Below are 57,671 nucleotides of genomic sequence, written 5' to 3'. Positions count from 1 at the left end.
GCGACTACCGTGGGCGATGGACGTGGCGACAGCCGCGGGCACTCGGCATCGGCCTCGACGCGCGGCCGTCGCGGCAACATGGTCGAAACGGAATCTGAATTGCGAGGGGAAAGCATGAAGCAGGCAGTTATCGGCATCTTGGCGCATGTGGATGCAGGTAAGACCACGCTTGCCGAGGCAATGCTCTTCGACGCGGGGCAAATCCGCACCCGCGGACGCGTCGATAACGGCGACTCGCACCTGGATACCGATGCAATCGAGCGCGAGCGCGGCATCACCATCTTCTCTTCGCAGGCAGTGACCGAGCGCGGGGATACGCGCTTCATGCTCGTCGACGCCCCAGGGCATGTCGATTTTTCTGCCGAAGCGGAACGAACACTCCAGGCGCTCGATTACGCGATTCTGGTCGTTGGCGCCAACGATGGCATCCAGGGACACACCGAGACGCTGTGGCGCCTGCTCGACCGCTACAACATCCCTGCGTTCATCTTCGTCAACAAGATGGATTTGGAGAACTCCGGGCGCGAGGCGATCGCTGCCGAGCTGCAACGTCGTTTGGGCGAGGGCTGCTTGGATGCCGAGGAGCTTTTGTCGGAAGGCCCTGCGCAAGAGGCCGCCGCCGCGCTTGACGAGGGGGCTCTCGAAGAATATCTGGACGAGGGATCGCTCTCGCTGCCGACGCTTTGCCGTCTGGTGCGCGGGCGCGCCCTCTTCCCGTGCTTTTACGGATCGGCCCTCAAGGACCAGGGCGTGGCCGAGCTGTTGGATGGTATGGGCAAGCTAATCGAGGAACGCGCCTGGCCTGGCGATTTTGCCGCGCGCGTATACCGAGTGAGCCATGGTGACCATGGGGAGCGCCTTGCCTGGCTCAAGGTAACCGGCGGTGTTCTCCGCGCAAAACAGCTGGTAGAGGGGATTGCCGCGAGCGAGGCATGGCGCGACAAGATAGATCAGGTGCGCATTTACAACGGTTCGAGGTTCGAGCTTGCGCAGGAAGTTCCCGCGGGTAGCATCTGCGCCGTCACCGGTCTTTCCCATGTGCGGCCGGGCGATGCTTTGGGTGCGGAGCCTGCGGGAATCTCGCCGATGATCGCGCCGGTTCTCACCTATACCGTGCTTCCCGGCGAGCAAGACGTCCATGCCGTCTATGTCGCGCTTTCCGAGTTAGCGGACGAGGACCCCATGCTCGGCGTGAACTGGAACACCCATCTGGAGCAAATCCATCTGCAGCTTATGGGAGCGGTGCAGCTGGAGGTGGTCGAGCGTTTGCTTGCCGACCGCTTTGGCCTTGCGGTCAGCTTTGCGCCGGGCGGCATTCTCTATAAAGAGACGATTGCCCAGGCGGTTGAGGGTGTGGGACACTTTGAGCCGCTGCGCCACTATGCCGAGGTGCACCTGCGTCTGGAACCGTTGTCGGCAGGCTCGGGTGTGGAATTTGGCACCGTGACCTCGACCGACGAGCTTGACCTCAATTGGCAGCGCCTGGCGCTCACCAATGCCATGGAGCGCGAGCATCTGGGCGTGCTCACGGGCTCGCCCATAACCGACATGCGCATCACGCTCACGGGTGGCCGCGCGCATGCAAAGCATACCGAGGGCGGGGACTTTCGCCAGGCTACATATCGTGCCATTCGCCAGGGACTGATGGAGGCGCAGGCGATGGGTGCCGCTGTGCTGCTGGAGCCGTGGTATCGCTTTGAGCTCGACGTGCCGGGCGAGTGCGTGGGCCGTGCGCTTGCCGATCTTACGCGCATGGGTGCCGAATACGAACCTCCTGTGATAGCGGGGGAGCGCGCGACCCTCAGTGGGCGCGTTCCGGCGTCTGAGGTGCAGGATTACGCGCTTGACGTTGCTGCCTATACAAGCGGCCTCGGTCGCCTTTATCTGGAGCTTTCCGGCTACGCGCCATGCCATGACGCCGAGTGTGTGATTGAGCAGACCGCCTACGAGCCTGAGGCCGACCTGCCCAACACGCCCGACTCTGTCTTTTGCTCCCATGGTGCCGGCTACACCGTCAAATGGAACGATGTTCCCGCTGCGGCACATGTACGCGTCGACTCTGCCACCTTCCGCCCCTGGCGCCCGGCAGACGCCGAGTTCTTTGGTCGCTAAAACTGGCTATATGGAGTGGCCGGCTCGACGTTAAGCGTGTCGTGCAGGAATGATTGAGAATGAGAATGATGAGGGAGTGTCCGATGTCCGAACAACCGACTCCAGATGCAATCGAGGTGCGCGGTGCACGCGTCCATAACCTGAAAGATATCGACATCGACATTCCGCTGGGGAAGCTTGTGGGCATCGCCGGTGTCTCGGGTTCGGGCAAGAGCTCGTTGGCACTGGGCGTGCTCTATGCCGAAGGATCGCGCCGCTATCTGGAAGCGCTCAGCACCTACACACGCCGTCGCCTTACGCAGGCCGAACATGCACAGGTGGACGAGGTGCTGCACGTGCCGGCGGCCTTGGCGCTGCACCAGCGCCCCAGCGTGCCAGGCGTGCGCTCGACCTTTGGCACCATGACCGAGCTCAACAACAGTCTGCGCTTGCTCTTTAGCCGCTGCGCACATCACGTGTGTCCTCACTGCGGTGCGCGTGTGGAGCCGAGCCTCAACGTGGCGGCAGGCCTGCCGCTCAGGTGTCCGACGTGTGGGCACGAGTTCTACGCACCGGGTGCCGAGGACCTGGCGTTCAACAGCAGCGGTGCGTGCCCAACTTGTGGCGGCACCGGTATCACGCGCGAGGTGGACGAGGCGAGTTTGGTTCCCGATGAGACCAAGACCATCGATGAGGGCGCGGTGCTTCCCTGGGGCTCGCTCATGTGGGATCTCATGAAGCAGGTTGCCGGCGAGATGGGCGTGCGTACCGATGTGCCATTCAACCAGCTGACTCCTGCCGAGCGCGACATCGTCTTTCACGGACCGGCCGAGAAGAAGCACATTCTCTACGTTCCCAAGAACGGCCAGGGTGCCACGCCGCTCGACTTCACCTATTACAACGCGGTCTATACCGTCGAAAACGCACTCGCCAAAGTTAAGGACGATAAGGGGCTCAAGCGCGTGGCGCGTTTCCTGCGCGAGGGGCCGTGCCGTGATTGCGTTGGCACGAGGCTTTCGGCTGTGGCGCGACGCCCCCAGGTGCGGGGCGTCGACCTGGCACAGGCTGCTGCCATGACGCTGGGCGAGGCAATCGAGTGGGTGCGCGGCGTGCCCGCATCCCTGCCCGCCGAGATGCAGCCCATGGCAACGGATATCTGCGATTCGTTTTTGTCGACGGCGCGTCGCCTGGTCGATCTGGGCCTGGACTACCTCGCACTCGATCGTGCTGGCTCCACGCTCTCGACGGGGGAGCGACAGCGCGTGCAGCTTGCCCGCGTGGTGCGCAACCGCTCGACCGGCGTGCTCTACGTGCTGGACGAGCCTTCGATCGGTCTGCACCCGGCCAATGTTGACGGCCTGGTGAGTGTCATGCGCGATTTGGTTGCAGACGGCAACACGGTGGTGGTTGTCGATCACGACACGCGTGTGCTTACGCAAGCCGATTATCTGGTCGAGATGGGCCCTGCTGCTGGAGCCGTCGGTGGCAATGTGCTCGCGGCGGGTACGGTCGACGAGGTGGCCGCTGCCCCCAAGAGTCGCATCGCTCCGTTTTTGCGTACGTCTCCACGGCGCCTGCGCCCGATAATCGCCGAAGACAAGCTGTTTGACCATGGGCACATTCGCATAGCGACGGGTGCGGTCCATACGGTGAAGCCCCTTGAGGTTGACATTCCCCGCGGCCGTTTGACGGCGGTCACGGGTGTTTCTGGCTCGGGTAAGACCACGCTTGTGCTCGAGACGCTCATTCCTGCCCTCAAAGCTCAGGCAGCAGGCGAGCGCATGCCGAGCCATGTACGCTGGATCGATGCCGAGGGGATCGCTCGCGCGAACCTTATCGATGCGACGCCCATTGGCGCTAACGTGCGCTCGACGGTCGCGACCTATGCCGATATCCACGACGAGCTACGCCGTGCCTACGCACGCACGCCCGAGGCTAAGGAGGCTGGCTATAAGGCGGGCGCCTTTAGCTACAACACCGGAACCCTGCGCTGTCCCACCTGCGACGGCACGGGCGCCATCTCGCTTGACGTGCAGTTCCTGCCCGATGTCGAGATCGTTTGTCCCGCGTGCCGCGGTTCGCGCTATGCCGAGGCCGCCTCGCATATTCATCGCGAGAGCGCAGATGGCAGTCTCCTTACGCTGCCGCAGCTCATGGACATGAGCGTGGACGAGGCGCTCGATGCGACGCTGGGTCTCAAGAAGGTCCAGACGCGTTTGCAAACCTTGCACGATTTGGGGCTCGGCTACCTGACGCTCGGCGAGCCCACGCCGGCGCTTTCGGGAGGTGAGGCTCAGCGCCTTAAGCTTGCAAGCGAGATGGGCCGTGTGCAAGACGATGCCGTCTTTGTGTTCGACGAGCCTACGATTGGCTTGCATCCGCTTGATGTCGAGGTTCTGCTGGGCGTTTTTGACGGTCTGGTTTCCAAGGGCGCAACCGTTGTGGTGATCGAGCATGACCTCGACCTTATCCGCAATGCCGACTACGTGATCGACATGGGGCCCGGCGGCGGTGATGCCGGGGGCAGAATCGTTTGTGCGGGGACGCCCGCTGCGGTTGCAGCGTTTCCCAAGAGCGTCACCGGTCGCTACCTGTAGTTTCCCAACACATTCTTGCATGCAAAAAGCCGCTACGAGGGCAATTCCTCGCAGCGGCTCGCTGTACGCAAAGGATGGATGCGCTTGGTCTCTTAAGCGCGGTGCCAATCGGTCAGGCACGCGTCGAGGCCGGCGATGACGGCATCCTTATCCATATGGCGGCCGATGATGCACAGGCGCGTCTCGCGGTCGCCCACCTCGTCGTCCCAATAGTCACGAAGCTCGGGATTGTCGGCAATGATCTGCTGCTTTTCGTCCTCGGGCGCGGAATCCACAAACAGGCCATTCTCCATCAGGCGCATCTGATGGCCCGCCTGCTCAAAGATGTAGCACATGTCGGGATTGGCGTTTTGCCACAGCGGACCCTTGGCGCGAATGACTGCGTCGGGCCAGTCCTGCTCCACAAAGTCGGTGAATTTCTCCAGGTCAAAGGGCTTGCGGCGAGCGTAGACAAAGGTCTCGATGTCGTATTCCAGCACCTCGGGGTCGTCGTGCTCCTCGGGATGCTCCATGGCCTCGACCCAAGCGGCGGACTTATAGGCGCGGCTAAAGTCAAAGCGGTCGGTATCCAGCAGCTCGTCCATGGGGACATTGCCCTGCTCGGCCTCCACGATCACGGCGTCCTTTTGCAGGCCGCGCACGATGGCCTTGAGCTCGGCGATTTGCTCGGGCGTCACGGTGTCGGTCTTGTTGAGCACGAGTGTGGTGCAAAACTCGATCTGCTGGATCAGCAGGCTCTCGATGTCGTCCTCGTCGATATTCTCGGCCAGCAGGTCGCGGCCGCCGTTGAACTCATCGTACATGCGCGCGCAGTCCACCACGGCAACGATGTTGTCGAGCGCGAGCAGGGGCTCGCCGTCGGTCTTGGCGTCGTCGCAGAAGGAGGAAATGGTGTAAGCGATGGGGATGGGCTCGCAGATGCCGGAAGCCTCGATGATGATGTAGTCGAAGTCGCCGGATTCGGCGATGCCCTGCAGCTGGTTGGCGAGGTCTTCGGACAGCGTGCAGCAGATGCAGCCGTTGGTGAGGGGGATGAGGTCGTCTGCCTCGGAAAGGCCGCCGTCGGCGATAAGATCGGCATCGACGTTGATCTCGCCGATGTCGTTGACGATCACGGCGGCACGGATACCGCCATCGTTTTCGAGGATATGGTTGAGCAAGGTGGTCTTGCCGGCACCGAGGTAACCGGTGAGCATCACGATCTTGACAGGCTTGTTGGGCATGGGCCCTCCTTTGTTAGTCGCAGCTGACAGGTGAATCTTAGAACAGACCGCGCCTTATGTACCCGCCTGCGGGATAAAATCACAGAGAGGTTTGCACATGCCGAAAAAACAGCCGCGGGCCACCTGTGGGTTGGGCTTGCCTGCGGCTGCGATAACGAGCGTTTGCGCGTGGGCGGTGTGTCTACTCCCAGGTCTTCCAAACGTCGGGGGCGTAGCCGACGGTGGCGGCACGTCCGTTGCGCACGATGGGCTCCGCGAGCACCTGCTGGTTTTCGAGCAGCTTGTCGAAGCGCTGGCTCTCGGCTAGATGCTGCACGAGTGCCAGTGTGTCCTGGTCTTTTGCCTTGGGGTCCAGCAGCGCATCGATGCCGCCCACGGCGCGCATCACGCTTTGCAGTTCGCCCTTGCTCATCTCCTTCTCGCGCAGGTCGATGAATTGGACCTTGATGCGGCGCTCCTTGAAATAGCGCTGCGCCTTCTTGGTGTCGAAGCTCTTCTTGGTGCCAAAGATCTGAATGTTCACGATGTCTGCCTCTTCGTTGGAGTGCGTCTGCCTTGCGACATGGTATCGCACGGCGAGCGCGAAAGGACACTAACGAATGAAGTTCGTCCTTTCGCGCTCCGGCTCGGGCACGGTGATGCCCGCGGCGCGCCCCGTTTCGATGCATTTGAGCATCCATGCCATGTTGCGGCCCAGGTTGCGCATGGTTGCCATGCCCTCGGCGTCCTGAAGGGCTTCTTCGGGTGCGCCTCCAAAGGCGACGTTCCAGTAGGTGGAGGAGACGACGGGCATTTGGTTGATGGTGAAGTACTTGTTGAGTACGTCGACGCTGGCGCACGTTCCTGCGCGGCGAGCGACGGCGATGGATGCTCCGGGCTTGTGAGCGAAGGCGGCGCTGCCGGCGTAGAAAGCGCGATCGAGGAGGGAGAGGATGCGTCCCGAAGGATGCGCGTAATAGACCGGTGTGCCAAAGACAAAGCCGTCGGCCTGGGCGGCGAGGTTTAGAAACTCGTTAACGGGATCGTCGTCAAAGACGCAGTGGCCATCGAGGTCGGAGCATCGATTGCAGGCAATGCAATCACGATACGCGCCGGCACCGAGCTGGAAGATTTGGGTATCGATGCCTTCGGTCTCGAGTGCCTGCGCTATCTGCTGTAGCGCTGTCGCTGTGTTTCCATGCACCCTGGCGCTGCCGTTAACCAATAGAACCTTCATGGGCCCTCCCCGGTATTTCGTGTACACGCCCCGGATTATCGCACGTTACTAGGCACATGTGCTCGCGACTCAGGCGTATACTGTCGCGCATCGAGAAAGAGGACGAATGCAACAGACGATTTCTACTGCGGATCTGCCGCGCCGTACCGGCGTGGTGCTCGAGGGCGGAGGCTTTCGAGGCCTCTACACCGCCGGCGTGCTTGACGTGTGGATGGAGCACGGCGTTACTGCCGATGGAACGGTGGGAGTCTCGGCAGGTGCTGCCTTTGGATACAATTTCAAGTCCCGCCAGGTCGGACGCGTGCTGCGCTACAACACGGCCTATGCTGCCGATTCGCGCTATGCGAGTTTGCGAAATTGGCTGCGTACGGGCGATTTGTACAGTCGTGACTTTGCCTATGACGAGGTCCCGCTCGTGCTCGACCCGGTGGATACCGAGACATTTTGCTCCTGGCCCATGCGCTTTACGGCGGTGGCGACCGACATCAACACGGGCGAGGCGGTCTATCACGACCTCGAACACGGCGATGCGAGCGACATCGAGTGGATTCGCGCATCGGCATCGATCCCCGTGCTGTCGCGTCCCGTGAAGCTCGACGGCCGCGCGCTTTTAGATGGCGGTGCTGCCGACTCCATTCCTGTGGCATGGATGCGCGATCAGGGCTATCAAAAGATCGCCGTCGTACTTACCCAGCCGCGGGGGTATCGCAAAAAGCCCAATCGCATGATGCCCATCCTGCGACTTTGGCTGCATCGATATCCGCACTTGGTGGAGCTGCTCGCGCATCGTCACGAGCAGTACAATGCGTGTCTCAAGATGATTGAGCGCCTTGAGCGGGAGGGAACAGTATTTGTGATTCGCCCCAGCCGGGACGTAAGCGTACCCGCCATATGTAAAGACCCGCAAAAGCTCAAAGAGATATACGAGGTGGGACGCGCCGATGCGCTGGGCCGTCTTGACGAGCTTCAGGCATTTTTTGCATAAGGTCCGACGCCTGCGGCATAGAATAAACTTTGATTTCGAGCCGGATGCCCAGCCGGCGTTATCATTTGGGTACGCGATGAACGCGAGGGGAGGTTGCTGTGAGCCAGATGCAAGACGACTCTTGGCGATTCCCCATGTCGCTTATGTGCTCGGCGTTTGAATCGGGGATGCTTGATTACACGCTTGCCCAGATGCCCAAGGACGGTTTTGGGGCCATTGCACATGCCGAGGCATTCTATTATCGGGGCCTTCCCGATGATGCTTGTCGCCTGGCAGAACCCTATCTGACCTCGGATGATCTGTCACTTCGGCTTTCGGCGTGCCTGATTTGCGCCTATGCGAACCTGTCGCTCAACCGATCGGTGACTGCCCGACGTTGCCTCAGGCATCTTGAGGAGACGGGAAAGGACCCGCGCGTTACCGAGAATCCGCGTGCTCGCGCCTCGTATATGCTCTTTGAGGCGAGCGCCTGCGTGCTGCTGCATTTTCCCTCTCCGGTATCGCGGGAGGAATTCAACTCATATGCCGCGCTGCTTCCCGAGGGCTTGCGCCTGTTTGCGACGTATGCGCTGGCGCATCGCTCCTACCTTGAGGGCGATTACGGGCGCTGCGTGGGCATGGCCGAAAACGCCTTGTCGATGAAGCAGGGGAGCTATCCTGTGGCGGAGATCTTTTTGCACCTGATAACTGCTGTGGGGTGGATCAACCAGCATGATACCGATCGTGCCAAGGCACATTTCGTACGTGCCTGGCATATAGCGCAGCTCGACGATTTGATCGAGATGCTCGGTGAACACCATGGGCTTTTGCAAGGCGTGCTCGAATCGTGTCTCAAAAAAGACTTCCCGCGGGACCTTGCGCGCATCATCAAGATTACCGATCGTTTTAGCCGCGGGTGGCGAAGCGTCCATAACCCCACGGCGGGGGCAAGCGTTGCGGACAATCTGACGACGACGGAATTCGCTATCTCCATGTTGGCCTGTCGCGGGTGGACAAACGACGAAATCGCTGCTCATCTGCAGATATCGCGCGGGACGGTAAAGAACCGCCTGTCGAGCGCCTATGCCAAATTGGGTATTTCGAGCCGTGCTGCATTGAGGCAGTTTATGCTGCTGTAGGAGGCGGGCTCGTTATCGCCGGCGAGAGCGTCCCGGCGGGCTTACATGAACAAAAAGGGGCCATCGAGTCGCGCCGATGACCCCAATTATGTGTATGGGCTGCCTGTCCTGCGTTTTCTATGCTTGACGCCAGGTCTCAACGAGCTCTGCCGCTGCTGCGTGCGGATCGGGCGCGCTGCAGACTGCGGAGACGACGAAGAACCCCTCGACGCCCGTGGCCTTGAGGGCGGGCAGATCTGCTGCCTTCACGCCGCCGCCAACCACGATGGGCCGCGGGCTGACCTCATGTAGGGCGCGCAGGTCGTCGAAATCCTGCGTGATGATGCTGCCGTCGGAGGTGAGTCCGGCGTCTTTTTTGGTCGCCGTCTCATGCAGGGGACCGACGCCCAGGTAGTCGACAAGGCTCATGTCCGCTGTCTTCACGTACTCGAGCATCTCCTCGCAGCGGGCGGAGAGGCCCACGATGGCGTCGGGTCCTAAAAGCTTGCGGCACACGTCCACGGGGATGTCGGATTGGCCCACATGCACGCCGTCGCACTTGATGCCGCGCTCGCGGGCGGCAAGCACTGCATCGAGGCGGTCGTCGATGAGCAGCGCCACCTGGTCGCTCTTGCCTGCGCGGGCGATGACATCTGCCGCCTGTGCCGTGTATTCGATGAGGTCGCGCACGGAGCAGACCTTGGAACGAATCTGCATGCAGGTAAAACCGGCATCGAGGGCCTGCTCCACCACGTCTGCAACGGGACGTCCCAGGGTGTTTTCGGGTCCCAGTACCAGGTATGCCGAGATATCCAGATTGTCGCGCATACTCATTGTCTATGCCTCCTGTGCTTTGAGCTGGGCGTCCAGACGCTCCAGCTTGCCGTCCATCATGTGATCGAAGCCCGGTCGCACATCTGCCTTGAGCACGACCTCGGTGCGAATGCCCTTTTCTGCCAAGACAAAAGTGGCATCCTTGACCACCTGCATGACTTCGTCCCATTCGCCTTCAATCTCGGTGAACATCGAGGTCGTGCGGCTGGGAAGGCCGGACTCGCGGATAACGCGCACGACTTCTGCCACCTCGGCCGAAAGCTCGTCGCCCGTGCCGCAAGGCGCGATGGCAACAGCGATAAGCGTGTTCATCTAGGCCTCCTCGACGGACATCGGGTTTGCGGCGATCTCTTCGCCCGTGGCGCGATAGAGCTCATCGATAAAAGTGACCTTGAAGCTTGCGGGCGCGGTGGCCACGGCTGCGGCGCGCGTGCCGGCGAGGTTGTAGTGGGACGTGCCGGCAACCGCCGCGGTAAAGGCGTCGGCGCAGGTGGCGTAGACGGCAAGCACGCCGCCCTGAGAGCAGCCGCAGCCCGTGATCTTGGACATGAGCTCGCTGCCTCCGTGCGAGCGCACGACGGTGGTGCCATCGGTCACAAGGTCGACCTCGCCGGAGACTACCACGGCACCACCCGTGTAGCGGGCGAGCGCGACGGCAGCCTCGCGTGCGGCGTCAACGCCGTCGGTGGTGTCCACGCCGCGAGGACGGTCGAGGGCGTCTTCGGCGCCAAGGAGGTCCCACAGACTTGCGAGAGCGATGATCTCGGAGGCGTTGCCGCGAACGATGGTGGGCTTGTAGGGCTTGAGCTCTTCGAGCAGCTTGGTGCGCAGGCTGCCAATGCCCAGGCCTACCGGGTCGAGCACCCATGCCTTGCCGGCGTCGTGTGCGGCCTTGGCCGTTGCGGGGATAGTCTGCTCATAAATGGGGAAGAGCGTTCCCATGTTGAGATACACGGCGTTGCCGGCTGCCACGAGAGCCTCGCCCTCGTCGGGCAGATAGACCATGGCTGCCGAGCCGCCCACGGCGAGCTGGGCGTTTGCCACAAAGTCGATGGTTACGGTGTTGGTGATGGAACCCGCCATGGGGTTGGTCTCGCGCACCTTGTGTGCGGCGGCCGCAACGGCGGCTTTAATCTGGTTCTTTTCGATCATGCATGCCTCCCTAGGCTTTTGGGGATGCTGCACGTAAAGCTACAGTGTCCCAAAACCATGAGGACATGCTCCCTACGCCAGCGCTAACTGACAGGTTCAAAGGGTTGGGCACATGCCCTCTCAGCCTGCTCGCGCGCACGCGGCGGCACCCCTGCATCGAATCTGTGGCATACATGGTACTCCATGAGGCGGGTTTGCGCCGTTGCGTTGTACGATAAGAAAACCAATATGCATAAGAAACCTCACGAAGGGCGCGCCCATGAAACTGCAGCAGCTCATCTATGCCGTCAAGGTCGCCGAGTGCGGCAACATCACCGAGGCCTCGCGCCGCCTGTTTGTCTCGCAGCCGTCCATCACCGCCTCTATCCGTGAGCTCGAGGCCGAGATGGGGGTCACCATCTTTGAGCGCTCTAACAAGGGCGTGGTGGTGACCGAGGAGGGCGAGACCTTTTTAGGGTATGCGCGCCAGGTGCTCGAGCAGGTCGATCTGCTCGAGGAGCGCTACTGCGGCGAGGCGCGCCAAGTGCCGCATTTCTCTGTCTCGTGTCAGCACTACTCGTTTGCAGTCAATGCGTTTGTCGACGTGATTCGTCAGTTTGATGCTGCGCGCTACGACTTCACTCTGCGCGAAGAGCAGACGCACGAGATTATCGAGGACGTTTCGCATATGAAAAGCGAGCTGGGCATCTTGTATTTGAGCTCGCGCAATCGCGAGGTGATCGAGAAGATGCTGCGCCAAAACGAGCTGGAGTTCGCGCCGCTTTTTCGTGCCGAGCCGCACGTGTTCCTTTCGTCATCTCATCCGCTGGCGGATTGCAGCAGTGTCACCCTTGACGACCTGCAGGACTACCCCTATCTTTCCTACGAGCAGGGGGATTACAACTCGTTTTACTTCTCCGAGGAGATTCTCTCCACCTTGGACCGCGCCAAGAACATTCGCGTGCGCGACCGCGCCACGCTGTTCAATCTGGTAATCGGCTTGGACGGCTACACCGTTTGCTCGGGCGTCATCTCGGCCGAGCTCAACGGCGAGGGTATTGTCGCCGTGCCGCTCGACGTGGACGAGTATATGGAGATAGGCATTATCACCCGTAAGAATTCACAGCTCACACGCTATGGAGAGACGTATGTCGAGGCGCTGCGGCGTCACATCTAGGTGGCGTTGACCGGGATAGAAAGCGCGGCCGCCGGAGGGGGAGCTCCGGCGGCCGCTTCCACATGGAGAGGGAACAATGCTTAGCGCTTTTCGGGCGTGCGCTCCGCTGTGTGCTACGAGCGCTTATGGCTCGCCACGGCGCCCGCGGCGATAGCGGCTGCTCCCGCAAGGGCGGTCGCTACGATGGCTGCACTCGAGGTGTCGCCGGTTGCCGCGAGCTTGCCGACGGTCTTGGCTCCCACGGTTGCGGTCGCAACGGTCTTGGTCGTCTTTGTGCCCTCAGGTTTGGAATCAGGCTTGGAATCCTCGGGCTTGGTCTCCTCGGACGGTGCGATGACGGCTCTCTTGGCGACGGCATCGTCGTAGGGGGAATCAATTACGGCGTCGCCCGTGCCAATGGTTTGGCCTGCCTCGTAGACGGTGCCGTCACTGAGCTCTTCTTTGTGGCGATAGTCAATGACTTTGCCGCCTTCAGGCGTCAGGATGCTGGCGCCTTCGATTTCGATGGTGCCGATCGCCTTGCCGTCCGCGCTCATGGCAAGGGCGAAGATTGCCGCCGTGTCTCCCTCGGCCGTGACCGTACTGCGGACGATGGAGATGGTTGCGGGCATAATGCCCTCGCTGGTCTGAGCAAAGATGCCGATGTTCACGCCCCTGCGCTCAGGGGTGATCTCGCCATCCTGGTCTCCACTGTAGCAGGCGGGACCGTCGCCACCGATTTCGGCATAGCGGGCTATAGCCTTGACGACGGAGTCACTAATGTAGATGTGACCACCCGCTTCGTTGGGGTTGTAGTTTCTGGTGGAAATCGCAGTCGAGAATTCGCCCTCTGCGAATGCATCCACGATCGAGCCGTTCTTGATGACGATGTCGTCCTCGTCGGTGAAGAGGGCGCTGACATCGTCGCGTTCTGCGGCTGCGCGGACCGTCACGGTCGCGTGGTCGAGCGTGATGCCCTTATAGGCATAGACGCCATATCCAACACCATGTGCGTTAAGGGAGGCGTTTGTGACCGTGAGGCCGCCTATGGCCTTAACGGCATAGTCTTCCTTGGAGTTCGCCTTGACCTGGCTGCCGCCCGAGATATCGATGTTGCCGCCGGCCCAAATCGCCACGTCCTCGATAGAGCTTGCCTCTACCGTGCCGCCGCCCTTGATGGTGAGGTTTTCCTTGGCATCGATTCCCTGATCCTCGGTAGCCTTGGCGGTGACGGTTCCGCTATTGTCGATTGTAATGTTGCCATCCGCCCTGATGCCGTCCGAATCACCCGTGGCGTTGATGTTGCCCGAACCCTTGATGGTGAGATCGCCCTTGGCATCGATAGCGTCGCGCTCGGTACTCGTGGCGTTGACGGTGCCAGCGCCGTCGATGTTGATGTCGCCATTGGACATGATGGCGTCGCTAGAAGATGTCACGTTGAGCGTGCTAGATGCATCACCTTGAATGTTGAGCTCGGCGTTCTCGGTATTACCATCCATAACCAAGATGCCACGGCCGTTCTCGTTGGTGACGGTGTTATTGCCCGAGTAACTTACGTTGAGCTTGCCCTCGGCCTGAATCGCACCGCCGTCATAGCCGTTGAGCTTCATATCGTCGGCACCGTCCCAGCTCCAGGTGCCGGCGTCGTCGCCCGCCGCGCTGCCGGCGTTGTACTGGGTGCCGCCGACGTCGACCCATTCGGCGGCAAGCGAGATGCTCGGCATGAGCAGCGAGCTCACCGTGAGCGCGCAGGCCAGGCCGCAGACGATGCGGCGGGTCACGCGGCGCCAGCTCCCGCGCGCGAGCACGGCGTGGTGGCGCGGGCGGGGCTCGGCGAAGCGTGTTCCTACAGGGCGGTCATGCTTGGTGGGGGTCGTGAACGTGGCCATGGCTGTTCCCATCTCTCATATGGTGTGCACCGCTGCTTTGAGCGTACGCGCCAACGGGTGCGGCCGATAGTGCCATTTGGGAGCAAATATGGCCAATTTTATGCAAGCTCAGGCGCTTGAAGTCCAAAGAAAACCGCACGACCCTTATTGTGCAAGCATCCAGGCAATGCCCTTCGCACTTCGTAGGGCCGGCTCGCTAAAGTGGTTGCCGGGATTGCGCTCAAAGAGCGTTTTGGCGCCGCGGTCTTGCAGGGTCTGCTCGCAGCGTTTGGTGTCGGCGAGCACCTCGCGCATCATTCGGTTGGGGGTCTTGTGCTCCTTTTTGCCCAAGGAGAGGTAGGCGACGTCGAGGGCGCCTTGAGGAAGATTCTCGTCGAGGTACTCGGCAAAACCGGGAAACCACAGCGAGCCCGAGACGCTTGCCGCTCGGCTAAACAGATCGGTTTTGCAGCATGCCCACAAGGCAAAGAGCCCGGCGAGCGAGTAACCGGCGATAGCGCGGAGGCGTGGGGGAGCGGCGAGAGGTGCTTCGATCGTGGGAATGATCTTGTGCGTAAGTTCATGCAGGAAGGCCGCGGCTTCTCCGGCAAATGGCTCGCTGGTCGCCGTGATGGCGTCGCAAGGCCAAACAGAGAGCTCGCGATTCCAATCGAGCCCGCCGATAGCCACAAGCGTGAACGGAGGGCAGCCCGGGTCACGACAGCACTGGAGAACGTCGTCTCCCATTCCCGCGGCAACGGGCAGGTACACGATGGGCGCCCCCGCGTTGGGTGCGGGGTATATGGCGACCTGCTTTCCGCATGCTGCCATGTATGGCTCCTTTACGACAAAGGGTGATGCCGGGCATATCGATTGTGCCATGTCCAGGGGATGGAGCCTTTGTCGCGGGGATGAATGGCGGCAAATCGTACATTTTGAGATGAGTGGCGGATAATCATACGAATGAGCGCGGCTTCTCGACGAAAAAAGAGCGAGAAACCGCCACTCGATTGGAAATGAATGAAAATCCGCCACCCGATAACTGGGAGCGAGAGAAAACCCGCCACCCGATAATCGGGAACGAAAGAAAACCCGCCGCTCAACAGCGGTCATGGCCAAGGAGTGAACGGAGTTGCTCCCCAACAATCAAAAAAGCGCGGAGCCGTTTATGCGGCCCCGCGCTCTGCTGGTTTGATATGGCTTGTGCGCTTACGCTACGAAGAAGTAGACGAGGAACGCAAGGGCAGCGATCCACATGAGCGGCTTGATCTCGCGGGCCTTGCCAGTGAAGATGGCGACGATGACATAGGCGATGAAGCCCAGGCCGATGCCGGCGGAGATGGAGTAGGTGAAGGACACGCCGGCGGCGATCATGAACGTCGGGAAGCCCTGGGACACGTCGGTCCAGTCGATCTCGGTGACCTCGGTCATCATGAGGTAGCCAACGTAGACCAGGGCGCCGCAGGTGGCAGCGCTGGAGACAACGGAGACGATCGGCGAGAAGAACGCGGCGAGGATGAACAGCACGCCGGTGGTGACGGAGGTGAGGCCGGAGCGGCCGCCGTCCGCGGCACCCGAGGTGGACTCGACAAAGGTGGTGATGGACGAGACGCCCATGAAACCGCCAGCGGCAGCTGCCACGGAGTCAACGATAAGAATCGGACGGATGTCCTCGACATTGCCGTCCTCGGTGAGGAACTCGCCCTGCTTGGCTACGGCCATAGCGGTGCCCATGGTGTCAAAGAAGTCACTCATGAGCAGGGAGAATGCGACAACGAGCAGCATCGGGTCGGTGAGGACCTTCACGATGGCGAGGCTGCCGTCGGCGGTGGCGGCAAACGGGGCGCCAAAGGTCGAGAGGTTGAGCGGTGCCACGATGCCCGTCGGTGCCTGCGTGACGCCCAGCGGGATGCCGGCGAGCACGGCGACGATGATGCCGATGAGCAGCGAACCGGGGACGTTGCGGGAGGCGAGTGCCACGGTCACGATAATCGAGACGATGCCGACGATGAAGGTGGGGGAGGTGACGTCGCCCAGGCCCACGAGGGTGCCGTTACCGGCGACGATGATGCCGGCGTCGGCCAGGCCGATGAGGGCGATGAAGAGGCCTAGGCCAACGGAGATGGCATGGCGCAGGGTTACCGGGATGGCATCCATGATAGCCTCGCGCAGGCCGCACAAAACGAGCAGCAAGATGACGACGCCCTCAAGGAAGATGACGCCCATGGCGACGTGCCAGTCGCCGCCGCACATGGTGGCGGTAATGCCGGCGACCATGGCGTTGATGCCCAGACCCGAGGCGCAGGCGAGCGGGCGGTTGGCAAAGATGCCCATGCAGATGGTCATGATGCCGGCGCCCAGACAGGTGGCGCAGGCGAGCGCGCCGCCGTCGATGCCGGCGCCGGAGAGTATCGCCGGGTTGACGGCGATAATGTAGGCCATCGCAAGGAACGTGGTCAGTCCCGCGCGGACCTCGGTGCCGAAGGACGAGCCTCGCTCACCGTACTTAAAGAACGATTCCATGAATCCCCTTTTCGCTGTTGCGGATCGCTTCCGCAGATTTACAACGTCCTACACTCTACCGTATGGTGCTTGGATAAATCCACAGCATGTGGACAATATTTCCAACCGGTTGCTCTTTTGAGTCAAGATAAGGCTAGATGACGGTTTCGCAGCGGCTTATATCCGCCGCGGGCGAGTGCCGTTCGCTCTGCTACTCTAGATGCAGTTTTGTCGATAGATGAGGAGTTGACCCATGATCAAGGAATTGGTGACCGACGAGGTGCTGCTGAGCACCCCCTGCGAGCCTGCGACCGTTGAGGACATTGCTGTCGCCACCGACCTTACGGACACGCTTGCATGCCTGGAGAACGCTGGCTGCCTGGCCGCGAACCAGATTGGCGTCACCCGCGCGCTGTTCGCCTTCGAGGACGAGTCGGGTACCGTGCGTGTGATGGCCAACCCCAAGGTGCTCTTTGGTCTGGGCGCCGATAAGGTGGAGGAGTCCTGCCTTACGCACGAGGGTATCTCCCGAGTGACGCGCTACATCAAGATCAAACTGTCCTACGACGAGTTTGTCGATGGCGAGCTCCGTCATCGCAAGGGCGAGTTTGTGGGCTGGGAGGCTCAGATGATTCAGCACATGGCCGATCACTGTGCCGGCAAGCTCGTCTAGTTGTCACTTTCACAATGCGGGCCGCCGCGTGCGCTCTGGCTGGTGCCGGGCGCACGCGGCGTCTTTTTAAATGAAGCAGAAAATCCCCTTTAGCTCAGGTGCCTCACGGTCTAAAAGGGATTTTCTGCTTCATTTATGTGGCGACATTCTGCAATGGCGGGGGCGCGGGCGGCGACGGTGGGGGGCGGGCAGCGCCCTCGCGACGCGGATGGTCTATCGGGCTTCGAGCTGGGCGATAAGGCGCTGGGCCACCTCCACGCAGTCGCCGACGACGGCATATTGCGCGGCGTTGAAGATGGGGGCATCGGCGTCTTCGTTGACGGCGACGACGGTTTGGGCACCGCTGATACCTGCCAGGTGCTGAATGGCGCCGGAGACGCCCAGGCTGATGAGCAGCTCGGGCGCAACGGAGACGCCTGTTTGGCCAACCTGATGGCGGTACTCGAGCCAACCGGCTTCGACCAAGGGGCGGGTGCAGCCGATTTCTGCCCCCAACAGCTCTGCTAGACGGCGCATTACCGGTAGGTTCTTCTTCGAGCCGATGCCGCGGCCCAACACGAGCAGACGTTTGGCTTCGGCAATCGACGCCTGGCTATCGGCGGGGATATGCTCAACCACGCGCACATGTGAGGCGACAGCTGCGTCAAGCTCGACATCGGTCACTTTGCCCGTACGATTGGCGTCGGCTTCCGGCGCGCAGAAGATACCGGGGCGAACCGTTGCCATCTGCGGACGATGCGCGGGGCACATGATGGTTGCCATGAGGTTGCCGCCAAAGGCAGGACGCGTCTGATGCAGCAGGCCGGTTTTCTCGTCGATTTCGAGCACGGTACAGTCGGCGGTGAGGCCTGTTTGCAGACGCACGGCGATGCCCGGTGCAAGCTCGCGGCCAAAATCGGTGGCGCCGTAGAGGATTACCTCAGGGCGATACTCGCGAGCGAGGGCGCAGATCCAGTGAGCGAAGACGCTCGGGTCGTTTGCTTCCAGGCGATCGTCTTGACAGCGCAGCACCTCGTCGGCGCCGTGGGCGACCAAAGCATTCGCTGCAGCATCGTCGACATCCGAGGCTTCCCCTAAAACGGCGACTACGCGGCATTCGCGCTGGGCGGCAAGTTCGCGTGCGCGTCCCAGCAGCTCAAACGCGACCGGCAGCACGGCTCCCGTCGAGTTTGTTTGGGCAAAAACCCAGATATCGCGATAGGAGGACAGGTCGATATCTGTCTGCGTCTTATCACGCTCAATCGAAAGGGCGCCTACCGGGCAGGCGTCCACGCACGATCCGCACAGGATGCACGAGTCGGTGACGTGCGCGCAGCGATTGGGTCGTTCGCCCGTAACGACGATGCCGCCCGAGGCGCAGGCGCGGACGCAGCGCCCGCATCCGACGCAAGCCTCGGCGTCAATCAAAAGTCCGCTCATCTAGCTCAGCTCCTCAAGAAGATCGGCGAGGGCGCGCACCTGGGTGTCGATATCGCCGTCAATAAATGTGCAGTCATGGGTGCGCTCGGGAACAAACGAGCGTACGACCTGGGTGGGAGATCCCGCAAGGCCGCAGCGGGCAGGGTCTGCGCCCGCATCTGCCGCGGTGAGCATCTCGATCGAGGCATCCTCTGCGGCGAGCACGCCGGCGATGCTGGGCATGCGTAGCTGTGCCACGTCTTTTCCCACGGTGATGATGGCTGGCAGGGGGACCTCTACGACGTCGTGGCCCTCATCGGTGACGTGCGTCACGACGATGTGGTCGCGGGCGACCTCACGAATTTCGGAGATATCGGTGACGCAGGGGATATCAAACGCACCTGCAAGTTCGGGGCCGATCTGCGCAGTATCGCCGTCGACCCCCATCTTTCCGCAAACGATGAGGTCGGGGTTTCCAATATGTTCGACGCCGAGCATAAGCGCGTAGCAGGTGGCAAGAGTGTCGGCGCCGGCAAAAGTGCGGTCCGAGAGCAGCACGCCGGAATCTGCCCCGCGTGCCACGCAGTCGCGCAGGAGGTCTGCCGTGGCGGGAATTCCCATAGAAAGTGCCGTTACGGTGACGTCTGCGCCTTGGTTTGCCAGGGCTTCACGCGCTGCAGGGCACATTCCAGGGCCGTGGCATCGAAGGGGTTGATAACCGCTTGTTTGCCATCGCGCACGATGGTGTTGGTCTTGGGGTCCATTTTTACCTCGGTGCTGCTGGGCACCGCCTTGACGCAGGCTATGATGCGCATGCTACTCAGCCTCCTTACGGGCAGCGTCTGCCGTTTCGGGCGCAAACAGGTTGCCGCGGCCCAACTGCGCTTTGGGGTCGAGCCGGGCTTTAAGGGAGGCCATTTGGGCAATGTGCTCCTTGCCGTACATGACTGTGAGGAAATCACGCTTGATCTTGCCCACACCGTGCTCCGCCGAGACAGCTCCTCCCATTTCGGTGACCTTAGCGGCCCATTCCAAGAACAGCTTTTTGCCGGCGGCGTAATCCGCGTCGTTGCGCGGCAGGATGTTGACGTGCAGGTGGTTGTTGCCTATGTGTCCCCATGCGGCAGATTCGAGGCCGGCTTCGGCGAGAGAGCTGCGATAGAGGGCGATGACGTCTGCCAGGCGGTCGTCGGGCACGGACATGTCGCTTCCCAGTTTGGTGATGGTGGGGAAGGTGCGGCGGCGCTCGTCGATGAGCATGTTGACGCTTTCGGGAATCGCATGACGGAAGAAGCGCTGGCTCTCGCGGTCGACATCCGTGCGAGCGACCCATGTGTCGTACCGGCTGCCGCCATGTGCTTCAAGAAGCTCTCCCAAGCGGGTGAGCTCGGACGTGGCCTCTTTTTGCGAGTCTGCCTCAAGCTCCACGTAGACGCAGTAGGCATAGTGTGCATCGAGTTTGGGCAGGGTGGAGAAAGCGGTGCTCGCTTCGCGCTGCTGGCGTAGGATGTCGAGGGCCTCGGCGTCAAAATATTCCATTGCCGCGGCGCGCTCAAGGGCAGGGCGCGCGGCATTGACAAAGGCTATTGCGGCTTCTTCGGTCCCAAAGAAACAGTTGACTCCCCAAGTCACGGCGGGTACCGGCATGAGGGCGAGCTCCAGTTCGCAGATGACGCCTAAAGTGCCGTCGCTGCCAATGAACAGATCGATAGCGTCCATATCGTCTCCGACATAGTAGCCGGAGGCATTTTTTGTATGGGGCATCTGGTAGGTAGGGAGGTCGAGTTCGAGCGACGCGCCCGACTCGGTTTTAAGCGAGAGACGGCGTCCGTGGCTGCGCACCTCGCCGCGGCGCAGCGACAGGGCGTCACCGTTGGCAAGTGCTATGCGCAAAGCCGAGATATGGCCGCGCACGGGGCCGTAAGCGTAGCTGCGTGCGCCCGATGCATTGCATGCCGCCATGCCGCCCAAGCAGGCCGAAGCCTCGGTTGGATCGGTGGGGAAGAACTGCTCGGGGCCGGCATAGAGCTCGTCGAGTGCCAAAAGGCTCGCGGTGTCCCATCCGTGCGCGGGGATGGACTTGTTGGCAAGATGTTTGCGCAGCTCGGAGAGGATCACGCCGGGCTGCACGCGCAGGTAGAACACGCCCGTATCGTCGCGACGAAGGCCCAGGTAGGAGCATGCGCGCGAGAGGTTCATAACGTGTCCGCCGGCGGGTACGGCGCCACCGGCAAGACCGGTGCGGCTGCCTTGCACGGTGATGGGCGTGCCGGCGGGGTACAGCTTGCGTAACACGGAGCGAATCTCGTCCTCGCACGTGGGGAACGAGATGGTCTGTGCCGATCCGACGCTGCGCGATTCGTCGCGCAGGTATTCTTCGAATTCCGCGCCAAGCGGTTTGATTTGGGTCATATGGATTTGCCCCTTTGCCTCGATGAGCGGCTTGGCCGATGGGCGCCGGTTCAAACGGTGGCTTGCGATGTAGCGTGCGCCACACATATGCAGCCGTTGCGGCGGCGCCTCCCTGCCACCTGTTGACTTAGCATCCTAGTGGCCTTGTGTTACGTGAGCGTTTCGGGCTGCGATGGTTTTGACTTGGGGATACCTTGCTCGGCTTGTCGTGCGCGTTTCCGCAGCCTGTTGACCCTGCTTTTTGGCTTCAATTCTTTTTACTTCCACGCGGCGCAAATCAAGACTTCCGAGCCGATGAAGGAGGGGCTCGGGGGTCTTACTGCATGTATGTGGCGAGCACGAGGGGTGGGAGCGCTTACATCTATTGGCTATTCGGTCTGTTGACGATAACGATGCCCGCGCTTACGAGCGCGAGCGCGATGAGGGCAAACAAGGGGTTCACGGCGTCGGTCTCTCCCAGGAGCACTGCAGACATCGCCGCGCCAAAGACGGGCGTCATGAACCCAAAGATGCTCACGCGGCTCACAGGATTTGCGGCGAGAAGCCTTGACCAGAGGGTGTATGCCATGGCCGAGATAAAGCCCATATAGAGGATGAGGGCGAATGCGGGCCCGGGGGATATGGGGCAAAGGCTTCCTCCCATGGCAAGGCCGCAGCAAAGTAGCACGACGCCTCCGGTGACAAATTGCCAGCCCGAGAGCAAAACGGAGTCATGAGTGCGGCCGAGGACGGCGATGAAGCAGGTGGAGATTGCGCCTGCAACACTGCTGAGCAGGATGAAACCCTCTCCGTTGAGTGCGAATGAGAACGCGGTGTCGCCGCTGCCGCCAAGGTTCACAAGGACGACGCCGGCAAAGCCGATAGCGCAACCAATGACCGCCTTGCGGGTGAGGCCCTCGGTCTTGAAGATGAGGGCTGCAAAGAGGATGGCAAAGAAGTAAGCGGCCGCTCCGATGATCGAGCTGGTAACGCCGGCGGCATGGCTAAGCCCGCCGTAGAAGAAGAAATACTGCAGCACCGTCTGGAACAGCGCAAGGATGCCGATGGCGCCCAGGTCGCGCTTGGCGGGTAAAAGCGCCCGACGCTGCGCGATGCTAACGCCGACGACAACCATAATGCCGGCAATGGTGAAGCGCGTGCCGGCAAAGACGAGCCGCGAAGCGACGTCTGAGCCGGTGATGCCAAACAGCTCATAGCCGATTTTGACGCAAGGATACGCCGAGCCCCAAAGGCCGCAGCTAACAAGACAGCCCAGTATCAAGCCGGGCAAGGTCCCCAAAAATGGTCTGTTGGTACGTTCGCGTGTCATAGGTCCCCATAATACACGACCAGGCCGATGTGCCTGATTTTATTCACAGCGCACCGCGGTATGTTACCGTGCTTTAACGCCTTTCGGAAGGCAAGTGTTGCTTCGCGAGCGATATCCGGAATCATTTCGAACAAGAATTGCCGTTCGAAAAATGCTACTTATACAAAACAATTCGATATGTGTACCCTGTTTTGAGATTTGACGAGTAGCTGCTTTAGTCAATGGATAAAACCCCAGGATTTTGAGGGGGTAATAAAGTGCCTACTTGGCATGTTTGGCTTTAGGGTACACATTTCGATGAGTTTTGAAAAATGAGGCCGAGAGTCACCTTAAAACGCGAACGCTGCTCGAAAGATCTCCTGTTTAGCTGATACCCGCTGATGAGTGGCGGTTTTGAAACGTAACGGCTTGAGAGGGACGAGCCTTGCGTCGATAGTCACCGCTCGAGAGCGGACTGGCTTCAAATGAGTGGCGGCTTTTCGAACATTTCCGAATGAGTGGCGGTTTTTGAAACGTCCTGGAAGCGAAATCTGCTGTAGGGTGCACGATTTTCCGCCACTCGTTTCAAAATGAGTGATTTACCGCCACTCGTTGAGGGATATGGCGGGAATAGCGCACGGTGGGCGAGGACAGGCCGCGGCGAGCGAGGACGGAACGCACTGCTCGGCGCATCGCGAGCTCGGTGGGCGAGTGTTGCCGATCCCACAAGGAGTACGGCTGCTGGAGGTACGGCTGCGGGGTGCAGCGCATCCAGCCCGAGGGCGGGCGCATCTGCAGAGCGGGGGCTGCTAGAAACAAGTTTGCCAGCGCGGTGTAAAAAGGCATCGGCCCAAAGGGCCGACGCCTAACACTGCAATCGATGTGCCGCGAAGTGCTTACGCGAAGTATGCCACGCCGCTCTCGAAGACGGGCATCCATGCGTTGCCCGGAACGTTGCTGTAGAGGTTATCGCCGCGACGCTCCACGTGACCCATCTTGCCAAACACGCGGCCGTCGGGGCTGGTGATGCCCTCGATAGCGGCAACGGAGCCATTGGGGTTCACGCCGAGGCTCATGCTGGGCATGCCGGCCTCATCCACGTACTGCGTAGCGACCTGGCCGTTGGCCACGAGCGTGCGGAGCACCTCGTCGTTGGCGACGAAGCGACCCTCGCCGTGGCTGATGGCCACGGTATAGGGATCGTCCATCTGGCATTGGGAGAGCCAGGGCGAGAGGTTGGACGCGATGCGCGTGCGAACCAGACGGCTCTGATGGCGGCCGATGGTGTTGAACGTCAACGTGGGCGCGTCGGGCGTGGCGTCGACGATATCGCCATAGGGCACAAGACCCAGTTTGATGAGCGCCTGGAAACCGTTGCAAATGCCGAGCATCAGGCCATCGCGAGTCTGCAGCAGGTCGCGAACGGCTTCGGTGACCTCGGGGGCGCGGAAGAACGCGGTGATGAACTTGGCGGAGCCGTCGGGCTCGTCGCCACCGGAGAAGCCGCCGGGGATCATAACGATCTGGCTCTCGCGGATGCGACGTGCGAGCTCATGGGTGCTCTCGGCAACAGCCTCGGGCGAGAGGTTGTTGATCACAAAGGTATCGGCCTCGGCGCCGGCGGTGCGGAAGGCACGGGCGGTGTCATATTCGCAGTTGTTGCCGGGGAACACGGGGATGATAACACGCGGACGGGCGATCTTGGCGCCGCTGAACACGTGGATGTCCTTGGCGGTAAAGTCGATCTTTTCGACCGGCTGGGCCTCAAGGTCGGCTGCGCCGTGACGATAGCTAAATACGCTCTCGATGCCGCCCTCCCAGGCTTCCTGCAGCTGCGCGAGGTCGATTTGCTCATTGGCGGTCTCGAGTACGTAGCCCTCGACGGTAGTGCCAAGCGGCTCCACGACAACGCCCTCGGCGACATCGCCAAGCTCGGCGTCCTCGGAAAGCTCAACGATAAAGCTGCCGTACATCGGGGTGAAGAGGCTCTCGACATCCACGTCGTCGGCAAGCTCGAGGCCAAGCTGGTTGCCCACGCACATCTTGAAGAGGCTCTCGGCGCCGCAGCCATAGCCGGGCGTGGAGATGGCGAGCGCGGTGCCCGCGGCGGTCAGGCTCTCGACAAGCTTAAACACGTCGATGAGCTGGGCTGCGTCGGGACGATAATCCTCGCCGTAGACAGCCGGCGCGATGCGTACCACGCGGTTACCGGCAGCCTTGAACTCGGGGGAGACGGCGCGCGCGGCACGGCCCACGGCCACGGCGAAGCTGATGAGCGTCGGCGGGACGTTGAGCTCCTGGCCGTCTTGCTCAAAGCTTCCGCTCATGGAGTCCTTGCCACCGATGGCGCCGGCACCGAGGTCGATCTGGGCCATCAGGGCGCCAAGAACTGCGGCGACAGGCTTGCCCCAGCGCTCGGGCTGGGTGCGCAGGCGCTCGAAGTACTCCTGGAAAGAGAGGTACGCCTTCTCATGCTCGAAACCTGCGGCAACGAGCTTGGCCACGCTCTCTACGACGGAGAGGTAGGCGCCGGCAAACTGGTCTGCCTCCATGAGGAAGGGGTTGAAGCCCCAGGACATGGCGGATGCCGTGGTGGTTTCGCCGTCTACGGGGAACTTGGCGACCATAGCCTCGGAAGGCGTGAGCTGCGTCTTTCCGCCGAAGGGCATGAGCACGGTGGCGGCACCGATGGTGGAGTCAAAGCGCTCGGCGAGACCCTTGTTGGAGGCGACGTTGAGGTCGGTGACGAGCGAGGTCATGCGCTCAGCGAGCGTTGTACCCTCCCAGCTTGGCTGCCACACGCTGCGGGCGACCACATGGGCCTCCTGATGCTTGGGTGCGCCGTTGGAGTTGAGGAACTCGCGGGATAGGTCGACGATGGCAACGCCGTTCCAAGCCATGCGCATGCGCGGCTCTTGGGTGACCTCGGCGATGACGGTAGCCTCGAGGTTTTCCTCGGCGGCATAGCCCATGAACTCCTCGACGTCCTCGTCGGCCACGGCACATGCCATGCGCTCCTGGGACTCGGAGATGGCGAGCTCGGTGCCGTCGAGGCCTTCGTACTTCTTGGTCACCATGTCGAGGTCGACGTACAGGCCGTCGGCAAGCTCGCCTACGGCGACGGAGACGCCGCCGGCGCCAAAGTCGTTGCAGCGCTTGATGAGACGGCAGGCGTCGCCGCGGCGGAACAGGCGCTGGAGCTTGCGCTCGACAGGGGCGTTGCCCTTCTGCACCTCGGCGCCGGAGGTCTCGATGGAGTCGGTGTTTTGCGTCTTGGAAGAACCGGTGGCGCCGCCAATGCCGTCACGGCCGGTGCGGCCGCCGAGCAGGATGATCTTGTCGGTGGGTGCGGGGCACTCGCGGCGCACATGGGAAGCCGGAGTGGCGCCCACGACAGCGCCGACCTCCATGCGCTTGGCGGTGTAGCCGGGGTGATATAGCTCGTTGACCTGACCGGTGGCAAGACCGATCTGGTTGCCGTAACTGGAGTAGCCGGCGGCAGCGGTGGTCACGAGCTTGCGCTGTGGAAGCTTGCCGGCAAGCGTCTCGGACACGGGGACCGTGGGGTCGGATGCGCCGGTGACGCGCATGGCCTGGTACACGTAGCTGCGGCCGGAGAGCGGGTCGCGGATGGCGCCGCCCACGCAGGTGGCAGCACCGCCGAAGGGCTCGATCTCGGTGGGGTGGTTGTGCGTCTCGTTCTTGAAGAGGAAGAGCCAATCCTGGTCCTCGCCGTCGACATCGACCGTCACCTTGACGGTGCAAGCGTTAATCTCTTCGGACTCGTCAAGGTTCGTGAGCTGGCCGGTCTTCTTGAGATACTTGGCGCCGATGGTGCCCATGTCCATGAGGCATACGGGCTTGGCGTCACGGCCCAGCTCGTGGCGGATTTCCATGTAGCGGTCGAAGGCGGCCTGCACGACGTCGTCGTCGATGGCGACGTTATCGAGCACGGTGCCAAAGGTGGTATGGCGGCAGTGATCGGACCAATACGTGTCGATCACGCGAATCTCGGTGATGGTGGGGTCGCGGTCCTCCTCGCGGAAGTACTGCTGGCAAAACGCGATGTCCGCCTCGTCCATGGCAAGGCCGCGCTCGGCGATGACCGAGGCGAGACCGGCCTCGTCAAGCTCGCGGAAGCCGTCGAGCACCTCGACGGGAGCGGGCTCGGGCACGTCGACTTTGAGGGTTGCGGGAAGCTCGAGGCTCGCGAGGCGCGCCTCGACGGGGTTCACCACGTAGTGCTGGATGGCCTCGACGTCCGCCTGCGCAAGGCTGCCTTCAAGCACATAAACCTTGGCGGAGCGCACGTCGGGGCGCTCGCCCTGGGAGATGAGCTGCACGCACTCGCTTGCAGAGTCTGCGCGCTGGTCGAACTGGCCAGGCAGGAACTCCACGGCGAACACGGGCGCGTCGCCGCAGTCGGGCAGCTCGGCGTAGGTCACGTCCACCTGGGGCTCGGAGAACACGGTGGGAACGCAGGAATCGAAAAGCTCCTGGCTGATGCCCTCAACGTCGTAGCGGTTGATAACGCGAACGCCCGTCAGGCCGCTCACGCCGAGAATCTCGGTGAGCTCTGCCTTGAGCTGCTGCGCCTCCACGTCAAACCCTGGCTTTTTCTCCACGTAGATGCGAGAGACCATTGCTGCTGCCTTCCTGTTGGTAGTGGCTACTCGTGCCGGTGCACGGCGGCGGTCGCGGGCATGCAGCCTGCGCCTTGAACCATGCATAACATAAACCTCATTATCATACGACATGGGTCGCGCCGCATGGGTGCCGGTGCGCCTTTTCTCCGGCTTGACAGATTTCCATTGCGGGCAGCTCGCCCACTTTGTGAGGCCTTGAGGCTGTTCGCAAGCGCCACTTGACGTACCCCCCCTCATGCAAGATGCCGAATGTGGACGGTGGGTGATACCCCTGTTGTCCGCTTTCAGTTTTGTCACGTAATGGCTTTGGTTCGTTCTTGTCTGAGGGCGAGTGCTAAAACAGGCCTACTTCGCGGCGCATCCCCTGTCGCGAGCTGTGAGGGAGGTTAACCGATGCGGTATCTCGATTACATCTGCGCCCATGCGCAGCGCGATCCAAATCACACCGCGATTCGTACATCATCGGGCGAATCGATGACTTATGCCGAGCTCTGGCGGGCTTCCGAAGGCATTGCCGAGCATCTGTCTGCACTTGGACTCAGTGCCGCAGCGCCCGTTGTGGTGCGCGGCCACAAGTCTCCGTATATGGTCGCCTCGTTTTTAGCGTGTATGAAAAGCGGCCATCCATATGTTCTCGTCGACATTCATTCGGTGCCGGCCGCGCGCGTGGCATCTATCGCCGAGCAAGTGGGCGGCGAGCTGCTCCTCTCGGTCGAAGGTGACACGGCGGGGGTACAGTCCTCGTTCGTGCAGGTGATTGATGCCGAAGAGATTTGTGCTGCGGCGGTATCTGGCAGCGTTTCGAAGCGCGAGTCTTGGATCTGTGGCGAGGACTTGGCATACGTGCTGTTTACGTCTGGCTCTACGGGCGCGCCCAAGGGTGTGGAGGTTACGGCCGCATGCTTCGACAACTTTTGCGATTGGGATCTGGCTCTCGGCGGCACGGACAAGGAAGGCTGCGTCTTCTTGGACCAGGCTCCGTTCTCGTTCGACCTCTCGGTCTTTGAACTCGCGGGCGCCCTGGCTGCAGGAGGAGGCCTGTTCAGCCTCACGCGCGAAGCGTCCCAGGGTGCGGTCGGCCTGCTGCGTGCTCTTGCCAAAAGCAGCGTGAACATTTGGGTGTCCACGCCCTCGTTTGCCGACATGTGCCTGGCGAACCCCGAGTTTTCCTCCGAGCTCCTGCCGGTCCTCACCACTTTCATCTTTTGCGGCGAGACGCTCGCCAACAAGACGGTGCGCCGTCTGCGCGAGCGCTTTGCGAACGCGACGATCATCAACACCTATGGCCCCACTGAGTCCACGGTGGCGGTGACGGAAGTTGTGGTGAGCGACGAGATGGCTGCATCTGCCGCGCCCTTGCCTGTGGGAAGTCCACGTCCCGGTACACGCCTGCGCATCGTCGACGATGAGGGGCACGATGTTCCTGCGGGTGCATGGGGCGAGGTCGTCATCGAGGGCGATACGGTTGCTGCAGGCTATTGGGGCCGGCGGGATTTAACCGAGCACGCTTTTGGTGCAGCCGAGGTAAACGGCATTCCTGTGAGGAGCTATCGCACGGGTGACGAGGGGCGTTTGGACGGCCGGGGCATGCTGCATTATCGCGGTCGCTTGGATCTGCAGGTCAAGCTCAACGGGTTTCGTATCGAGTTGGGCGAAATCGAAGCGGCATTTCAGCGCCTACCCGAGGTGGCGTCGTGCGCCGTTGTCGCGGCCAAGCGCGAGGGGCGCATCTCACACTTGGTGGCCTATGTGGTGAGTGCGCAGGAGCGCACCCTGTCGGACTTCCGTGCCGGCCTTGCCCTCAAAGAGCAAATCAAGCAGACGCTCCCACATTACATGGTTCCGCGTCGTGTGATCTTTGTGCCGGCGCTTCCCGTCACGGGGAACGGCAAGCTCGACCGTCATGCGCTCGCGTCCCTACAGAACGGTTAGCACCATGGTGTTTTTCACCTCGGCTTCCTTTTTCATCGTGCTGGCGGCGCTTGTCGTGCCTGCAGCGATATTGGGCTTGGCAGAGCGTCCGCTTCGCGGATACGGTTTTGCCGCTTCGTGCATTATGCTTGCGTTTCTCTTTGCGTCAGACCGCGCCGCGGCATGCTCGTTCTTGCTGTTTGTCGTTCTGTCCTGTGCGGGAGTCTTTTTGACACTGGGCAGCTGGAAGCGCGGCGCGCGCAGCATGGCGGTCTACGGTGCCTCACTCGCTCTCACGTGCGCCCCGCTCGTTGTTTACAAGTTGAGTGCAGCTTCGGGCGTGGGCCTCCTGGGATTCATGGGCATCTCGTATTGCACGTTTCGCTCGGTACAGGTGATCATCGAGATCCGCGATGGGCTGATCGACGAGCTGCCCCTTGTCGATTACCTCTACTTCTTGACGTTTTTCGCGCAGATCACCTCGGGGCCCATCGACCGCTCTCGCCGCTTTATCGAAGATGCGCATCATGCGTATCAACGCGATGAATATGCCGACTTGCTCACACGTGGCATTGTACTTTTGCTGGTGGGCGCGGTCTTCCAGCTGGTAATCGCCACCATCGTGCGCGACTGGTACGACCCTGTTGCGGCTGTGGGCATCGGTGGGATCCCTAAACTGGCGAACCTTGGTCTTACCGGCGTGGCGTACCAGGTCGCCTATGCCTACGGCTACGGGATCTACCTGTTTTTTGACTTTGCCGGCTATTCGCTCATGGCCATGGGTGCGAGCTACTGCTTTGGCATTCGCTGCCCGCGCAACTTCCGCGCGCCGTTTGCTGCCGTGGACATCAAGGACTTTTGGAATCGCTGGCACATCACGCTTTCTACTTGGTTGCGCGATTTCGTGTTCATGCGCTTTACGCGCGTGGTTGCGCGCCGCCACGTGTTCTCGACCAGGCTGCAAACAGCTTGTGCCGCCTATATGGTGAACATGCTGTTTATGGGTGCTTGGCACGGCCTTACGCCGAGTTACCTGGCATACGGCGCCTATCACGGGATTCTTCTTGCGGCTACAGAGGTCTATCAAAAGAAGTCCCGTTTCTACAAACGCAATAAGAAAAAGACCTGGTACAGAGCGCTTTCGTGGACAGTGACCATGCAGCTTGTCTTCTTGGGGTTCGCCTTGTTCTCCGGTCAGGTTCAACAAATCGTCGAAGGGATGATGTAGATGGCTACGGTAAACACTGAAGAAAAGGTCCTGGATATGCTCGAGGACATCTGTGATGACGATGCGGTGCGCGAAGAGCGCGATATCGACTTGTTCGACGCGGGCCTGCTCGATTCCATGGCGGCTATCGAGCTGCTCGTGGCTATTGAGGAGGAGTTTGGCGTGCAGATTGCGCCCACGGCGGTGGACCGCGACGAGATGAACACCGTGAACAAGATCATCCATCAGATCGAGGTGCGCTTGTGAGCGCGCGCAAGACGACGGGGCCTATTGCGCGCTTGTATCCTTTTGCGAAACGTGTTCGTGCGTGGTTCTTCGCAGGCTCTTGCTCTGCCCTTGCTGCATGGCTTGCCTTGGTGCTTTTGCTTGCAGCGATACTCGTCTGGTTTTTCCTCTTCTCGCCCTACGGTGCGCCGGCAGCACCGGTGTACTCGGCATTCTAAGGTGGTGAACGCACATGTCCCGTGCGCCCTTCAAGCGCTTGGCGGCCGTCGCGGCGGCCCTTGCTCTTGCTGCTGGTATTTGCGTGGCCCTGATGGTGCCTGGGGCGAGAGGCACGCTGGGTATCGGCGCGTCGGACGCGGGGGATGCGGCGTTTGTCGCGTATCTTTCCTATGTCCAGGCGTCGAATTATCATTTCGTGACCGGCGAATACGCGGCGCGTGCGAAGGCGGGCTACAATCCTCGCTTTGTCTTTGGCTCGTCTGAACTGAGCCCGCGCCATGGTGGCGCCATGAATCCCAGCAAGCTCCTTTTGAACGGCGAATACGGCATCAGCACACTTACCGTGGGCCGCGCTACCTGCGAGAGCCTTTGGCAAGCTGTCGAGATGGGTGCGCTCGGCGGCACGACGGGGCAAGACCGCAGTGTGCTCTTTGCGAGCATGCAGTGGTTTATGTGCTATCGCGCACCGCAAGATCATCTTCCGGCCATGTTCTCGCGCGATGCCTACGATGCCTTCATGGAAAACGACCATGTATCCGCAGACCTTAAGGAGCGCGTGACGCAGCGGCTGGGCGAGTACGGCGTCCGTGTTACGAAGGGCTCCTCGCCTTTCTCTTCGTTTCCCGATACTCTCGATCGCACGATGACATCGGCGGTCGATGACGCGCGGTTGCGACTTGAGAACAATCGCGCGGCAGTACCATCACCGCGCGTCCCGGGCGCTGCGCCGTCGACTCCCAATTGGACGGAGCTTGAGACGAGTGCGACGCACGATCTGGCGGGCACATCGCGCAACAAGACCTTTGCTGTGGACGAGAACTGGTATCAAAAGCGTGGCGAGGCATGGCTTGAGGGAGCCAAGGCCACATGGAAGGTGCGCGGCGGCGAGTATTTTAGTCAGCAGGAGTACGAGGATTTCAAGATGGCCCTTGCGGCAGGCGTGGAATCGGGCATGGTTCCGCTTGTGGTTATCCAACCGGTCAACGGCTTTATGTATGACCAGACGGCGTATACCGCGTCTGTCAGACAGGAGTACTATGCGATGATTCGCCGGGCGTGTGAGGAGGCCGGCGTGCCTTACGTTGACTTCTCATCCCACGAGTACGATAAGAACTTCTTCCAGGACTATTCGCACCCGTCTGAATACGGAGCGCTGCTCTACTCACGGGCGGTGTACAACTACCTTAAAGACTGAGTTAAAGACTGAGCGGCACCCTGCGCAAAATGCTGCCGCTGCACCGCTGCACACAACAGCGTCCCTGCATGACCGTGTGTCCTGCAGGGGCGTCTCGCTTTTTATACGACAGTGGGCTCGCCTTGTCGTCGGTGCTGTTTCGTTGGCCTACACCTCCGCTGCCAAGCGCTCGCCCATGAGGTATCCCATGACCGAGGCCATCATGAGGCCGCGCGTCCAACCGCTGGAATCTCCCAGGCAATGGAGGTTGGCGACGCTTGTGGTGAACTCCTTGTCCATGGTCACGCGGTTGCTGTAGAACTTGAGCTCGGGCGCATAGAGGAGCGTCTCTGCAGAGGCAAAGCCGGGGATGGCCTTGTCCACGGCGAGCATGAACGCGACGATCGAGGTCATCGTGCGGTAGGGGAGCGCGCTCGTGATGTCGCCCGCGACGGCATCCGGCAGCGTGGGGCGCACGTTTGATTGATCGAGCTCCTTTTGCCAGGTGCGTTTGCCGTTGAGGATATCGCCAAAGCGCTGCACGAGGATATGGCCGTTACCCAGCATGTTGCAGAGCCTGCCGATGTTTTGCGCATAGGCGATCGGCTGGTTGAACGGCTCGCGGAAGTTATGCGAGCACAGGATGGCGAGGTTGGTGTTCTCGGATTTCCGCTCCTTGAAGGAGTGACCGTTTACCACCGCAAGGCCGCCGTCGTAGTTCTCCTGCGCCACAAAGCCGCCGGGGTTTTGGCAAAACGTGCGCACTTTGTTGCGGAAGGGATTGGGATAGCCAATGAGTTTTCCCTCGTAGAGAACCTCGTTCACGTCCTCGATAACTTCGTTTCGCATCTCAACGCGCACGCCCACATCGACAGGTCCCGGCGTATGGAGGATCCCGTGTTCGGAGCATAGGTGCTCAAGCCAATCGGCGCCGCGGCGTCCGGTGGCCACGATGACGCGCTTGGCGTCGATGCGCTCTTCTCCGTCTGGGCCTGCGGCAATGACGCCGCGACAAATATCGTTCTCGATAATCACGTCGCGGCACTCGGTGCGAAAACGCATCTCGACGCCGGCATCGCGAAGATGGTTTTCGATTGCGAGATAGAGCTCCTGGGCTTTCTCGGTGCCCAGGTGGCGGATCGGACAATCGACCATTTTGAGGCCTGCCTGGATGGCGCGACGGCGAATGTCGCGGATCTGCGCGTTGTGCCCCGCGCCCTCGACGTGCGCGTCTGCGCCAAAGGAGAGGTAAATCTTGTCCACCTTGTCGATGGTCTTCTGGGCCTTCCCGGCTCCGATCAGCTCGGGAAGATCGCCGCCAACCTCGTAGGACAAGGAGAGCTTCCCGTCCGAGAACGCGCCCGCGCCCGAAAAGCCCGTGGTGATATTGCAGGGCTGGCAGTTTACGCAATGACCGGTTTTATCTTTGGGACAATGCCTCTTTTCTACTGGAAAGCCCTTTTCCAACAAGACGATATGGGTCTCGGGCCGCTCTTCGATGAGCTTGAGAGCCGTGAAGATGCCCGCGGGACCGGCACCGACGATAGCGATATCTGCGTTCATAGGATTTCACCTCATGAGATGGAAGCGCCCGGGCGGACCTTGCTGCCCGGGGAGATGCCCTAAATATGCTAATAATCGGACTGCATAAAGACAAGAAACGGCAGCTCGAGCGGGCGGTATTCCCGGTGAATAACAGTGTGGGGAGGGCATTGTCTTGCAAACGGATTTCGGACCGCGGGGCCGTGCGCGCGATCTTGGGAAGCGTCGGCGAGGCAGGGGAGACTGCTCGGCTCGAGGTCGCCCATCGCCGCTGGCGGGCCGTTATGTTGCGAGTGCGCGAACGTTTGTGGCGACCGCCCTGGCATGCGCCATAATGGGACCCGTTTGATATCCCCGGTTCTTTGGAGCGTGATTGTCATGTCCAAACCCTATCGCATCGCCGTCGGAGGCTTCCATATCGAGTGTTCCGAGTTCACGCCGTACCGCTCGGGCGAGGCCGCATTTCGCGTGCGCCGCGGCCAGGAGCTGCTCGACAGCCATCCGTGGATCACAGGCGACACCTCGGCGATCGATGCCGCGCGCCTCGAGCGCTTTGGCGCCATCGAGCGCATCGAAGGCGTCGAGTGGGTGCCCCTTACCTATGCGGGCGCCCTTCCCGGCGGCCCGGTGACCAACGAGTTTTTCAGCGCGTGGCTCGATGAATTCTGTACGCTGCTTGAGCAAGCCCATAACGAGGAGCCTCTCGATGCCGTGCTGCTCACCATTCATGGCGCCGCGAGCGTGGTGGACCTGGAGGACGGCGAGGGCGTGATCGCCTCCCGCGTGCGCCAGATCGTGGGCAAAGACGTTCCCATCGCTGCCTCCATGGACCTGCACGGCTGCATATCGGATCTGCTGTTTGAGTCCTGCGACCTGCTTACCTGCTATCGCACCGCTCCGCACATCGATGTTCCCTGGACGCATGAGCGCGCCGCCCGTGCTCTTATCAAGGTGCTCGACAATCCCGGGCGCACGCTCTACCGCGCCCGCGTGAACGTGCCCGTGCTGCTTCCGGGCGAGAAGACCTCGACCGAGGTGGAGCCCGGTGCGAGCATGTATGCCAAGCTGGGTGTCTATCAGCTGCAAGACGATGTGTTCGATACATCCATCTGGATGGGCTTCCCTTGGGCCGACATGGAGCGCTGCCACGGCGCCGTCGTGTCCTACGGCTACGATGAGCAGGCCGTGCGCGACGCTGCCATGGCTGCTGCCCAGGACTTCTGGGACAACGCAGGCGTCTTTGAGTTCGTGGGCCCCACCGATACCGCCGAGGGTTCCGTTGCTCAGGCACTCTCTGCCGAGGTAAGCCCGTTCTTTGTTTCCGACACGGGCGACAATCCCGGTGCCGGTGGCACGGACGACAGCACCGTCTTTTTGCGCGAGATTCTCGACGCTTACCGTGCTCAGGGCAGTACGAAGCGCGTCGTTTTCGCGTCCCTCAACGACCCCGCCGCTGTCGAGGCGTGCGAGCAAGCGGGTGTGGGCGCTCCCGTTCGACTGGCTGTGGGTGCCATGAACGGCGGCGTGTCCGGTGAGCCTGTGATGATGGATGGCGTGGTTGACCGTCTGTTTGACGAGTATCGTAGCGGCGGCAAAAGCGCCGTTATCGCCGAGGGCAACTTCAAGGTCATCGTCACCACGGCGCGTACGCAGTTTGGCTGCTCCGAGCAGTACGAGGCCGCCGGCACGCCGTTTGACGCCGAGGATATCGTCGTGGTCAAGATGGGCTATCTTGAGCCCGATCTTTCCGCTGCCGCCAAGGGCTGGGTCATGGCGCTCACGCCGGGCGCCGTGGACCAGGACCTCCCGCGCCTGGGGCACCACAAGATTATGCGACCGCTCTATCCCTTCGATGAGCTGCCGTTCGATCCGCATCTGACGGTCGACCTTCTCGAGCGCGCCTAACCCCATGTGACAAAAGTCCACGGGTTTGTTTTGTCATATTTTCCAGGGCTCCTTCCGGCTTTCCCCTTTCGCAGATTTCCGCCCATCAAAATGGGTACAGTGAGGAAGTTAGGAAAGGAGCCCTTTTCATGGCCTTTGTCTCTTTGGCTGTTATCGCGGGCGCGGCCTTCGTCTGCCCGGTCCTCGCTGCCCTCGTTCCGGGCCGTGCGATTCCCGAGACCGTGTTTTTGCTGCTGGCGGGTGCCGTACTTGGGCCTCATATGCTCGGCCTCATCCATATCGATGAGGCGGTATCCATCGTGTCTGAGCTTGGCCTCGCGTTTTTGTTTTTGCTTGCGGGCTACGAGATCAATCCCAAACATGTTGTTGGGGGCGAGGGACGCTGGGGCCTGGGGGCTTGGGTCGTGTCGTTCCTGCTTGCCTGGCTCGCCGTCCGCATGGCGCCGGCGTTTTCGACGGGCAGCATCGACGGCATCGCGGTCACGCTAGCGCTCACCTCGACGGCGCTGGGCACGCTTATGCCCATCTTGCACGAGCGCTCGCTTATGGGCACGCGCCTGGGCGATTCGATTTTGGCATACGGCACCTGGGGAGAGCTCGGTCCGGTCCTTGCCATGTCGGTGCTGCTCTCTGCTCGCAGCAGCGTTCAGACGCTTATGATCCTCGCTGCGTTTCTTGTCGTTTGCGTGGTGCTTGCCGCCGTGCCTGCCCGCTCGCGCAGGTTGGGCAACCGCTTCTTCCGCTTTATCCAGAACCGTGCCGATACCACGTCGCAGACGTTTGTGCGTCTTACGGTCTTTATCCTTATCGTGCTTGTTGCCTTTACGGCGATCTTCGACCTCGACATCGTGCTTGGCGCCTTTGCCGCGGGTTTTGTCCTGCGCTTTATTATCCCCGAGGGCGACCATACGCTCGAAAGCAAGCTCGAGGGCTTGGCGTACGGCTTTTTGATCCCAGTCTTCTTTTGCGTGTCGGGCGCTAAGATCGACCTCTCCGCCGTTGCCGCCAATCCGCTGATGCTTGCAGGCTTTATCGTGGCGCTGCTCGTGATCCGCGCCGTGCCCATCGCCATCGCCATGAGGCTCTGTCCGCTTACGCGCGATGTTACCCCGCACGGACGCACTACAGTGGCGCTGTACTGCACCACGGCGCTGCCCATCATCGTCGCCGTTACAAGCGTTGCGGTTTCTGCGGGCGCCATGGGCCAAGATATGGCATCGGTGCTTGTTGCCGCGGGCGCGTGCACGGTGTTTCTTATGCCCTTGCTGGCCCAGGCCACGTATCGCATGGTCGATGCCCGTCCGCTTGAGGCTGCCAGCCAGGTTGTCGAGCATCCGCGCGATGCGGCGCAGATCATTCGCGAGCACCATGACTTGGCAAAATTGCTTGCGCGTGAGCACAAGGTCCTTACCTCGCACGGGCATGGTGATGCGACAGACGAGGCTCCCACCTGGGGAAACATTGCGGAACATATCGCTGCGGACCCGTTGCATCATCGTTCGATCGACAATCGCATTGCCACGGCGGCGCACCTGCTTGCCGAGGACGTCTACGAAAACGAGGTCGATCCTTCGTCCCTCTCGCCGCGCGAGCGCCGCCGCCTTGAGCGTGCGAAACTTGCGGTGCAAGAATACCGGCGCCGCATGCTTGAGCTTCATCGCGAGGACGATGCTGAGTGAGATGCAGAAGCGGGGGCTGCGCGCTGCCGCAAAAAGGACTACCCTCGAAGCGTTTGAAATCGAATACAAGGCCTAAGGAGGACCTATGGATAGCCGTGAGAATAAAATAGAGTGCGTGCCGAGCGATGCCTTGTTCGGTACTTCGGCTACGGCACTCGACCCGAATGCCAATGCCGAGCTCGTAAAGCAGTTCGCAAAGAGCCGTGGCAATCGCATTGCGCGCAACGCCGTTACCTCGATGGATGTGATGGCAGCAGCCCGTAATCCGGTTACCATGCGTACGTATTCGGATACCTACCGCGTTGCCGTTAAAGTGCCTAAGACCGTGACCAACCAGCGTCAGTCCGGCCGCTGCTGGATGTTCTCGACGCTCAATACGCAGCGCGTGGAGATTTGCCGCCTGCTCGATGTGGACGACTTCGAGTTCTCTCAGGCATATGGCATGTTTTACGACAAGCTCGAGAAGGCCAACGCCTTTTTGGGAAACATCATCGCCACGGCCCATCTTCCCTTTGACGACCGCGCCGTAACCCTGCTGTTGGAAAACCCCGCGCCCGATGGAGGGGAGTGGCGCTTTGCCGCCAACCTCATTGAGAAGTGGGGCGTGGTGCCCAAGGAGGTCATGCCCGAGACCGCGTGCACCAAGGATTCCTCCCAGATGAATCGCTATCTCAATCGTCTGTTGCGCCGCGATGCCGCGATTTTGCGCGCTGCGGTTGAGCAGGGCGAACCTGACGAGGCCTTGCAGGAGCGTCGTCGCCAGATGATGGAGGATGTGCACCGCGTGCTTTGCATCTGCCTGGGCGAGCCCCCGCTGACCTTCGATTTTGAGCTTGCGGTGGGCGAGCATGCAGAAGTCGATCCGTCCAAAGTCAACGTTCAGGAGGGCGCGGCGACGAAGGGCAAGGCGACGGGCACCGAGGACGCAAAGCCCGTCCGCATCCTGCGCGAGGAGGGCATCACTCCCCAGAAGTTCCAGCGCCGCTATGTGCGCTTTGATGCCAATGATTACGTCGATCTTGTTTCCTGCCCGGGCGCAACGCGCCCCTTCGAGCGCGTGGTGGGCGTGCGCTGGATGGATACCGTGGTAGGCGCTCCCGTTATGCGCATGCTGAATATGCCACCCGAGGTTCTCGAGCGCGCCGCGACGGCTTCGCTTAAAGCGGGCCATGCCTGCTATATGGCATGCGACGTGTCTCAGCAGTTCGCGCGCCACATCGAAGACTTCCCTGGCGTGCTTGCCCTCGATACTATCGATGCCGAGGGCCTGTTCGATATCGATCTGGATATGGACAAAGCCACGATGTATGACATGCGCGAGAGCTGCATGACGCATGCCATGACGTTCCAAGGCGTCGAGCTGGCAGACGATGGCACGCCGCGCGCTTGGCGCGTCGAGAACAGCTGGGGCAAGGACGCCTGCAAGGATGGCTACCTGATTATGAGCGGCGAGTGGTTTCGCCTCTATGGCGGCGAGGTCGTGGTGCGCCGCGAGTTTTTGGACGAGCAAACGCTCAAGCTGTGGGATACCCTGCCCATCGAGATGTGCAATCCGTGGGATGCCGTTGCATCTGCGGTGCGAGTGAAATAGATGCTGCCTGGGCAGGCTTTTCAATTCGTTTTCAAACAGCAAAAAGGGCTGCTCGAATTAACTCGGGCAGCCCTTTGTCTTGGCGATTGTTTGGACGCAAGTCGCCGGCTCTAGTTGGCCATCACGCCGTCGGTCCAGGCGTCGACGTCCTCGATGCGCAGGACGTTTGCGACCTCGCTTACGCAGTCGGACGCGGCGAGGGCCGCGGCTGCATCCTGGACGTTCTTCTCCAGTGCCTTGTGCGTAAGAAAGATGACGGAGCATGCGTTGCTGTCGCTGTTGCCGTCTTCGAGCTGGTTGATGAGCGAGATGGAAATGTCGTGCTTGGCAAACACGTCCACGGCCTCGGCGAGCGCGCCTACGCGGTCGGCGACGCGAAGACGGATGTAGTACTTGGTCTCAAGCTCGTCCATGGAACGGATGGGCTTGTTGCGGCTGAACGGCTCGCTTTCGGGCAGCGGCGCCACACCGCGGCTGATCTGTTCGGAGAGCGTCAAGATGTCGCCCACCACGGCGCTCGCGGTGGGGAAGGAGCCCGCGCCCGCGCCGTAGAACATGGTCTCGCCTACGGCGTCGCCCACCACGTAGACGGCGTTCATGGCGCCCGAGACCTTCGCCAGCTGATGGTCGAGCGGAATCATCGTGGGGTGCACGCGCACGTCCACACCCTCGGCGGTATTGCGGGCGATGCCCAAAAGCTTGATGGTGTAGCCCAGGTCGTGCGCCACGGAGATATCTTCGGCGGTGATGGTGCGAATGCCCTGCTGGTACACATCGTCGGTGGTTACGCGCGAGCTAAAGCCAATAGAGGCGAGAATGGCCGTTTTGCTGGCGGCGTCAAAGCCGTCGACATCGGCGGAGGGGTCGGCCTCGGCGTAGCCCTTGGCTTGCGCGTCGGCGAGCACGTCGGCGTAATCGGCACCCTCTGCCTCCATGCGGGAGAGAATGTAGTTGGTGGTGCCGTTTAGGATGCCTGCGATGGTGAGGATCTCGTTGCCCACGAGGTCGCGCTCGAGGGTACTCACGATGGGGATGCCGCCGCCGCAGCTCGCTTCGCACTTGAGCTGCACGCCATGCTCGCGCGCAGTGCGGGCGAAGGCCTCGACATGACGTCCCAGCAGCGCCTTGTTGGCGGTGACCACGTGCTTGCCGGCAGCGAAGGCGGCCTCGTAGATCTCGGCCGCAGGATGTTCGCCGCCGATGAGTTCGACCACGATGTCGACGTTCTCGTCGGATACGACGTCATGCCAGTCGCTCGTGAATTGCTCGGGTGTGATGCCGACAGCTTCGGCCTGCTCCCATACGAGGCCGCAGGCGCGCGCGATCTGGAGGTCGATGTTGTAGGCGTCCAGATAGCGATCATGATGGGAAAGGATGGTGCGGGCGACGCCGCCGCCCACCGTGCCCAAGCCGATGAGGCCCACGTTGACGGTGCGGAGATTGTCCTGCATAGATGGCTCCTTACGCGGTATCTGAGGGTGGATGCGAATTTGCGTAATGGCATTCTAGCGGCTCGACCGATGCCTGTCACGGTATCGCGCCGGCGGCCCTCGCCTGGCGTCGACGGAAACCGTTTGGACATATTGGAAACAGGCGAGACACACAAAACAAGCCTGTAACAAACGGCGCCGAAAAAGCGAGTGGTCTCTCCTCAACGTTCGGGCGACACGGATCCAGCGCTTGGAACGGGATGGCAAAAGTGCAAGATCGTCGTCGAGGGCTTGACCGGAACTCTGACATGGAACGATGGGGGGGTCAGGTCGAAAAGCCTGCAACCGCCTACGTCATCAAGGATGGCAAGTACGTCCAGGCCTAACCGTTGCCGCTGTCCTCGCGTGTCGAAATCGTTTTGAAACATTAAATCTGAGCTGCGAAAACGACGTTTCCCGCAGCTCAGAGGGTCGTGCGCGCGCGGGCTTCTCGCTGGAGGAAGAAATCCCATAAATGCCGCTTACTTTTGGATGATAAAGCGATTATTCTTCTGAACACCCACAAATGTGGGCGTGTTCGCAGTTGTCGGTATCTGTTGGAATCCGACTGTCATCGAAAGGAGAGCCGCATGTCGAGCCTCAACGGTAAGTCATTCAACCCTGTTATGAATCGCAGGAGCGTTATCGCGAGCGCAGCTGGTCTGGGGGTCGCGGGTATTCTAGCCGGTTGCTCCTCTGAGGGTGGCGACAGCGGCTCCGCATCGGCCAACTCCAACGGCGGCGAGTTCAAGATCGGTGCCATCGGTCCCAAGACCGGTGCCGCCGCTTCTTACGGCCTCTCCGTGTGCAACGGCGTCGAGCTCGGCTGCAAGGATTTCTCCAACGACACCTATAACTTCGTGAGCAAGAGCGAAGACGACGTCGCCGACGGCGAGAAGTCCGTCACCGCGTTCAATACCCTTGCCGACTGGGGCATGCAGGCGCTCGTCGGCCCCACCACCACCGGCGCTTCCGTTGCCGTGGCCGAGGTCGCAGCGCAGGATCCCCAGATCTTCATGATCACCCCGTCCGCTTCTTCCACGGACGTCACCAAGGGCAAGACCAATGTCTTCCAGGTGTGCTTCACCGACCCCAACCAGGGCGTTAACGCTGCTAAGTTCCTCGCTGCCAACTACGGCGACGAGAAGTTTGTCCTGTTCTACAACTCCGGCGATTCCTATTCTTCCGGCATCGCCGATGCGTTCAAGGAGCAGGCTGCCAAGTCCAAGCTCGAGGTCGTCGACGAGGAGACCTTCAAGGACGATTCTCAGACCTCCTTCACCAACCAGCTCACCAAGGCCAAGGAAAAGGGCGCGACGATGATTTTCGCCCCGATCTACTACACCCCGGCTTCGGTGCTCCTCAAGAACGCCTCCGATATGGGCTACGAGGTCAAGATGATGGGCTGCGACGGCATGGACGGCATCCTGGGCGTCGAGGGCTTCGACACCACCCTTGCCGAGGGCCTGTTGCTCATGACCCCGTTCTCCGCCGACGACGAGAACAACGCCGACTTCGTGAAGGCCTATAAGGACGCTTACGGCAAGACTCCCGATCAGTTTGCCGCAGACGCCTACGACGGTGTCCATGCAGTTGCCGAGGCCTTGAAGGAGGCGGGCCTTCCTGCCGACGTCGATCCTACAGAGGCTTCTTCCAAACTCGCCGAGGCCATGACCAAGATTACGGTCAAGGGTCTGACCGGCACTCTGACGTGGAACGACAAAGGCGAGGTCCAAAAGGATCCGACCGCGTACGTCATTAAGGACGGTAAGTACGTCCAGGCCTAAGCGCCGCGGAGTGCCTGCACATAGGTGCACGTAACATAAGCAGGGGCGGAACTATTCCACCCCTGCTTTTCCCTATTGGGGCAAGGTGTATTTCTTGACCGTTACCCCTGTTTTACGGGAGGGTTTCGCCCCTTGTATGTCGCGTTGGGGGCGGCCTATCCTAATCGAGTCACATAACGAAAGGAGGGTGTGAAACATGACGGTATTCATCCAGTATCTGGTGAACGGCCTGTCCATGGGCAGCGTCTATGCGATCATCGCGCTGGGCTACACCATGGTCTACGGTATCGCCAAGATGCTCAACTTCGCCCATGGTGACGTGATCATGGTCGGTGCATACGTTTCGTTTTGCGCCACATCGTACCTTGGACTGCCTGGCTGGCTTTCGGTGGTCCTGTCCGTCGTCGTCTGCACCGCGCTGGGCGTGCTCGTCGAGGGCCTTGCATATCGTCCGCTGCGCGCCGCGGGTCCGCTTGCGGTCCTTATCACGGCTATTGGCGTTTCTTACTTCCTGCAAAACGCCGCCCAGCTGCTGTGGGGTGCCACGCCCAAGAACTTCACCTCGTTGGTTAAGTTCCCGGTCCCAGCGTTTCTGGCGCAGTTCAACGTTTCTGCCGTGTCGCTCGTCACCATCCTCGCTTGTATCTTGATTATGGTGGTGCTCATGTGGTTCACCTCCAAGTCAAAGATGGGCAAGGCCATGCGCGCCTGCTCCGAGGATAAGGCGGCCGCTCAGCTCATGGGCATCAACGTCAACCGCACCATTTCGATGACGTTTGCCATCGGTTCTGCGCTTGCGGCCATCGCCGGCGTGCTGTTGTGCTCGTACTCTCCGGTGCTGCAGCCCACGACCGGTGCCATGCCTGGCATCAAGGCCTTTACCGCTGCCGTCTTTGGCGGCATCGGCTCCATTCCCGGTGCGTTTGTGGGAGGCGTCTTGCTCGGCATCATCGAGGCCATGGCACAGGCGTACATTTCTACGTCGCTCGCCAACTCTATTGTGTTTGCCGTGCTTATCGTGGTGCTTCTGGTCAAGCCCGCGGGCCTTCTGGGCAAGTACGTCCCGGAGAAGGTGTAGGTGGACATCATGAACTTCCTCAAGAATAAGCAGACGCGCTCCGATTTCATTACCTATGGCCTTGTTATCGTTGCGTTCTTGGTGGTCTTCTTCATGCAGACCAATCATATGATTCCGCGCATGTTCGCCGGACAGCTGGTGCCTATCACCGCCTATATCGTGATGGCCATTTCCCTAAACCTCGTGGTCGGTGTCGCGGGCGACCTTTCTCTTGGCCATGCCGGCTTCATGAGCATCGGCGCCTACACGGGCATCGTTACCGCCGTATCCATGCAGGCAGCGGGCGCGCCTCAGACGCTCGCGCTCATCGTGAGCATCGTCGTCGGCGCTGTCTTTGCTGCTATCGCCGGATTTATCATCGGCATCCCCGTGCTTCGCCTGCGCGGCGACTACCTGGCTATCGTCACCCTTGCCTTTGGCGAGATCATCAAGGAGGTTGTGACCTGTCTGATCGTGGGTGTCGACGCCCATGGCCTGCATGTCGTGTTCAACCTTAGAGGTAACGCCACGGTCAACGACTTGCATCTGATGGACGGTGGCATCGCCATCATCAAGGGCGCTCAGGGCGCCTCGGGCGTTTCCACCTATTCCACGTTCGTTGCCGGTTTTGTGCTCATCATGATTGCGCTCGTTGTTGTGCTCAACCTGGTGCGCAGCCGCACCGGCCGTGCGATCGAGGCCGTGCGTGACAATCGTATCGCTGCCGAGAGCGTAGGTATCTCCGTTACCAAGTACCGCATGATCGCCTTTGTGGTCTCCGCCGCCCTCGCCGGCGCTGCCGGAGCGCTCTTTGGCGGTAACTTCTCACAGCTCTCTGCCACTAAATTTGACTTCAATACCTCGATTCTCATTCTGGTCTTTGTGGTCTTGGGCGGTCTGGGCAACATGCGCGGATCCGTTATCGCCGCCGCGGTGCTGACGATTCTCCCCGAGGCGCTGCGCGAGTTCTCCGACTACCGCATGCTTGTCTACGCTATCGTCCTCATCCTTGTGATGATCTGCACCAACAGCCCTCAGATCCAAGGCTTTATCGCCCGCTTTAAGCCCAAGAAGAAGGGGGAGGTCGAAGCCAATGTCTAAGTTCGAGTTCGAAAAGGGCAAGATGGTACCCTATCCTAGCCGCGCCATCGTCCCCGATCGCGATGTCAACGAGACACCGGCGCTCGAGTGCATTCACCTGGGTATCGAGTTTGGCGGCCTGAAGGCGGTCGATGACTTTAACCTCACCATCGGCAAGACCGAGATCGCCGGCCTTATTGGCCCCAACGGTGCTGGCAAGACCACCGTCTTCAACCTGCTTACTAAGGTCTACCAGCCCACGAACGGAACTATTCTGCTCAACGGCCAGGATACGAGCGGCAAGACCGTAAGCCAGGTCAATCGCATGGGCATCGCCCGTACGTTCCAAAACATCCGCCTGTTCTCGTCCATGACGGTCGAGGACAACGTCAAGGTTGGTCTGCACAACCAGGAAAAGTACACGGGCCTCGAGGGCGTTTTGCGCCTGCCCAGCTATTGGAAGCACGAGAAACAGGCGCACGAGCGCGCCATGGAGCTGCTCTCCATTTTCGATATGGAAAAGCATGCGAACGATCAGGCCGGAAGCCTTCCTTACGGTGCCCAGCGTCGTTTGGAGATCGTGCGCGCGCTTGCGACCAATCCCTCGCTGCTGTTGCTGGACGAGCCCGCGGCAGGCATGAATCCGTCCGAGACGGCGGAGCTCATGGAGAATATCGTTAAGATCCGCGACACCTTTGGTATTGCCATTATGCTGATCGAGCACGATATGAGCCTGGTCATGAATATCTGCGAAGGCATCTGTGTGCTTTCCTTTGGCAAGGTTATCGCTAAAGGCACGGCCGAGGAGATTCAGAATAACGAGACCGTCATCGAGGCCTATCTGGGCAAGAAGAAGGAGGCGTAGCGCCATGGCAGAACCGATGCTTTCCGTATACAACGCCAATGTCTGGTACGGCGCAATCCACGCCATCAAGAACGTTTCCTTTGAGGTCAACGAAGACGAGATTGTGGCCCTGATTGGCGCTAACGGTGCCGGTAAGTCCACGACTCTTAAGACCATTTCGGGCTTGCTGCGCTCCAAGACGGGATCCATTACGTTCCAGGGCGAGGACATCGCCCATACGCCCGCTGACAAGCTCGTTGCCAAGGGCCTGGCTCAGGTACCCGAGGGGCGTCGCGTCTTTCTCGAGATGTCGGTGGAGGAGAACCTCGAGATGGGCGCCTATACGCAGCCCAAGAGCACCATCGCTCCCGGCCTCGAGCGCGTCTACGAGCAGTTCCCACGCTTGAAGGAGCGCCGTCGCCAGGTTGCAGGCACGCTTTCGGGCGGTGAGCAGCAGATGCTCGCCATGGGTCGCGCTCTTATGAGCAACCCCAAGCTTCTCATGCTCGACGAGCCCTCCATGGGCCTTGCTCCCATTCTGATTGAGCAGATCTTCCAGATTATCGAGGACCTGCACAAGGCAGGCACCACGATCTTGCTGGTTGAGCAAAACGCGCAGATGGCGCTTTCCATCGCCACGCGCGGCTACGTGATGGAGACGGGCAACATCACCTTGAGCGGTACGGGCCAAGAACTCCTGCATAACGACGACGTTCGCCGCGCCTACCTGGGCGGCTGACGCTTCGTACCATATTGTTCCATCCAAGGGCGGCATCGCATCAACAGGCGGTGTCGCCTTTGCTTTAAGGGGCATCGACCTGTTCGGACCCGGGGCATCTCTGTCCCCTCATGCTCAGACATACTCGCGCTCTTGCGAGCGCTGCGTAACTGCGCGTGAGGGGACAGAGATGCCCCGGGTCCTCGGACAACTGCTTGATTCAAGTCGCAAGCACGGTATCTTGCCGGAAGGGGGACGCTATTGCCTCCACGCGCAGTTGCGCAGCGTCCGTAGGACGCGAGTATGTTTGAGCATGGAGACAATAGCGTCCCCCTTCCGGCGTAGGTGAGGTGTTTCACCCGTGTAATGCTTTGGGCAGGGTTTATCGCAGGCTTGCCTGCCTCCGCAAGGGTGCGCGATACTTCTATCTACATGAGACCAAGGGGGCAGACATGGCACTGGTATTCGACGTGGTAAAGGCAAAGGGTAAGCCGGACGATAACCGTCGGCCGGGCACGTCGTGCCCATTTTGCGACGTCGATGGACTCGAAAACATCATCCGCCGTGACGGGGACCGCATTTGGTTGCAGAATAAGTTTCGCACGCTGCGCCACACCATGCAGACCGTGCTCATCGAGTCGGCCGATCATGATGCGGATATCACTACATATGAACCCGAGGAGCTCCATGGCGTGATTCGCTTTGCGCTGTCCTGCTGGGAGCAGATGATCGATTCGGGCGATTATCGCAGCGTCCTTATGTACAAGAACATGGGCCCGCTTTCGGGCGGAAGCCTCACGCATCCTCATATGCAAATTGTTGGACTCGAGGAGGAAGACGGGTATGCAGAGATCTCTATGAAGCACTTCGAGGGAATCGAAGTGTGGCGGCGCGGGCGCGTGCGCGCGACCATTTCCACCGATCCCGTTATGGGCTTTTTCGAGGTAAACGTCATCTGCCCACAGGGGCTTGCCCACGGCAATGCTCCAGAAGACATCGAGGACACGAATCGATTTGCCGACGCGCTTCAGACGGTGGTTCGCTATGTTCTTAACGAGCATCACGGCGGGCGTGCCTCGTCATACAACCTCTTCTTTTACCACATGGAGGGGATGACGATCGTCAAAGCGCTTCCGCGCTGGGTGGTTTCGCCCTATTTTGTAGGCTATCGCTTGGCGCAATGCAATGCCGAGACAACGCTTGCACGCGATGCCGAGCGTCTGCGGGAGCTACTTGACGAGCGAGCTTGATACGGCGGTATCGTTTTTGTTTGCTATGCCGGCGTCCGTCGTCGAGGTGCCCTCATCGTATAGGCGATGAATGAGCGCGCCAAAAAATGCAGCGAGCATCTGCTGGAACAGGGTGCCGCACATGACAGGGAACACCACTTCGCCTGGAAAATACTGGCTGGCGATGACCGCGCCTGACGAGATATTGCGCAGGCCGCAGGCGAAGCTCATGGTGACAAGCGTCGGTTGCGGCTGATGCAGAAGGCGTGCGACCAACAAGCCCCAGATGTACCCGCTGCAGGCGTAGAAAAAAATGAAGAGCGCCACGGCGATGCGCTTCCAGGTCATATGGAGCACGTAGGAGGACATCGCGGTCGAATTCGCTGTAATGATGATCACCAGCAACGCGCGACAAGCGGGGGAGATAGCGGGGGAGAGACGTTCGTGTCCCCACTCGTGGGTCAGCTCGTTGACCATCATGCCTGCAAGCGCGGGAAGCGCGATCATCAGCACCATGTCAAAGATCATCTTGGCAGCGTCGATCTGAATCGAATGCCCCATCAGAATCTGAAGCGTAAACGGGATGCTAAAGGGTGCGAGCACGGTGGAGACCAGGATGACGGCGAGTCCGAGGGGGCCGTCGCCGTGGAACATGCCCACCCACATAAAGCTGACCACTGCTACGGGCACGCTATATTCAAGAAGAATGCCGGTGACGAGGTTGACGTTGCCGGCAAATAGCAGGTTTCCCAGGAAATAGGCGAGCGTTGGCATAAAGACCTGACTTATGAGCAAGATGACGATGAGGTCTTTGGGGTGCTTAAATACGCCAACAAGCTGATGGACGGTGTTGTTGAGAGAACCTTGAAACGTCATGAAGGCGAACATGACGGGTACGACAGCGCGAATGGGCGAGAAGACTTGGGGAAAGAGCACGCCCGCCGCCACACAGCAGGGAACGATAAAGGGCATCTTGGAGCCGATCAGGTTTCCAAATGCATGCCAGCGATCCACGAACATCGGTAAGGTCCTCTTTCGCATTGTTTTTCACGCTTGCGATCAGATATCGCAAAATCGTGCGGCCAAACGTTGAATCAAGGGCGAGTATAACGCCGTCGCCTGCCATGAACATGGACGCGATTGTGTATGACCGTTCTACCAGCGGCTGAAATACGATGGATACCTTCGGTGGCTTACCTGCACATTGTGTCCACTTGACGCGTATAATAAAGGCGTTCAACAGCTCGGCCCGCCGAAGCGGGCCCACACATCAAGGAAGTGCCCTCATGCGCCCATTTGGTTTCGCGCATGATTGCTGCCATCGCCGCCATCATGCTTCTCACGATCGCGTCCCTCGCAATTGCCTTGCGGGGAGGTGCGTTGCCTATGCCTTCGCTTAAGACATCTCACCGCTGGGCTGTTGCCCATAACGATATCAATCTTGAACGAGAACTCTCTCACGCCCTTGGCGTGGCCCCGCTGGTGGCTCGCATCATGGTCGCCCATGGTATCGAATCGGTCGAAGAAGGTCATCTCTTTCTCACCCCGTCTCTCGAGCGCGACTGGGCGAACCCCTCGATTATCCCTGGCTTGAGCGATGTGGCCGATCGCGTGCAGGCGGCACTTGCTGCAGGCGAGGTCATCGCCGTCTTTGGCGACTTTGATGTTGACGGCATTACGTCAACCTGTCTGCTCACCGAGGCGTTGCGCCACCTTGGCGGCACCGTTCACCCGTTTATTCCGCACCGATTTGACGAGGGTTACGGTCTTACCGCCAGCGCGCTCGACCGAGTGGTCGAAGCGTGCTCTCCAACGCTCATCATCACGGTCGATAACGGCATCGCGGCAAAAAACGAGGTACAGCAGATCGTTGAGCGCGGCATCGACATCGTGGTGACCGACCATCATGAGCCTTCCGGTCTTGTTCCCCAGGGCGTTCCCGTTGCCGATCCCAAGATTGCCGATAAGAGTCCCTCACGCGAGCTCGCCGGTGCCGGCGTGGCGCTCAAGCTCGTGCAGCTGCTGGGCGAGCGCCTGGGCGAACCCGACCTGTGGCGCTCCTATACCGAGGTCGCAGCGCTTGGAACCGTGTCGGACATGATGCTTCTCACTCCCGAGAACCGTGCGCTTGTGGCAGATGGCATTGCCCATATGCGCACCTCGACGCGTCCTGGTTACGTGGCACTCGCTTCTGTTGCCCGTGCCGACTTGCGCACCATCACAGCCGATGCCCTTTCCTTCTCGCTCATCCCGCGCCTCAACGCTGCGGGCCGTATGGCAGATCCCGCCTTGGCGCTCGATTTGCTAATGGCGACCGATCCCATGGAGGCGGCGCGACTCGCTGCCCAGCTCGAAGAGATCAACCAGGATCGTCGAGATATCGAGGGCAAGCTTGCCGACGAAGCCATGGCTCTTGCCGAGGCCAGCTATGACGGCGGTCGCGTGATCGTCGTGGGCGGCGAGGGCTGGCACGAGGGCGTGAAGGGTATCGTGGCGAGTCGTCTTACCAATCGCTTCCATGTTCCCGCGCTTTTGTTTTCCGTGCAGGATGGCATCGCGCGAGGGTCGGGCCGCTCGGTTGGCTCCGTCAACCTGTTTGATGCGGTTGAGCGATGCTCCGACCTCGTGATTCGTTTTGGAGGCCATGCCGGTGCCGTTGGCGTGACTATCGAGGCCGATAAACTCGATGAGTTTCGCCGCCGGATGGGCGAGACTCTAGCCCAGCTTCCCGCCGAGGACTTCGAGGATACCGATGAGGTCGCTGCCGTTGTTAAGCTTTCCGAGCTCGATATCAACACGATCGAGCAGATCTCGGTGCTCGAACCGTTTGGACAAGGTAACAGAGTTCCGCTGCTTGCGGCTACCGGCGTGACCATGACCGATCGTGCTGCGGTGGGAAAAACGGGCGATCACATGCGTTTTGTCGCCACCGATGGCATCTCGAGCGTTCCCGCCATTATGTTTCGCGTGCCCGATATCGATCGATGCGTGGCATGCGACGCAGTTGTCGACCTCGTGTTCGAAGCCGTGGCGGAGCGCTGGCAGGGCCGCGTGAAGCCCAAGCTCATGGTTAAAGACATTCTTCGCCATGACGCCGCGGGCTCTAAAGACGATACGAACGACAACGCCCCCATCATGGCTTCCGCAGCCGCCGCCGATGAAGCCTTTGGCGATGCTCCCGATGCTTCGCGTCGTGCCATGCTCGCCCGTCTTCCCTATGATGAGCTGACGCGTACGCTCATCCATTCGTTTATTGGATGCGCAGATCCGCATCCCGCGCAGCGCGATGCGCTTGATGCTCTGGGCCAGGGCAAAAGTGTCCTTGCGGTGATGGGCACCGGCCGCGGAAAATCCCTGATCTTCCAAGTTCATGCTGCCCGCGAGGCTCTCTCCCATGATCGCGCGAGCATCTTTGTCTATCCTCTGCGCGCCCTCGTGGCCGATCAGTCGTTCCATCTCGTCGAGCGCTTTTCTCAGCTGGGACTGCGCGCAGCGGTCCTTACGGGCGAGACGCTTCCTGCCGCCCGTGACGCGATTTTCTCGCGCCTGCGCGCCGGCGCGCTCGATGTGATTCTCACCACGCCTGAGTTCCTCGATATTCACCGCTCGCGTTTCGCGCCGGCGCGTATCGGCTTTATCGTTTTCGATGAGGCGCATCATATGGCCGCGGCAAAGGGCGGAAATCGTAGTGCCTATCTCGACATGCCGGAGGTTTTGCAGCTGTTGGGCTCGCCCCAGGTTCTTGCTGCGACAGCTACCGCCTCTCGTCCTGTTGCCAAGGAGATACGTCACCTTCTTCCCATCAACGAGGTGGTGGTCGACGACACGGTGCGTGCCAATCTGAACCTGGAGGACGAGCGCAACTTGCAAGCGCGCGAGAACTGCCTTGTCTCCATCGTCGCCACGGGGGATAAGTGTGTGGTGTACGTCAATGCGCGCGACGCTGCCGTTGCGCTTGCCCGCACGCTTCGCCGTCGCATCCCCGAGCTCGCTCCCGCCATTGCGTTCTATCACGCGGGCCTTTCACGAAGCGACCGCATGCGTGTCGAGGATGCTTTTAGAAGCGGTGAGCTTTCCTGCATCGTCTCCACTTCCGCCTTTGGCGAAGGCGTCAACTTGCCTGATATTCGCCATGTTGTCTTGTATCACATGCCGTTTGGCGCTATCGAGTTCAACCAAATGAGTGGCCGTGCGGGTCGCGATGGCGCCGCCGCTCGCATCCATCTACTCTATTCTGCTCGCGATGCCCGCATTAACGAGCACCTGCTCGATGCTTTGGCGCCCACGCGCGACGAGCTTGTCGTTCTCTACCGTGCACTGCAGACCATGTGGCGCGCGGCGCGAACCAAGACGGGGGAGAACTCGTTTGCGGCGAGCGATCTTGACATCGCGCAGATGTGCCTTGCTATCGATGCGCGCACACATGTGGATGAGCGCTCGGTTTCGTGTGGCCTTGGCGTGTTCGAGGAGCTCGGGTTTGCGTGCGTGAAGGGTTCGGATGCAAATCGCCGTATCGCCATGACCGAGAACCCGGGCAAGGTTGAGCTTTCTCGTTCTATTCGTTACCTCGAGGGCATGCGCACGCGCATGGAGTTCTCAGCATTCAAGAGCTGGGCTTTAGATACATCTGCTCATGATATGCTTGCACGAGTGAACAGGCCCATCACACCACGGGCTGAATAAAGGGGAGGGGTCACCATGGGCAGCGCTGCTTCTCATGCAAATGCTGCGCCGCATTCCGGTGCAGTTGTTCATACAAACCAGGAGGGTAGCCTGCGCCCTACTTCGGAGCTGCTGCACATTACATGTGCCGACGATCTGCCGTATCAGATTACTGCAGACAGCTACGACAAGCTCGCGAGCCTGTGCCGCAAGAACATGAACGAGGAAGATCGCGCCAAAGTCGAGCGTGCCTACTGTTTTGCCGCCGAGAAGCATGCGAAGCAAAAGCGCCGCTCGGGCGAGATGTATATCAACCATCCTGTTGAGGTGGCCATTATCTTGGCCGAGCTCAATATGGACTGCGACGTGGTGTGCGCCGCGCTCCTTCACGATACGGTGGAAGATACCGAGACCTCTCTCGATGATGTGGCAAGCATCTTTGGCTCGACTGTTTCCGAGCTCGTCGACGGCGTGACCAAACTCACGAACATCGAGGTCGACAGCATGGACGAGAAGCAGGCGCTCAACCTGCGCAAGATGTTTCTCGCCATGTCGCGCGACATTCGCGTGATTATCGTCAAGCTTGCCGACCGCCTGCATAACATGCGAACGCTCGCTGCTCTTCGCGAAGATCGGCGTCTGTTCAAGGCGCGCGAGACAATGGACGTGTACGCGCCTTTGGCCGACCGCTTGGGCATGAGCTCTATCAAGTGGGAGCTAGAGGACCTTTCCTTCTTCTATCTTGAGCCGGAAGCCTATCAGCGCATTGCGCGCATGGTTGCCGAGAGTCGTGAAGTGCGCGAGCGCTTCTTGGCAGAGACTATCAAGACGCTGACCGACGAGCTTAAGCACGCGGGCCTTGAGGGGTTTCAGATCAAAGGACGCTCCAAGCATTACTGGTCCATCTACCAGAAGATGCGCCGCAAGGGAAAAGAGTTTTCCGAGATCTACGACCTTGTGGCCCTGCGCGTCATCACCAATACTGTGGGCGATTGCTACTCCGCGCTCGGTGCGGTTCACTCTTTGTGGCATCCTATGCCGGGGCGATTCAAAGACTATATCGCTATGCCCAAATTCAACAACTACCAGTCGTTGCACACAACGGTTATCGGTCCCACGGCTCGCCCGCTTGAGATTCAGATTCGTACGTACGAGATGCACGAGCAGGCGGAATACGGCATTGCCGCCCATTGGCTCTACAAGCGTTCGGGCGGGTCTACCGCCTCTAAATCCAACGACGCTCAGCGCCTGGACGATCAGATCAATTGGCTGCGCCGCTCGCTCGATTGGACTGTTTCCGACGAGATCGACGATCCAAAAGAGTTTCTTCACTCATTGAAGGTCGATCTTTTTGACCAGGAAATTTTCGTGTTTACACCCAAGGGCGAGGTCATGAGCTTACGCGCGGGATCGACGCCGCTTGACTTCGCGTATGCCGTCCACACCGAGGTCGGCAACCATTGCGTCGGCGCTATGGTTAATGGCGTGGTTGCCCCACTCTCGCACGAGCTCGCCATGGGTGACCGTGTCGAAATCTTGACCAATAAGGCCGCAAAGCCCTCGCGCGATTGGTTCAACATCGTGCGTACGCCCTCCGCCCGCTCTAAGATTCGCCGCTATTTTGCGGCGGCAACCAAAGACGACGATGCCATTTCTGGTCGCGACACACTTGCAAAGGACCTGCGCAAGCGAGGCTTCGGCATATCCACGCCCCGCTCTACGCGCGCCCTTACCGAAGTCGCGCACGACTTGAACTTCAAGCAACTTGAGGATTTGTTCGCCGCCGTGGGCGCCGGCAAGGTCGCGCCGCGCATGGTGTGCAACAAGGTGGAAGCGCTGCTCGACCCCAAGCCGACCGAAGCCGCCGCCAAGGAGCCCGAAGAGATCGTTGCCGAGACGATCAAGCAGGCGCGCGGTAGCCGCCGTCCGCCCAAGCGCAAGCGCAAGCCCGCAAGTTCGGGTGTTGTGGTCAAGGGCGGCGATGGCCTGCTGGTTCGCCTGGCCCACTGCTGCAACCCTGTGGTTGGCGACGATATCGTTGGCTTCATCACGCGCGGACGCGGCGTGTCGGTCCATCGTGCCGACTGCCCCAACGTCAAGGGCCTTATGGAGCACCCCGAGCGCATGATCGAGGTGTCATGGGACGATGGAGCCGATGCTCTCTTCCAGGTTGAGATTGTAGTCGAATGTCTCGATCGCATGGGATTGCTCAAAGACGTTACTATCGCCATCGGCGATGCGGGGGCCAACATTCTCTCGGCTGCAACATCGACCGACCGCGAGGGAGTCGCTACCCTGCGCTTTTTGGTCGAGATCTCCGATGCCAGCGGCTTGGACGCGCTGCTTGCCGCCATTAGTCGCGTGGAAAGCGTCTTCGATGCTCGCCGTCTCATGCCCGGCGAGGGCGGCGGTGCGCAGGTGGCGCATCGTCACTAATAACGTGAGAGGTGTTTTATGGATGGCAAATTGCCGTTGAAGGCGAATTTGGAGCTCGAGGGCCATGGTTCGCTTCGCGTCGCAACTATTGTTAACGGCCCGATTCAGACCAATACCTACATTGTGGTCTCCCAAGATCACGCTGTGATGATCGATCCCGCATGGGAAGGGGAGAAGCTGGCCGAGCGCGCCTTGGCCCTGTTTCCCACTGCGCATCTCGATGCCGTTGTCTGCACACACGGGCATGCCGATCACGTTGGCGGCGTAGCGGGCGTTCGCCGTGTCTTGGGCGAAGACATCCCCTTTATGATTTCCGCGCTTGATGCACCGCATCTTGCCGAGGCAGTGCGCAGCATGAAGACGACATGGGGTATCGATACCGAGATGCCGCCTGCACCCGACCGTTTGCTTGAGGAGGGCGATACGGTCGAGGTGGGAGACGCGTGTTTCCAGGTGCTGTCGACTCCCGGCCATACGCCGGGAGGCATTGTGCTGTTTACTGCCACTTCGGATGCAAACATCGCATTTGTAGGCGATACCCTTTTCCCAGGAGGACATGGTCGTGTCGATCTTCCCGGCGGTGACGAGGGGCTGATTATGCGTTCGCTTGCGCGCATCGGCACCTCTTTGCCCTCAGATACCTTGTGCTATGTGGGCCATAACGGCACCACGACCGTCTCTCGCGAACTTGATTCGAACCCCTTCATGGCCTATGCGCTTCGTCACGAGCATTAACCCTTTCGTTTCGAAGAATATCGAAGCTTTCGTTTTGCTTATGTGAAAGTATGACAGATGGCGTATCGAGGCTATGGCGCATGGTATGCTTTGCTATGTCATTTCGGCACTTCGAACTAGGGGGTTCGTATGCTCGTTAACGCAAGCGACATGCTTAAGAATGCTGAGGCCGGCCATTACGCTTTGGGCGCCTTCAACACCAACAACCTGGAATGGACGCTCGCTATTCTCCAGGCTGCCGAGGAGGCCAAGTCTCCGCTTATCATGCAGTGCACGGGCGGCGCTGCCAAGTGGATGGGCAGCTACAAGGTTTGTGCCGATATGGTCAAAGCTTGCGTTGAGGCTCTCGACATTACGGTTCCTGTTGCTTTGCACCTCGATCATGGTTCCTATGAGGATTGCTTCAAGGCCATGGATGCAGGCTTTACATCCATTATGTACGACGGTTCTCACGAGGCCGACTTCCAGACCAATCTCGACCGCACCAAGGAGCTTGTGGACCTCGCTCACTCTCGCGGTCTGTCCATTGAGGCAGAGGTCGGCGGTATCGGCGGTACCGAGGATGGCGTGACTTCCTCCGGTGAGCTCGCCGATCCCGAGCAGTGCAAGCAAATTGCCGACCTGGGCGTCGACTTCCTCGCTTGCGGTATTGGTAACATCCACGGTCTGTATCCGAAAGACTGGAAGGGCCTTTCCTTCGAGCGCCTGGGCGAGATCAAGGCTCTCACTGGTAACCTCCCGCTGGTTCTGCACGGTGGTACTGGCATTCCCGAGGATCAGATCAAGAAGGCCATCTCTCTTGGCGTTTCTAAGGTCAACGTCAACACCGACCTCCAGGTTGTCTATGCCAAGGCCATTCGCGAGTATGTCGAGGCTGGCAAGGATCAGCAGGGCAAGGGCTACGATCCGCGCAAGCTCATCAAGCCGGCTCGCGAGGCTATCGTTGCTCGCACCAAGGAGCTCATGAAGCAGTTTGGCAGCGTGAACAAGGCCTAAAGCCGCTTTTCGCATGGCCCCGGTTTCGTTTTTCCACATGCGGAGAAGCAGACCGGGGTTTTGCGTTTCAATGTTCTGCGCAAGGAAAAAAGTTTGCACGAACCCTTTGGGATTCTTTTAATATGGTATAGTTGCTAACGCACCATAGCGTGCGCCCGAGTGGCGGAATTGGCAGACGCAGTGGACTCAAAATCCACCGGTGGCGACATCGTGCGAGTTCGAGTCTCGCCTCGGGCACCATCCGAACAGCAAGGACCCCAGCGATGGGGTCCTTTCTTGTAAACGCCGAACTCGCGAGAGCGCGCGGATGAAATTTCTCATGTGCGCTCTTCGTGGAGTAATCCACGCTGTGCTACTATACACATCGCACTGTTTGTGCAGTAACGAAGCGGAACCTGTGGGTTCCCACCTTTCGGCGCCAATGAGCAGCTGTCTGGTTCTAAAAAAGAAGATTCGTGCGGTCACGCCGCATAACCTTGTTTTGAAGACCCGGATATCGCTTTGCGGTTCCGGGTTTTGTTTTAGTGTAAGAAGGAGGTTGGGACAATAGCTAAGTCTGATGACACCCGCATCAACGGGGAGATCACCGCGAGCACTTGCCGACTGATCGGTGTGGACGGCTCGCAGCTGGGTCTGTTCGGCATCCGCGATGCTCAGCGCGTCGCCGATGAACAGGGCCTTGACCTGGTGGAGATCGCACCTAATGCGGAACCGCCTGTGTGCAGGGTCATGGATTACGGCAAGTTCAAGTACCAGCAGGCAATGAAGGCCAAGCAGGCTCGTAAGAACCAGTCCAAGGTCGAGGTCAAGGAAATGAAATTCCGTCCGAAGATCGACGTTGGCGATTACGAGACCAAGAAGGGCCACGTGCTGCGTTTCCTCAAGAAGGGCGCACGCGTCAAGATCACCATTATGTTCCGTGGCCGTGAGATGGCCCATCCGGAGCAGGGTCTTAACGTGCTCGAGCGTCTTGCTGAGGATCTTAAACCGTTTGCTACGGTCGAGTCGGCTCCTAAGCTCGAAGGCCGTAACATGCTCATGCTCCTCGCTCCCATCAAGGGCGCCTTCGATACGGAGGCCACCGAGGAAGCATCCGAGAAATAGTCTTTGTAACCGATTAAGGAGAAGTTCATGCCTAAGATGAAGTCCCACAGCGGCACCAAGAAGCGTTTCCGCCGCAGCGGTACCGGTAAGCTCATGCGCGCCAAGGCTTTCAAGAGCCACATCCTGACCAAGAAGACCACCAAGCGTAAGCGTGGTTTCCGTCAGGAGACCGAGATCGCCGCAGCTGACTCTAAGGTCGTCAACGCGCGTCTCGCTGGCCGTTAAGATCCGTCTGTCCGTTTTATTTCGTCTTTATCTCGTTTGGAGTTGATTTGATATGGCACGCATCAAGCGCGCAGTGAGCGCCAAGAAGAAGCGCCGTACCGTTATGTCTCGTGCGAAGGGTTACTACGGTGCCTCTTCGCGTACGTACAAGGCTGCTAAAGAGCAGGTCCAGCACTCCCTGCAGTACCAGTATCGCGATCGCCGCGCTAAGAAGCGCGAGATTCGCAGCCTCTGGATCACCCGCATCAACGCAGCCGCTCGTGTGAACGGCCTTTCCTACTCCCAGTTCATGCACGGCCTGAAGCTTGCCGGCATTGAGCTCGACCGCAAGGTCCTCTCGCAGATGGCTTACGAGGACATCGAGTCCTTCAACGAGCTTGCCGCTGTTGCAAAGAAGGCCCTCGAAGCCTAAAGCCTGCTTTATATAGGGTATTTAGAAACGGGACGTCGTTAGACGCCCCGTTTTTCTTTAAACGGCATGGAAGGAGATACAGGCGGTAGTTAAATGTGTAGGAGATGTGTATGTTAAAACTGAGTATTGCGGAGGGTAGGGGCCTCCGGTAAATTATTTCCTCGCCGAAGGGAGTAGCGCAGTTAACGCAACACTCTCGGCGGGTACCTTGAGAACCGGATACCGCGGGTGGAGCGATAGCATATCGACTCCATCCGGGACAGATGCACTAAATCATACCAATTCGAAGTATGAGCGAATGTGTACGGAAGTATAACTTGATAAGG

The 57,671-nt window shown here is 60.3% G+C and carries 44 protein-coding genes, 1 tRNA gene and 1 riboswitch; of the genes, 27 read left to right on the top strand and 18 right to left on the bottom strand.

The window, feature by feature from the left end; all coding sequences use genetic code 11:
* Positions 1-114: 114 nt before the first annotated feature.
* Both HF320_RS06120 and HF320_RS06115 read left to right on the top strand, forming a co-directional pair.
* Entirely contained in the window at positions 115-2,112 is a 1,998-nt protein-coding gene (locus HF320_RS06120; protein ID WP_169277539.1) for a GTP-binding protein, read from the top strand.
* A gap of 83 nt (positions 2,113-2,195) precedes the next feature.
* Positions 2,196-4,688, top strand: coding sequence for an excinuclease ABC subunit UvrA (locus tag HF320_RS06115; protein ID WP_169277538.1), 2,493 nt, complete (start codon positions 2,196-2,198; stop codon positions 4,686-4,688).
* Between the two features lie 92 nt (positions 4,689-4,780).
* On the opposite strand, the gene HF320_RS06110 is transcribed toward HF320_RS06115, so the two are convergent.
* The 3 genes from HF320_RS06110 to HF320_RS06100 form a co-directional block, all read right to left on the bottom strand.
* A complete protein-coding gene (locus tag HF320_RS06110) occupies positions 4,781-5,911 on the bottom strand; it encodes a GTP-binding protein (protein WP_169277537.1) in 1,131 nt (376 codons plus the stop codon).
* Between the two features lie 181 nt (positions 5,912-6,092).
* Positions 6,093-6,434 carry an arsenate reductase family protein gene (locus HF320_RS06105; RefSeq protein ID WP_169277536.1) on the bottom strand — a complete coding sequence of 114 codons (342 nt, stop codon included), beginning with the start codon at positions 6,432-6,434 and terminating at the stop codon, positions 6,093-6,095.
* 69 nt (positions 6,435-6,503) lie between these two features.
* Positions 6,504-7,127 (bottom strand): flavodoxin family protein, encoded by a 624-nt coding sequence (locus HF320_RS06100; RefSeq protein WP_169277535.1) that lies wholly within the window; start codon positions 7,125-7,127, stop codon positions 6,504-6,506.
* Positions 7,128-7,233: 106 nt separating this feature from the next.
* Between HF320_RS06100 and HF320_RS06095 the strand changes: the two genes are divergently transcribed.
* The gene (locus HF320_RS06095) at positions 7,234-8,112 is read left to right on the top strand and encodes a patatin-like phospholipase family protein (RefSeq protein WP_211158991.1); all 879 of its coding nucleotides are present in this window, start codon (positions 7,234-7,236) and stop codon (positions 8,110-8,112) included.
* 107 nt (positions 8,113-8,219) lie between these two features.
* The gene (locus HF320_RS06090; protein WP_248276654.1) at positions 8,220-9,230 is read left to right on the top strand and encodes a helix-turn-helix transcriptional regulator; all 1,011 of its coding nucleotides are present in this window, start codon (positions 8,220-8,222) and stop codon (positions 9,228-9,230) included.
* A gap of 117 nt (positions 9,231-9,347) precedes the next feature.
* On the opposite strand, the gene HF320_RS06085 is transcribed toward HF320_RS06090, so the two are convergent.
* From HF320_RS06085 to thiM, 3 genes are read right to left on the bottom strand one after another with little or no spacing between them, the layout of a single operon-like run.
* Positions 9,348-10,043 (bottom strand): thiamine phosphate synthase, encoded by a 696-nt coding sequence (locus HF320_RS06085; RefSeq protein ID WP_169277533.1) that lies wholly within the window; start codon positions 10,041-10,043, stop codon positions 9,348-9,350.
* A gap of 3 nt (positions 10,044-10,046) precedes the next feature.
* Positions 10,047-10,355 carry a thiamine-binding protein gene (locus HF320_RS06080; protein WP_022386290.1) on the bottom strand — a complete coding sequence of 103 codons (309 nt, stop codon included), beginning with the start codon at positions 10,353-10,355 and terminating at the stop codon, positions 10,047-10,049.
* Positions 10,356-11,195, bottom strand: coding sequence for a hydroxyethylthiazole kinase (thiM, locus tag HF320_RS06075; protein WP_169277532.1), 840 nt, complete (start codon positions 11,193-11,195; stop codon positions 10,356-10,358).
* A gap of 52 nt (positions 11,196-11,247) precedes the next feature.
* Positions 11,248-11,358, bottom strand: a riboswitch (TPP riboswitch).
* Positions 11,359-11,454: 96 nt separating this feature from the next.
* On the opposite strand from thiM, the gene HF320_RS06070 reads away from it, so the two are divergent.
* Positions 11,455-12,351: a LysR family transcriptional regulator gene (locus HF320_RS06070; RefSeq protein ID WP_169277531.1), complete on the top strand. Its 897-nt coding sequence runs from the start codon at positions 11,455-11,457 to the stop codon at positions 12,349-12,351.
* 113 nt (positions 12,352-12,464) lie between these two features.
* Here the strand turns inward: HF320_RS06070 and HF320_RS06065 are convergent, their stop codons facing one another.
* The 3 genes from HF320_RS06065 to HF320_RS06055 all read right to left on the bottom strand — a co-directional run bounded on the left by HF320_RS06065 (position 12,465) and on the right by HF320_RS06055 (position 16,721).
* Positions 12,465-14,219 (bottom strand): carbohydrate-binding domain-containing protein, encoded by a 1,755-nt coding sequence (locus HF320_RS06065; protein ID WP_169277530.1) that lies wholly within the window; start codon positions 14,217-14,219, stop codon positions 12,465-12,467.
* Positions 14,220-14,363: 144 nt separating this feature from the next.
* Entirely contained in the window at positions 14,364-15,029 is a 666-nt protein-coding gene (locus tag HF320_RS06060) for an alpha/beta hydrolase (protein WP_169277529.1), read from the bottom strand.
* A gap of 378 nt (positions 15,030-15,407) precedes the next feature.
* The gene (locus tag HF320_RS06055; RefSeq protein WP_169277528.1) at positions 15,408-16,721 is read right to left on the bottom strand and encodes an NCS2 family permease; all 1,314 of its coding nucleotides are present in this window, start codon (positions 16,719-16,721) and stop codon (positions 15,408-15,410) included.
* Positions 16,722-16,953: 232 nt separating this feature from the next.
* On the opposite strand from HF320_RS06055, the gene HF320_RS06050 reads away from it, so the two are divergent.
* A complete protein-coding gene (locus HF320_RS06050) occupies positions 16,954-17,373 on the top strand; it encodes a peptide deformylase (RefSeq protein WP_169277527.1) in 420 nt (139 codons plus the stop codon).
* 213 nt (positions 17,374-17,586) lie between these two features.
* On the opposite strand, the gene HF320_RS06045 is transcribed toward HF320_RS06050, so the two are convergent.
* From HF320_RS06045 to HF320_RS06025, 6 genes are all read right to left on the bottom strand, one after another.
* A complete protein-coding gene (locus tag HF320_RS06045) occupies positions 17,587-18,792 on the bottom strand; it encodes an electron transfer flavoprotein subunit alpha (RefSeq protein WP_169277526.1) in 1,206 nt (401 codons plus the stop codon).
* Positions 18,793-19,392, bottom strand: coding sequence for an electron transfer flavoprotein subunit beta/FixA family protein (locus HF320_RS06040; protein ID WP_248276643.1), 600 nt, complete (start codon positions 19,390-19,392; stop codon positions 18,793-18,795).
* Between the two features lie 11 nt (positions 19,393-19,403).
* On the bottom strand, positions 19,404-19,586 hold the full coding sequence (locus HF320_RS09085) for a hypothetical protein (protein ID WP_248276642.1): 183 nt from the start codon (positions 19,584-19,586) through the stop codon (positions 19,404-19,406).
* A gap of 1 nt (position 19,587) precedes the next feature.
* Positions 19,588-21,183 (bottom strand): FAD-binding oxidoreductase, encoded by a 1,596-nt coding sequence (locus HF320_RS06035; RefSeq protein ID WP_169277525.1) that lies wholly within the window; start codon positions 21,181-21,183, stop codon positions 19,588-19,590.
* 361 nt (positions 21,184-21,544) lie between these two features.
* A complete protein-coding gene (locus HF320_RS06030; RefSeq protein ID WP_169277524.1) occupies positions 21,545-22,492 on the bottom strand; it encodes a DMT family transporter in 948 nt (315 codons plus the stop codon).
* A gap of 875 nt (positions 22,493-23,367) precedes the next feature.
* Entirely contained in the window at positions 23,368-27,114 is a 3,747-nt protein-coding gene (locus tag HF320_RS06025; protein ID WP_169277523.1) for a phosphoribosylformylglycinamidine synthase, read from the bottom strand.
* 396 nt (positions 27,115-27,510) lie between these two features.
* Here HF320_RS06025 and dltA point away from each other — a divergent pair, with 396 nt between their 5' ends.
* The 4 genes from dltA to dltD all read left to right on the top strand — a co-directional run bounded on the left by dltA (position 27,511) and on the right by dltD (position 31,895).
* Positions 27,511-29,049, top strand: coding sequence for a D-alanine--poly(phosphoribitol) ligase subunit DltA (dltA, locus tag HF320_RS06020; protein ID WP_169277522.1), 1,539 nt, complete (start codon positions 27,511-27,513; stop codon positions 29,047-29,049).
* Positions 29,050-29,053: 4 nt separating this feature from the next.
* A complete protein-coding gene (gene dltB / locus HF320_RS06015) occupies positions 29,054-30,256 on the top strand; it encodes a D-alanyl-lipoteichoic acid biosynthesis protein DltB (protein ID WP_169277521.1) in 1,203 nt (400 codons plus the stop codon).
* The gene (gene dltC / locus HF320_RS06010) at positions 30,257-30,502 is read left to right on the top strand and encodes a D-alanine--poly(phosphoribitol) ligase subunit DltC (protein ID WP_169277520.1); all 246 of its coding nucleotides are present in this window, start codon (positions 30,257-30,259) and stop codon (positions 30,500-30,502) included.
* A 211-nt stretch (positions 30,503-30,713) separates the two neighbouring features.
* Positions 30,714-31,895 (top strand): D-alanyl-lipoteichoic acid biosynthesis protein DltD, encoded by a 1,182-nt coding sequence (gene dltD, locus HF320_RS06005; protein WP_169277519.1) that lies wholly within the window; start codon positions 30,714-30,716, stop codon positions 31,893-31,895.
* A 147-nt stretch (positions 31,896-32,042) separates the two neighbouring features.
* Here dltD and HF320_RS06000 read toward each other — a convergent pair whose 3' ends face one another.
* Complete coding sequence (locus HF320_RS06000) at positions 32,043-33,437, bottom strand: NAD(P)/FAD-dependent oxidoreductase (RefSeq protein ID WP_169277518.1); 1,395 nt, start codon at positions 33,435-33,437, stop codon at positions 32,043-32,045.
* 357 nt (positions 33,438-33,794) lie between these two features.
* Here HF320_RS06000 and HF320_RS05995 point away from each other — a divergent pair, with 357 nt between their 5' ends.
* The 3 genes from HF320_RS05995 to HF320_RS05985 all read left to right on the top strand — a co-directional run bounded on the left by HF320_RS05995 (position 33,795) and on the right by HF320_RS05985 (position 38,591).
* Entirely contained in the window at positions 33,795-35,321 is a 1,527-nt protein-coding gene (locus HF320_RS05995) for a M81 family metallopeptidase (protein ID WP_169277517.1), read from the top strand.
* Positions 35,322-35,449: 128 nt separating this feature from the next.
* Positions 35,450-37,000: a cation:proton antiporter gene (locus tag HF320_RS05990; RefSeq protein ID WP_169277516.1), complete on the top strand. Its 1,551-nt coding sequence runs from the start codon at positions 35,450-35,452 to the stop codon at positions 36,998-37,000.
* Between the two features lie 85 nt (positions 37,001-37,085).
* Positions 37,086-38,591, top strand: coding sequence for a C1 family peptidase (locus HF320_RS05985; protein ID WP_169277515.1), 1,506 nt, complete (start codon positions 37,086-37,088; stop codon positions 38,589-38,591).
* Between the two features lie 110 nt (positions 38,592-38,701).
* Here HF320_RS05985 and HF320_RS05980 read toward each other — a convergent pair whose 3' ends face one another.
* Positions 38,702-40,042: a homoserine dehydrogenase gene (locus tag HF320_RS05980; RefSeq protein WP_169277514.1), complete on the bottom strand. Its 1,341-nt coding sequence runs from the start codon at positions 40,040-40,042 to the stop codon at positions 38,702-38,704.
* A gap of 608 nt (positions 40,043-40,650) precedes the next feature.
* Here HF320_RS05980 and HF320_RS05975 point away from each other — a divergent pair.
* The 6 genes from HF320_RS05975 to HF320_RS05950 all read left to right on the top strand — a co-directional run bounded on the left by HF320_RS05975 (position 40,651) and on the right by HF320_RS05950 (position 46,796).
* On the top strand, positions 40,651-41,847 hold the full coding sequence (locus HF320_RS05975) for an ABC transporter substrate-binding protein (RefSeq protein WP_169277513.1): 1,197 nt from the start codon (positions 40,651-40,653) through the stop codon (positions 41,845-41,847).
* 196 nt (positions 41,848-42,043) lie between these two features.
* Positions 42,044-42,925 (top strand): branched-chain amino acid ABC transporter permease, encoded by an 882-nt coding sequence (locus HF320_RS05970; RefSeq protein ID WP_169277512.1) that lies wholly within the window; start codon positions 42,044-42,046, stop codon positions 42,923-42,925.
* Between the two features lie 9 nt (positions 42,926-42,934).
* Complete coding sequence (locus tag HF320_RS05965) at positions 42,935-44,005, top strand: branched-chain amino acid ABC transporter permease (RefSeq protein ID WP_169277511.1); 1,071 nt, start codon at positions 42,935-42,937, stop codon at positions 44,003-44,005.
* On the top strand, positions 43,998-44,849 hold the full coding sequence (locus HF320_RS05960) for an ABC transporter ATP-binding protein (protein ID WP_022387146.1): 852 nt from the start codon (positions 43,998-44,000) through the stop codon (positions 44,847-44,849). The genes HF320_RS05965 and HF320_RS05960 overlap by 8 nt, the downstream gene beginning before the upstream one ends.
* 4 nt (positions 44,850-44,853) lie before the next feature.
* A complete protein-coding gene (locus HF320_RS05955) occupies positions 44,854-45,567 on the top strand; it encodes an ABC transporter ATP-binding protein (RefSeq protein ID WP_022387145.1) in 714 nt (237 codons plus the stop codon).
* 431 nt (positions 45,568-45,998) lie between these two features.
* Positions 45,999-46,796 carry a DUF4931 domain-containing protein gene (locus HF320_RS05950; RefSeq protein ID WP_169277510.1) on the top strand — a complete coding sequence of 266 codons (798 nt, stop codon included), beginning with the start codon at positions 45,999-46,001 and terminating at the stop codon, positions 46,794-46,796.
* Here HF320_RS05950 and HF320_RS05945 read toward each other — a convergent pair.
* A complete protein-coding gene (locus tag HF320_RS05945; RefSeq protein WP_169277509.1) occupies positions 46,776-47,795 on the bottom strand; it encodes a bile acid:sodium symporter family protein in 1,020 nt (339 codons plus the stop codon). The genes HF320_RS05950 and HF320_RS05945 overlap by 21 nt on opposite strands.
* 366 nt (positions 47,796-48,161) lie before the next feature.
* Here HF320_RS05945 and recJ point away from each other — a divergent pair, with 366 nt between their 5' ends.
* The 8 genes from recJ to rplT all read left to right on the top strand — a co-directional run bounded on the left by recJ (position 48,162) and on the right by rplT (position 57,345).
* Positions 48,162-51,458: a single-stranded-DNA-specific exonuclease RecJ gene (gene recJ / locus HF320_RS05940; RefSeq protein ID WP_169277508.1), complete on the top strand. Its 3,297-nt coding sequence runs from the start codon at positions 48,162-48,164 to the stop codon at positions 51,456-51,458.
* Between the two features lie 15 nt (positions 51,459-51,473).
* A complete protein-coding gene (locus HF320_RS05935; protein WP_169277507.1) occupies positions 51,474-53,873 on the top strand; it encodes a RelA/SpoT family protein in 2,400 nt (799 codons plus the stop codon).
* Positions 53,874-53,891: 18 nt separating this feature from the next.
* Positions 53,892-54,608: an MBL fold metallo-hydrolase gene (locus HF320_RS05930; RefSeq protein ID WP_169277506.1), complete on the top strand. Its 717-nt coding sequence runs from the start codon at positions 53,892-53,894 to the stop codon at positions 54,606-54,608.
* 129 nt (positions 54,609-54,737) lie between these two features.
* Complete coding sequence (fba, locus tag HF320_RS05925) at positions 54,738-55,604, top strand: class II fructose-1,6-bisphosphate aldolase (protein ID WP_169277505.1); 867 nt, start codon at positions 54,738-54,740, stop codon at positions 55,602-55,604.
* 153 nt (positions 55,605-55,757) lie between these two features.
* Positions 55,758-55,844, top strand: a tRNA-Leu gene (locus HF320_RS05920).
* A gap of 306 nt (positions 55,845-56,150) precedes the next feature.
* Positions 56,151-56,708 carry a translation initiation factor IF-3 gene (gene infC, locus HF320_RS05915; RefSeq protein ID WP_040220089.1) on the top strand — a complete coding sequence of 186 codons (558 nt, stop codon included), beginning with the start codon at positions 56,151-56,153 and terminating at the stop codon, positions 56,706-56,708.
* 27 nt (positions 56,709-56,735) lie between these two features.
* A complete protein-coding gene (gene rpmI, locus HF320_RS05910; protein WP_169277504.1) occupies positions 56,736-56,933 on the top strand; it encodes a 50S ribosomal protein L35 in 198 nt (65 codons plus the stop codon).
* A 52-nt stretch (positions 56,934-56,985) separates the two neighbouring features.
* The gene (gene rplT / locus HF320_RS05905) at positions 56,986-57,345 is read left to right on the top strand and encodes a 50S ribosomal protein L20 (RefSeq protein ID WP_022387136.1); all 360 of its coding nucleotides are present in this window, start codon (positions 56,986-56,988) and stop codon (positions 57,343-57,345) included.
* Positions 57,346-57,671 lie beyond the last annotated feature (326 nt).

Origin of the sequence: Collinsella acetigenes (assembly GCF_012844445.1) — a bacterium.
GTDB classification, from domain to species: Bacteria; Actinomycetota; Coriobacteriia; order Coriobacteriales; family Coriobacteriaceae; genus Collinsella; species Collinsella acetigenes.
This window is presented reverse-complemented; position numbering and strand designations above follow the sequence as displayed.

What these genes read in the sequence shown, in the direction of transcription:
- HF320_RS06110 (WP_169277537.1), bottom strand. Translation starts at nt 5,911, where the DNA reads ATGCCCAACAAGCCTGTCAAGATCGTGATGCTCACCGGTTACCTCGGT.
- HF320_RS05960 (WP_022387146.1), top strand. Translation starts at nt 43,998, where the DNA reads ATGTCTAAGTTCGAGTTCGAAAAGGGCAAGATGGTACCCTATCCTAGC.
- recJ (WP_169277508.1), top strand. Translation starts at nt 48,162, where the DNA reads ATGCCTTCGCTTAAGACATCTCACCGCTGGGCTGTTGCCCATAACGAT.
- HF320_RS06050 (WP_169277527.1), top strand. Translation starts at nt 16,954, where the DNA reads ATGATCAAGGAATTGGTGACCGACGAGGTGCTGCTGAGCACCCCCTGC.
- HF320_RS05965 (WP_169277511.1), top strand. Translation starts at nt 42,935, where the DNA reads ATGAACTTCCTCAAGAATAAGCAGACGCGCTCCGATTTCATTACCTAT.
- HF320_RS06070 (WP_169277531.1), top strand. Translation starts at nt 11,455, where the DNA reads ATGAAACTGCAGCAGCTCATCTATGCCGTCAAGGTCGCCGAGTGCGGC.
- fba (WP_169277505.1), top strand. Translation starts at nt 54,738, where the DNA reads ATGCTCGTTAACGCAAGCGACATGCTTAAGAATGCTGAGGCCGGCCAT.
- HF320_RS06090 (WP_248276654.1), top strand. Translation starts at nt 8,220, where the DNA reads ATGCAAGACGACTCTTGGCGATTCCCCATGTCGCTTATGTGCTCGGCG.
- HF320_RS05990 (WP_169277516.1), top strand. Translation starts at nt 35,450, where the DNA reads ATGGCCTTTGTCTCTTTGGCTGTTATCGCGGGCGCGGCCTTCGTCTGC.
- HF320_RS06095 (WP_211158991.1), top strand. Translation starts at nt 7,234, where the DNA reads ATGCAACAGACGATTTCTACTGCGGATCTGCCGCGCCGTACCGGCGTG.
- rpmI (WP_169277504.1), top strand. Translation starts at nt 56,736, where the DNA reads ATGCCTAAGATGAAGTCCCACAGCGGCACCAAGAAGCGTTTCCGCCGC.
- dltB (WP_169277521.1), top strand. Translation starts at nt 29,054, where the DNA reads ATGGTGTTTTTCACCTCGGCTTCCTTTTTCATCGTGCTGGCGGCGCTT.
- HF320_RS06115 (WP_169277538.1), top strand. Translation starts at nt 2,196, where the DNA reads ATGTCCGAACAACCGACTCCAGATGCAATCGAGGTGCGCGGTGCACGC.
- HF320_RS05945 (WP_169277509.1), bottom strand. Translation starts at nt 47,795, where the DNA reads ATGTTCGTGGATCGCTGGCATGCATTTGGAAACCTGATCGGCTCCAAG.
- HF320_RS06060 (WP_169277529.1), bottom strand. Translation starts at nt 15,029, where the DNA reads ATGGCAGCATGCGGAAAGCAGGTCGCCATATACCCCGCACCCAACGCG.
- HF320_RS05955 (WP_022387145.1), top strand. Translation starts at nt 44,854, where the DNA reads ATGGCAGAACCGATGCTTTCCGTATACAACGCCAATGTCTGGTACGGC.
- HF320_RS06035 (WP_169277525.1), bottom strand. Translation starts at nt 21,183, where the DNA reads ATGACCCAAATCAAACCGCTTGGCGCGGAATTCGAAGAATACCTGCGC.
- HF320_RS09085 (WP_248276642.1), bottom strand. Translation starts at nt 19,586, where the DNA reads ATGCGCATCATAGCCTGCGTCAAGGCGGTGCCCAGCAGCACCGAGGTA.
- HF320_RS06025 (WP_169277523.1), bottom strand. Translation starts at nt 27,114, where the DNA reads ATGGTCTCTCGCATCTACGTGGAGAAAAAGCCAGGGTTTGACGTGGAG.
- HF320_RS06080 (WP_022386290.1), bottom strand. Translation starts at nt 10,355, where the DNA reads ATGAACACGCTTATCGCTGTTGCCATCGCGCCTTGCGGCACGGGCGAC.
- HF320_RS06040 (WP_248276643.1), bottom strand. Translation starts at nt 19,392, where the DNA reads ATGGGAATTCCCGCCACGGCAGACCTCCTGCGCGACTGCGTGGCACGC.
- HF320_RS06055 (WP_169277528.1), bottom strand. Translation starts at nt 16,721, where the DNA reads ATGGAATCGTTCTTTAAGTACGGTGAGCGAGGCTCGTCCTTCGGCACC.
- HF320_RS05935 (WP_169277507.1), top strand. Translation starts at nt 51,474, where the DNA reads ATGGGCAGCGCTGCTTCTCATGCAAATGCTGCGCCGCATTCCGGTGCA.
- HF320_RS05975 (WP_169277513.1), top strand. Translation starts at nt 40,651, where the DNA reads ATGTCGAGCCTCAACGGTAAGTCATTCAACCCTGTTATGAATCGCAGG.
- HF320_RS05970 (WP_169277512.1), top strand. Translation starts at nt 42,044, where the DNA reads ATGACGGTATTCATCCAGTATCTGGTGAACGGCCTGTCCATGGGCAGC.
- dltD (WP_169277519.1), top strand. Translation starts at nt 30,714, where the DNA reads ATGTCCCGTGCGCCCTTCAAGCGCTTGGCGGCCGTCGCGGCGGCCCTT.
- HF320_RS06100 (WP_169277535.1), bottom strand. Translation starts at nt 7,127, where the DNA reads ATGAAGGTTCTATTGGTTAACGGCAGCGCCAGGGTGCATGGAAACACA.
- HF320_RS05930 (WP_169277506.1), top strand. Translation starts at nt 53,892, where the DNA reads ATGGATGGCAAATTGCCGTTGAAGGCGAATTTGGAGCTCGAGGGCCAT.
- rplT (WP_022387136.1), top strand. Translation starts at nt 56,986, where the DNA reads ATGGCACGCATCAAGCGCGCAGTGAGCGCCAAGAAGAAGCGCCGTACC.
- HF320_RS06065 (WP_169277530.1), bottom strand. Translation starts at nt 14,219, where the DNA reads ATGGCCACGTTCACGACCCCCACCAAGCATGACCGCCCTGTAGGAACA.
- dltC (WP_169277520.1), top strand. Translation starts at nt 30,257, where the DNA reads ATGGCTACGGTAAACACTGAAGAAAAGGTCCTGGATATGCTCGAGGAC.
- HF320_RS06085 (WP_169277533.1), bottom strand. Translation starts at nt 10,043, where the DNA reads ATGAGTATGCGCGACAATCTGGATATCTCGGCATACCTGGTACTGGGA.
- HF320_RS06000 (WP_169277518.1), bottom strand. Translation starts at nt 33,437, where the DNA reads ATGAACGCAGATATCGCTATCGTCGGTGCCGGTCCCGCGGGCATCTTC.
- HF320_RS06030 (WP_169277524.1), bottom strand. Translation starts at nt 22,492, where the DNA reads ATGACACGCGAACGTACCAACAGACCATTTTTGGGGACCTTGCCCGGC.
- HF320_RS05950 (WP_169277510.1), top strand. Translation starts at nt 45,999, where the DNA reads ATGGCACTGGTATTCGACGTGGTAAAGGCAAAGGGTAAGCCGGACGAT.
- HF320_RS06045 (WP_169277526.1), bottom strand. Translation starts at nt 18,792, where the DNA reads ATGAGCGGACTTTTGATTGACGCCGAGGCTTGCGTCGGATGCGGGCGC.
- HF320_RS05980 (WP_169277514.1), bottom strand. Translation starts at nt 40,042, where the DNA reads ATGCAGGACAATCTCCGCACCGTCAACGTGGGCCTCATCGGCTTGGGC.
- dltA (WP_169277522.1), top strand. Translation starts at nt 27,511, where the DNA reads ATGCGGTATCTCGATTACATCTGCGCCCATGCGCAGCGCGATCCAAAT.
- HF320_RS05995 (WP_169277517.1), top strand. Translation starts at nt 33,795, where the DNA reads ATGTCCAAACCCTATCGCATCGCCGTCGGAGGCTTCCATATCGAGTGT.
- HF320_RS05985 (WP_169277515.1), top strand. Translation starts at nt 37,086, where the DNA reads ATGGATAGCCGTGAGAATAAAATAGAGTGCGTGCCGAGCGATGCCTTG.
- HF320_RS06120 (WP_169277539.1), top strand. Translation starts at nt 115, where the DNA reads ATGAAGCAGGCAGTTATCGGCATCTTGGCGCATGTGGATGCAGGTAAG.
- thiM (WP_169277532.1), bottom strand. Translation starts at nt 11,195, where the DNA reads ATGATCGAAAAGAACCAGATTAAAGCCGCCGTTGCGGCCGCCGCACAC.